Raw genomic sequence first — 56923 nt, forward strand, 5'->3', positions numbered from 1 at the left:
GCTCGATTACGACCGCATGGCGGTCGCCCCTTATCGAGATCATCCGGCTTACGCGGCCGGTATGACCTGTATCGTTAACAAGGCGCTCAAGCAGTCCGTTGTGGGCGACAAGGGGTATGCCTGGTCGCTGCTGCTCCAGTTGCCCCCCTGGCGCTGGAATCGTGTTACATGGCGGAGGATTCGCCATTTGTTGTTCAAGTTCAGGTAGGAAGATGTTTTTCTAATGAAGGATGCGATGAAACGCGCTTGGGGGGCTTGGTGCCCGCGTATGACACCGACCGGCGTAGTCCAGCGGCGAGGAAGTCGGATCGCGGAGGCAATGCTGGGGGTTGGCGTCCTGTGGAGCATTGCTGGCGTGATGCTGACGCCGACCATGAAATTCTACTCCCAGATGGTCATATTGTTCGTCTACCTGCCGTCCCTATGGCTGTGTATTACCCGTCGCCAGGAGCTCGGGCATCTGCTCCGGGCGCACAAGGAAATGTGGGTGCTTCTGGCGCTGTTCGGCTGGGCGATTCTGTCTCTGCTCTGGTCAAAGGGCGGGGGAAAGCCGCTGGGCTCACTCAAGGAAGCTGTGCTGTTCATGCTGTTCATCCTGGGCTGGGTGCTCTGGGGGCGCGCGGATGAGCGTCGACTGCGACTGGGCATGCTTTCGCTGGTCCTGGTGATCGGTTTTTACAGTGTGGCCGCCTTGATCCTGAAGCCGGTATATCTTGGCGGCCGCCTGAACGGATTCGGCGGCTTCCTGGACAACCCCAATGCCGCGGCCTATTCGATCGCCTTTGTCACTGTCATGTGCGTGCCGTTGTTACCTCGCCGTGGCTGGGGGCAAGTACCCTGGGCGATTCTGCTGGCCGCTTCGCTGGTCTACGTGGCGCTGTGCGGTAGTCGGGGGGCCCTGCTGGCCCTGATGGTCACGGCAATCTTCAGCCTGAGCCTGGTGCCCGGTCGGATCGCCAAGCTGCTACCCTTCCTGCTTCTGTTGGGGGGGGCAATTCTTATCGTGGCCGAACCGGGATTGCTGGCACGCGGTGATGCGCAGCGCTTCGGTCTGCTGCGCAATGCCTGGCCGCAGATCCAGGAGCACCTCTGGACGGGAGTTGGGCTGGGGGCTGATTATTTGGTGTCCAGTGAGCGCAGCACCTACCGCAATGGGGCGCACAACTTTCTGATACACACCGCCATTCAGTACGGCATCCCGGCGCTGCTGGCGTTCCTGTTGCTGTGGGTGATGATCGGACTTCACGCTTGGCGTTGCCGGACGCGCGCGCTCGGGCTGTCGGTCATGCTTCTCTGGGTGTATTCCAGCGTGGCCATGCAGTTTGATGTCTTCAGCCTGTGGGAGCGCACGCGCGCGATGTGGCTGATGCCCTGGGTGGTGATTCTGCTGGGACTGTGCCTGGAGCGTTGGCCGCAGGTGCGGCCGTCGGTCATGGAGCCGAACTGAGGATCTGCTTGAGCTCGGGCAGGCTCCAGCGCACCGGGCTGCGCGCGAGATAAGCTTTCGACAGGCTGTCGGTATTGCCGTCCAGCAGCCACTGGCGATCGTTGGCGTAACGCAGCATATGCGCGAAGTTGCGTTTGCGCTGCAGGCGGGACAACGCCCGGCGCTGCTTCTTCATGTCGGCGAGGTCGATCAGGCCCAGCTTGCCTTCAGGCGTCTTCACCACGTTGCCCAGGTGCAGCGAGCGGAAGTACACGCCCTGGTCGTGCAGTTCGGCGATCAGGGTGCCCAGTTGTGCTGCCAGTTGAGTATCACCCTCGCCGGCGGCAATGACCTGGCGCAGCGTATCGCCCGGCAGCGGCCGGTAGTGCACTGCGTCGCGGGCGATATCGGTGATGCGGTAGACCGCGATGATCTCGGGGCAGGGCACCGCCAGGCGCTGCAGCGTCGTGGTGTTGTCGGCGAACCGCTGCGCGTACGGGTAGAACGCCGCCGAGGAGATCAGGCGTTTGCGTCGGAAGAGTTTCAGGAAATTGCCGTCGGCAAGCCGCAGGACCTTGTCGCCGTGCTTGTCGGCTTCCAGCACCTGGGCGCCGGCGCGCAGCGATTCGTAGGCGGGGAGGGCAAGGTGTTGCATGGCAAGGTCCTGTTCGAGAGCCGGCTATAGTAGCCCAGCCGCCGGGCAAACGAGAGTGCTGTGTTATAATCTGCGCCCTTTTAAGCGTGCGATCCTTCCATGGCCGGTAACGAACCCCAGGCACCTTCGAGCCTGAAGATCTACTTCCGACTGCTCTCCTACGTGCGCCCATACGTGGGGATGTTCCTGCTCAGCATCGTCGGTTTCCTGATCTTTGCCGCTACCCAGCCCATGCTGGCGGGCATCCTCAAGTATTTCGTCGACGGCCTGGCCCATCCGGATGCCAAGCTGTTCCCCACTTCCCCCTGGGCCTGGTTGCGCGACCTGCAGCTGCTGTACGCCGTGCCGCTGCTGGTGGTGGCGATCGCGGTCTGGCAGGGCGTCGGCTCGTTCCTGGGCAACTACTTCATCGCCAAGGTCTCCCTGGGCCTGGTGCAGGACCTGCGCATCGCGCTGTTCAACAACCTGCTGACCCTGCCCAACCGCTATTTCGACAGCCACAACTCCGGGCACCTGATCTCGCGCATCACCTTCAACGTGACCATGGTCACCGGCGCCGCCACCGATGCGATCAAGGTGGTGATCCGCGAAGGCATGACCGTGGTCTTCCTGTTCCTCTCGCTGCTGTACATGAACTGGAAGCTGACCCTGGTGATGCTGGCGATCCTGCCGGTCATCGCGTTGATGGTGACCAGTGCCAGCCGCAAGTTCCGCAAGCAGAGCAAGAAGATCCAGGTGGCCATGGGCGACGTGACCCATGTGTCGTCCGAGACCATCCAGGGTTACCGCGTGGTTCGCAGTTTCGGTGGCGAGGCCTACGAGCGCCAGCGCTTCCAGAATGTGACAGACGAGAACACCAGCAAGAACCTGCGCATGAACAAGACCTCGGCGATCTACACGCCGATGCTGCAACTGGTGATCTACAGCGCCATGGCCGTGCTGCTGTACCTGGTGCTGCTGCTGCGCGGCGACGCCACCGTCGGCGATCTGGTGGCCTACATTTCCATGGCCGGCCTGCTGCCCAAGCCGATCCGCCAGCTCTCCGAGGTCAGCTCGACCATCCAGAAGGGCGTGGCCGGCGCCGAGAGCATCTTCGAGCAGCTCGACGAAGCGCCCGAGGTGGACAATGGCACCGTCGAGCGCGAGCGCGTGAGCGGTCGCCTGGAAGTGAGGAACCTCAGCTTTACCTACCCGGGCACCGAGAAGCAGGTACTCAAGGATCTGAACTTCAGCGTCGAGCCGGGCCAGATGGTGGCGCTGGTCGGCCGCTCCGGCAGCGGCAAGTCGACCCTGGCCAACCTGATTCCGCGCTTCTACGACCACAGCGACGGGCAGATCCTGCTCGATGGCGTGGACGTCGAAGACTACAAGCTGACCAACCTGCGCCGGCATATCTCGCTGGTGACCCAGCAGGTCAACCTGTTCAACGACAGCGTGCTGAACAACATCGCCTACGGAGACCTGGCCAGCAAGCCGCGTGAGGCAGTGGAGAGGGCCGCCGACGATGCCTTCGCCCGCGAGTTCATCGACCGCCTGCCCGAGGGCTTCGACACCGAGGTCGGCGAGAACGGCGTGATGCTCTCCGGCGGCCAGCGCCAGCGCCTGGCGATTGCCCGTGCGCTGCTCAAGGACGCCCCGGTGCTGATCCTCGACGAGGCCACCTCGGCGCTGGACACCGAGTCCGAGCGGCACATCCAGGCCGCCCTGGAGAAGGTTATGGAAGGCCGCACCACCCTGGTGATCGCCCACCGCCTGAGCACCATCGAGGCGGCGGACCTGATCCTGGTGATGGACCAGGGACACATCGTCGAACGTGGCAGTCACGACCAGCTGATCGCGCAGAACGGGTACTACGCTCGCCTGCACGCGCGGCAGTTCGCTGACGACCCGGTCGAGGCAGGCTCTGGCGCCGAGCAGTCAGTGTGACGTTGCTGACATGCTGAACCGACTGCGCCTTTTCCGCGAACGCGGCTGGACGCCCATCGCGGCGGCCGACTACGCCGCTGCCTGGCACACCTTCGGCGGCAGCGTCGCCACCCACCCGGATGTGGTCGAGCGCCTGGCCGCGCTGGCCGGCATCCCGGTGCGCTACCTCGGCTGGTTTGAGGGCGACGAACTGCGCGCCGCCGTACCGACCTGGGGGCACAACCTGGCGCTGTCCAAGGACGTGCTCAAGCGCGAGGGCAAGAAGGCCCTGTTCGACCTGGGCAATGCCGAGATCATCCTGCCCATCGCCGAAGGCGCGCGCATCGAGTTGCGGCACAAGGTGCGCTACCTCTCCGAGCTGAACCGCGAGCAGGTCAGCGATGCCCGCGAGCAACCCGAGCAGTTGGCGATGAACCGAGCGCCGGCGGATTTCTCGAAGAAATTCCGCTACAACCAGCGCCGCGAACAGCGCCTGCTGGAAGAGGCGGGCGGCGTGCTGCAACCCATGAGTGAGCTGAGCCCCGAGGAGCAGGCGCGTATTTATGCAGACCTGTTCCAACGCCGCTGGGAGTTCGATGTGCCGGGCAAGGCGCGGCTCGTCGAGGTATTCACCCTGATGCGCGAATTCATGCGCGGCTCCCTGGTGCGCCTGGACGGCGAGCCGGTGGCGATCCAGATTCTCTACCGGGTCGAGGCGCCGAAGTGGATCAGCGTCGAATACATCAATGGCGGCGTGGCGCCGGAAAATCGCGACTTCAGCCCCGGCAGCGTGCTCAGCTTCGTCAACACGCAGGAGGCCTGGGCCGACGCCGAGGCGGCGGGCAAACCATTGCGCTATTCCTTCGGTCGCGCCGACCGCGAATACAAGGATCGCTGGTGCCACCGCGTGCCGGTGTTCCAGGTCTGACTTCAGGCTCTTCGTAGGAGCGAGCCTGCTCGCGAACCAATCCCGCTGCGGAGGTTGTTCGCGAGCAAGGGCTAGGCGCCCCCCTCGCTCCTACAGTTCGTGCACGGTGCCCTGGCCCGTGTGTAGGAGCGGACTCCGTCCGCAATTGGCTCTAACGGAGATCGACCATGAGCGCCCGCAAGCAGCAACTGCTCAAACAGCACCGCCGCAAGAAGCGTGTGGTCCTGCTCATTGCCCTGCTGGCGCTGATCCTGCTCGGCGTCTTCGCGCCCTGGTGGAGCGTGCCGCTGGCGGTGATCCTCGGCTGGGTCGCCCACGAAGCCTGGTTCGCCGACCACCTGTTCTATTCGCCGCGCGACGACTACCGCTACGACTTCCCGCAAGGCTCCGTGGCCTTGCCGGTATCCCTTGGTCCGCATGGTCTGCATATCGCCGATGGCGCATTGCCGGTGGACGCGGAGACCCTGGTGCTGGAGGTCGAGGTCAAGGCGTCGCTGCTTGGCCGCTGGCTCGACCCCCAGGTGCTCATCGAGGGCGCTGAACATGACCGCCAGGACTTCGAGCGCGGCGTGAGCGGTAAGCGCTATATCAACCTGTCCGGCCAGGGCGACGCCCTGCGCGCCGGCCATCTGCGCGTCCATGGCCGCCATTGCCGCCTAGGGCAACAGGGCGTCCTGCACGCCTTCCACAACCCCGATTACGCCCGCCAGCGCTTGCTGATCATCGCACCCCACGCGGATGACGCCGAACTGGCCGCCTTCGGCCAGTACAGCCGTTGCCAGGATGTCTGGATCGTCACCCTGACCCAGGGCGAAATCGAGGCCGAGCACTACCAGCGCCTGGGCCTGGACAAGGCCGCCGCCGCCCGCCTGAAGGGCCGCCTGCGCACCTGGGACAGCATCGCCGCGCCGCTCTGGGGCGGAATCCCGGCCGAGCGCTGCGTGCAACTGGGCTACTACTGCCTGCAACTGCCGGCGATGGCCGCCGAGCCGAGCCAGGCCTTCGGCTCGCGCGAGTCCGGCGAAAGCGATGTGCGCAGCGCGCGCGGCTTCAATTCGCTACCGTTGCCGGCCGACCGTGACGGCGCGCCGACCTGGCTGAACCTGGTGGCCGACCTGACCACGCTGATCGAATACGTCCGCCCTGAGGTCATCCTCACCGCCCACCCGGAACTGGACCCCCACGCCGACCACGTCCACGCCACCTGTGCGACGCTGGAGGCCATCGGGCGCAGCAGCTGGAAGCCGCAGACCCTGCTGCTCTATGCCAACCACCTGCACGACAACGACCGCTGGCCCATGGGCCCGGCCGACGGCGGCATCGCCCTGCCGCCTTGTATCGAGGCATTGCCGGCCGACCCGCTGTGGAGCCCGGCGCTGGATGCCGCGACCCGCATCGACAAGGCTCAGGCCCTGGCCCTGCAGCACGACCTGCAGACCCCGCTCACCGGCAAGAAACGCCTGCGCCGGCTGATCCAGCGCCTGCTCGCCGGGCGCCAGTGGCCGGCCACCGGCGACGACGAGTTCTTCCGCAAGGCGGTGCGCCGCCACGAGCTGTTCTGGGTGCGCAAAGTCGACTGACCGGCCGGTGCCCGGCGCAAGTCGCAGCGGGCGGCTATGGTATTATCCGCGGCGATTTCGACCTGCGGAGTTCCCATGAAACTGACCATGCCCCGATTCGATCAGGCCCCCGTGCTGGTGGTAGGCGACGTGATGCTCGACCGCTACTGGCACGGCGCGACCTCGCGCATCTCGCCCGAGGCGCCGGTGCCCGTGGTGCGGGTCGAGCAGCATGAGGACCGTCCCGGTGGCGCCGCCAACGTCGCGCTGAACCTCGCCGCCCTCGGCGCCCCGGCTTTCCTGGTTGGCGTCACCGGCGTCGACGAGGCCGCCGACAGCCTGAGCGATAGCCTGCAGGCGGTGGGTGTGACCACCCGTTTCCAGCGCATCGCCGGCCAGCCGACCATCGTCAAGCTGCGGGTCATGAGCCGCCACCAGCAACTGCTGCGCGTGGACTTTGAAGAAGCCTTCCGCACCGACGCCGTGGCCCTGTCCGCCGACGTCGAGGCGCTGCTGGACAACGTCCGCGTGCTGGTGCTCTCCGACTACGGCAAGGGCGCGCTGAAGAACCACCAGCAACTGATCCAGGCTGCCCGCCAGCGCGGCATCCCGGTACTGGCCGATCCCAAGGGCAAGGACTTCGCCATCTACCGTGGCGCCAGCCTGATCACCCCGAACCTCTCCGAATTCGAAGCCATCGTCGGTCGCTGCACGGACGAGGCCGACCTGGTCGCCAAGGGCCAGAAGCTGATGACCGAGCTGGAACTCGGCGCGCTGCTGGTGACCCGTGGCGAACACGGCATGACCCTGCTGCGCCCCGGCCACAACGCCCTGCACCTGCCGGCTCGCGCTCGCGAGGTGTTCGACGTCACCGGCGCTGGCGACACGGTGATTTCCACCCTGGCCGGCGCCATCGCCGCCGGTGAGGACCTGCCGCAGGCCGTGGCCCTGGCCAACCTGGCTGCCGGCATCGTGGTCGGCAAGCTCGGCACCGCCGCCATCAGCGCTCCGGAACTGCGCCGCGCCGTGCAGCGCGAGCAGGGCTCCGAGCGTGGCGTGCTGAGCCTCGACCAGCTGCTGCTGGCCATCGAGGACGCCCGCGCCCACGGCGAGAAAATCGTCTTCACCAATGGCTGCTTCGACATCCTCCACGCCGGCCACGTGACCTACCTGGAGCAGGCCCGCGCCCAGGGCGACCGCCTGATCGTCGCCATCAACGACGATGCCTCGGTGACCCGCCTGAAAGGCCCCGGCCGCCCGATCAACAGCGTCGACCGCCGCATGGCCGTACTGGCTGGCCTCGGCGCGGTGGACTGGGTCGTCAGCTTCGCCGAAGACACCCCCGAGCGCCTGCTCACCGAAGTCCGCCCGGACGTGCTGGTGAAGGGCGGCGACTATGGTGTCGAGCAGGTGGTTGGCGCCGACATCGTCAGAGCCTACGGTGGCGAAGTCCGCGTGCTGGGTCTGGTGGAAAACAGCTCCACCACCGCCATCGTCGAGAAGATTCGCCACCAGGGCTGATTGTCTTTCGTTTCCCTGAATGCGCCGGCCTTGTCGGCATTCGCGGGCATGGCCCGCTCCTACAGGGTGTGCCTTTGTAGGAGCGGGCCACGCCCGCGATCCGGCCGACAGGCCGGTTCCTTTCCCCACAAGACACTGACCTCATTGCCATATCGCTCCGGCAAAGCGGTCATGGTTCCCCCGCCAATTCCCGGCGCATGATCGATGGCATCCACCCTCCGCGGAGCGAGATGCCATGACCACCGACGTGCAGGGCCGCGCCCTGGCCGTGCTGAACCGCGTTGCCCAGGCCGACTGGCCGGATCGCCTGAGGCTGCGCAAACCCTTCGAGAAACTGCTCTACAACGGCAGCCGCACCGGCTTCCGGCTGGCCAGCGAGCGCGCCGCCAAGCAACCCAAGACGCCACGCAAGGCCGATCCAGACGGGCTCTTCGACCTGTCCCTGTCCGACGAGCAGCAGATGCTGGTGGAGATGCTCGAAGGCTTCTCCGCCGAGGTGCTGCGCCCGGCCGCCCATGAGGCCGACGCCAGTGCCAACCTGAGCCTGGGGCTTTTGGCCCAGGCGCAGGAGCTGGGCCTGACCCATTACGGCGTCAGCGAAGTGCACGGCGGCATGGCCGGCGAACGCACCGTGGTGACCAACGCGCTGATCGCCGAATCCCTCGCCCGTGGCGACCTGAGCCTGGCCGCTGCGCTGCTGGTGCCGCTGTCGGCGGCCAACTGCATTCGCCGCTGGGCCTCCTCGGAACAGCAGGCGCGCTGGCTGCCCGCCTTCGTCGGAGAAGAAGCCGCGCCGCTGATCGCCATCGCGGTGAGCGAGCCGCAGTTGCTGGCCGATCCGCTGCGCCTGTCCACCAAGGCGCGCAAGCGCGGTTCGAGCTACACACTGTCCGGAGAGAAGTGCCTGGTGGTGCGCGGCGTGGATGCGCAGAAATTGATCGTCGCGGCGGATGCCGGCGACGGCCCGGCGCTATTCCTGGTCGACACCCGCGCCAAGGGCGTGGAAGTGCGTGCCGAACCGGCCATGGGGCTGAAGGCCACTGGCACCGCGCGGGTTCGTTTCAAGAGTGTGAAGGTCCCGGTCGAGCAGAAGCTGGCGGCAGAGCGCTTCGACTACCAGGCCTTCCTCGATTACACCGCGCTGGCCTGGTGCGCGCTGGCGGTGGGTACCGGCCAGGCCGCGCTGGATTACGTGATCACCTATTGCAACGAGCGCGAGGCCTTCGGCGAGCCGATCAGTCATCGCCAGGGCGTGGCCTTCATGATCGCGGACATCGCCGTCGAACTGGATGCCATGCGCCTGATGGTCTGGCGCGCCTGCGCGCTGGCCGAGCGCGGTCAGGCGTTCCACCGCGAGGCCTACCTGGCGAAGCTGCTGTGCGCCGAGAGGGCGATGAAGATCGGCACCGACGCGGTGCAACTGCTGGGCGGCCACGGCTTTACCCAGGAGCACCCGGCCGAGCGCTGGTACCGCGACCTGCGCGCCGTCAGCCTGATGGCTGGCGGGCTGCATCTCTAAGGAGTTTTCCATGTACCTCGAGACGCCGAAGAAATTCCGCACCTTGCAGAACCAGGCCCGCCAGGTGGCGGAGAACTACCTGCGGCCGATTTCGCGCAAGTACGACAAGGCCGAGCACGCCTATCCCAAGGAATTGGACTTGCTGGCCGCGCTGCTGGACGGCATGAACGCCGGTTCGCCCGACGCCGTCGGCGCCACTTCGGCCAGCAAGCGCAGGGCCGGCGCGGAGGAGGGCGTGAAGAACGGCGGCAACCTCTCCGCCTGCCTGGGCGTGATGGAAATGTGCTGGGGCGACACCGGCCTGCTGCTGGCAATGCCGCGCCAGGGCCTGGGCAATGCCGCCATCGCCGCGGTGGCCAATGAAGAACAGCTCAAGCGCTTCTCCGGTACCTGGGCGGCCATGGCCATCACCGAGCCGGGCTGCGGCTCGGACTCGGCGGCGATCCGCACCACTGCCACTTGCGATGGCGAACACTATGTGCTCAATGGCGAGAAGATCTTCGTCACCTCGGGCGCCCGCGCCGATGCGGTGGTGGTCTGGGCGACCCTGGACAAGAGCTTGGGCCGTGCGGCGATCAAGTCCTTCGTGGTAGAGAAGGGCACGCCGGGCATGACCGTCACCCGCCTGGAAAAGAAGCTCGGCATCAAGGCTTCGGACACCGCGTCCATCAGCTTCAACGACTGCCGGGTGCCGGCCGCGAACCTGCTGGGCAATGCCGAGATCGACGTGCAGAAAGGCTTTGCCGGGGTGATGGAAACTTTCGACAACACCCGCCCGCTGGTGGCTGCCATGGCCATCGGCGTGGCCAAGGCGTCGCTGGATCGCACCCGCGAGCTGCTGAAGAAGGCCGGCTGCCACTTCGACTATCGCCAGCCGCTGCTCAGCGCCAGTCATGCCGAGGCCACGCTGTATCGTCTGGAAGCCGAATGGGAAGCGGCACGCCTGCTGACCCTGAAGGCCGCCTGGATGGCCGACAACCGCCTGCCCAACTCCAAGGAGGCTTCCATCGCCAAGGCCAAGGCCGGGCGGGTGGCCAACGAGGTGACGCTCAAGTGTGTGGAGCTGGCAGGAGCGCTGGGCTACGGGGAAGAAGAATTGCTGGAGAAGTGGGCGCGGGATTCGAAGATCCTCGACATCTTCGAAGGCACCCAGCAGATCCAGTTGCTGATCGTGGCGCGGCGGCTGCTGGGCAAGAGTTCGAGTCAGTTGAAGTGAGCGGTCTTAGACCGCTCATCGCGGGCGTGGCCCGCTCCTACGGGTGAGACCGGTTTTGTAGGAGCGGGCCATGCCCGCGAACCGGCCGTCAGGCCGGCGGGCTCACGTCGGTGGAGTCAGGCCGTGCGCCGCCCGCTGCCGGCATTGCCGGCGGCGGGCGGCCACTGCTCCATCCAGTCGCGGAAACGGACGCGCTCCTCGCGCACCAGCCAGCCGTCCTGGGCGGCGAAACTTTCCGACAGCCACAGCCCACGAGTGCCGGCCTTGCACAGCTCACCCTTGCTCAGGGTGTAGAGCTCGCCGGTCGGCTGGCCATGCTCCAGCGGCAGCAGGTAGAGGTCCGGGCGGCGGCGGTCCAGGCGGGCCACCAGCGGGCCGCTTTCGAGCTTCTCATCGACGTGGAACAGGCTGACGTCACGGGCGTCCCGGGGCAGCTCCATGCGCAGGTCATAGACCAGCTGCAGCGAGGCGGTCGGCAGATGCACATAGGCCTGCGGGCGCTCCAGCAGGCGCAGGGCGCCGGCCTGCACCGGGCGCGAGGCGCCGGACAGCGGGGTCAGGGAGAAGTGGCTGTCTTCGCGGTAGTGCAGGGTGCCTTCATAGGGCGTTGGCAGCCAGGTGTCGCCGAAGCGCCCGCCGAGCCAGCCGTCGGCGGTCTCCACCAGGCATTCCTCGGCCACTTCCTGGATCGCGGTGAGCAGCGGCAGGTTCAGCTCATGGGCCGGCACATAGCCGGAAATCAGCTTGAGCACGGTGTCGCCGCGGTCCAGACGGCGCTGGCGCACCAGCAGCCAGTGGTCGCGGCCCTGGAAGTTCAGGGTCAGGCGCACCGAGACGCCGAGGTTGGCGAGCTCGGCGACGAAGTGTTCGTTGTCGCCGATCTGGATGGCACGGCGGCGCTCCAGCACCTGGGCGAAGTTCAGGGGCTTGCCCAGAGTCTGGTAGGTGAGCCCGTCCTTGCCGGCTTCCACCAGCAGGGGCAGGGTCTTGAAGGCGGTCGGGTCCTTGCGGGCGAGCGTACGGGGCATGTGGGCTCCTTCTCGTACAGGGCGCCGGGTTGCGCCGCGCGTGCCTGGCAAGGCCGCACCGACAGCAACACTGACCGTCTGCGGGGACGGTCCGGCCGATCGATTTCGGGGGTCGCTATAGTCCAGACAGCCTGGCACCGATCCTGGCGCCATCGAAAATCCAGAGGATTTCCGAGATTTTCCCTGAAAGGCTGGGTGATTCCGAGGTTATTGCGCGGGGATCACTGGATGACGACAGTTTCCATGTCCCCGGTTTTCACCGGGGAATCTGAGCATGGCACAGGAATGGGTAATCCACATGACCGCCGATCAGTGGTCGAGGACCTCGGCGGCGATGCTCACGTTGTGCGCGAGGTGCAGCGGATTGATGGTACCGACGATGGCGCCGGCCACGCCTGGATGCCCCAGCACCAGCTCGAAGCTGGCACGTACAGGGTCGATGCCGGGGGCGAGGGTAGCATGGCCGCTGGCCAGGGCCTTCTTGATCAGGATGCCGCGGCCATGGGTCTGGGCATGGTCGATCACGGCCTTTTCCGCCTGCTCCCTGAGGTTGTAGGTGACCATCGCGCAGTCGCCGCGCTCCAGGGCCAGCAGGCCGCCATCGACGGTCTTGCCGGAGAAGCCGAAGCCACGGATCAGGCCTTCTTTCTTGAGACGCTCCAGGGTTGCATAGACCTCGGTGCCCTGCAGGATGTCCAGGTCGTTGCCGTCCGAGTGCACCAGCACCAGGTCGATGTAGTCGGTTTCCAGGCGCCTGAGGCTGCGCTCCACGGAGCGGCGCGTGTGGGCGGCGCTGAAGTCGAAGTGCGACTGGCCGGCGTCGAATTCCTCGCCGGTCTTGCTGACGATCACCCACGCATCGCGCTGGCCGCGCAGCAGCGGACCGAGGCGCTCCTCGCTGCGGCCGTAGGCCGGCGCGGTGTCGATCAGGTTGATGCCCAGGTCGCGGGCCAGTGCGATCAGGTCGGCGGCCTCGCGGTCATCGGGGATGCGGAAGCCTTCGGGATACTTCACGCCCTGGTCGCGGCCCAGTTTCACGGTGCCCAGGCCCAGCGGCGAAATGGAGAGGCCAGTGCTGCCCAGCGGGCGGTGCAGGTGGTGGAGGGTCCTCATCCGAGCAGCTCCTCCCAGACCGGGCGGGCCATGGGCGGACGCGGCAGCTCGGGCAGAGCGGCGCTGGCTTGCGGGCGGATGCCACTCTTTTCCAGGGATTCCAGCACGCGATCGGCGAAGTTCGGCGCCAGGGCCAGCTTTGTCGGCCAGCCGACCAGCAGCGCGCCGTCTTCGGCGAGAAAGGCACTGTCCGGGCGCAGCAGGTTGTTCTGCGAGGGCTCGGCGCGGTCCACGCGCAGGGTGGCCCAGCGCGCGGCGGAGAGGTCGATCCAGGGCACCAGCTTGTGCAGCTCGCGCTGCGCTTCGGCGATCTGTTCGGCCTCGCTGCGGGCCACGCCGCCGGCTTCGGCGATGTCGCCGCCCAGGTACCAGACCCAGTCGCCATTGCTCAGGGGATGGGTGGTGACGGTGACGCGCGGCTTGGGGCCGCCGCCGACACAATGGGCATACAAGGGTTTCAGCGTCGGCGCGGTGACCAGCACCATGTGCAGCGGGCGGCGTTGCATTTCCGGGCGCTCCAGGCCCAGCTCGCGCAGCAGGGCCTCGTTGCCGGCTCCGGCGCTGAGTACCACGCGCTGGGCGCGGATCTCGCGGCCGTCCACGCGCAGGCCGGCCAGCTTGTCGCCGTCGCGCAGGGCTTCGATGCGTTCGCCGGCCAGCAGGCTGTCGCCGGCCAGTTCGGAGAGGCGGGCGATCAGGCTGGGCACGTCCAGCACCAGCTCGGTGAGGCGGTAGGCCTTGCCCTTGAAGGCTTTGTCCTGCAGCGCGGGCGGCAGGTCCGCGCCTTTCACCTGGGCGACACGGCTGCGCACCGCCTTGCTGGCGAAGAAGCTGGTGAGATTGCCGGCCAGGCCGCCGGGCGACCAGAGGTAGTGGGCATCGGAAAGCACGCGCACGCCGCGCAGGTCCACTTCGCCGGTGCCAGCCAGGCAGTCGCGCCATAGCGCGGGCATGTCGGCGATGGCTTCCGAGGCGCCGGTCAGCGCGCCGTGCAGCGCGTACTTGGTGCCGCCATGGATGATCCCTTGCGAGCGCATGCTCTGCACGCCGCCCAGCGCGGTGTTCTCCACCAGTACGGTGGAGAAGCCGGCGCGCCGCAGGCGAGCGTTGAGCCAGAGACCGGCGATGCCGCCGCCGACGATGAGGATGTCGGTGCTCAGGGATTCGGACATGAAAGCGCCTCGAGGGGAAAACGAAGGGCGCAGTATAACCTTCTCGGCCTGACTGCTGATCGCGCGAGCTAGAGCCAGGCTAGGCGGAAGGGGATGAGGCCGCGGAGTTGACTGCAGTCAATGAGCAGGCCGAATTCACTTCCAACGCCGCCTGGCCGACGCGCAGCCGATCAGTACCTAGTGGCCGGCGGTGCGGGAGAACAGCTGGATGACCACCACGCCGCTGACGATCATGCCCATGCCGAGAATGGCCGGGGTGTCGAGCTTCTGCTGGTAGAGCACCAGGGCGGCAATGCTGACCAGCACGATGCCCAGGCCGGCCCAGATGGCGTAGGCGATGCCCACCGGGATGCTGCGTACCACGATCGTCAGCATCCAGAAGGAAATGGCGTAGCCGACGATTACCAGCAGCAGCGGCAGGGGAGTGGACAGGCCCTTTACCGACTTCAGCGAGGCGGTGGCGATGACTTCGGCGACGATGGCGATGGCGAGGTAGAGATAGCCGGGCATGACAGGTCCTCCCCGGAAGCGACGCGCCGCGGTGTGCAGCGCGTGGGTTGCGTTCGGTCTGGTGGGCATTCTAGTCATCTGGATGATGGGATAAAGTCATTACCTATCTTGATTGGAGATAGGTTATGCAGTGGAACCTCGACCAGTTGCGACTCTTCGTCAGCGCCGCCGATCAATCGTCCTTCTCGGCGGCCGCCCGTCAGCTCAAGCGCGTGCAGTCGGCGGTGAGTTCGTCCATCGCGTTGCTGGAGAGCGACCTGGGCGTGACCCTGTTCGACCGCAGCAGCGGCCGACAGCCGGTGCTGACCGCCGAGGGGCGGGCGCTGCTGGATGAGGCGCGGGAGGTACTGCGTCAGTGCGAGCGCCTGGAAAGCCGCGCGCTGGCGCTGGTGCGCGGCACCGAGCCGTTGCTGCGCCTGGCGCAGGACGAGGCGATGCCGTACCAGCCGGTGCTCTCGGGATTGCAGGCGCTGGCGCAGGAGTTCCCCAGCCTGGAGGTGCAGTTGGCCAGTGGTGCGCAGGGCGACGTGGCGCGCAAGCTGCTGGAGCGTCGGGCTGACCTTGGCCTGCTGTTCCACCATGAGGGCATGCCGGAGGCGCTGGAACGGCAGCGCCTGGGCACCATCGAGATGGTCACGGTGTGCGGTGCCGGGCATGAGCTGGCGAAGCTGGACTACGCGGATCGACGGGAACTGGCGCGGCATCGCCAATTGCTGATGGCCCCGCAGGACAGCCATTACCCTGGCGGCGAGCAGATCAGCCCGCTGGTCTGGCGCGCCGACAGCTTCTACGCCATGGCCGAACTGCTGATGCGCGACCTGGGCTGGGCCTGGCTGCCGACTCACGTGGCGCAGTATCCGGCCTATCAGCCGTTGCTGGTGGAGCTGGCCAGCGACTGGACGCCGCCGCCGCTGGTGGTGGAGCTGGTCTGGCGCCGCGACGAGCCGCTGGGGCCGGCGGCGCAGTGGTTGGGCGAGTGTTTCGCGGAGCACCTCGCTTCGCCGGTATGACGAGCTTTTCGTAGGAGCGGACGCCGTCCGCGATGATTCCCGCGCGCGCCGATGGCCAATCGCGGACGGAGTCCGCTCCTACAAAATCAAAAGCCGCTTCCATGGGGGCGCCTGTGCAGCGGCAGGTCGCTGGAATTTGCTACTCTCCGCCGCCATGAACCGGACCCTCTATACCCTGCTGTTCCACCTGGGCCTGCCGCTGGTCGCGCTGCGCCTGTTCCTGCGTTCGCGCAAGGCGCCGGCCTATGCCCAGCGCGTCGGCGAGCGCTTCGCCCTCGGCCTGCCGGCGCTCAAGCCCGGCGGCATCTGGGTGCACGCGGTGTCGGTGGGCGAGAGCATCGCCGCCGCGCCGATGATCCGCGCGCTGATGCAGCGCCATCCCGATCTGCCGATCACCGTCACCTGCATGACGCCCACCGGCTCCGAGCGCATCCGCGCGCTGTTCGGCGATCAGGTGCAGCACTGTTACCTGCCGTACGACCTGCCCTGGGCGGCGGCGCGCTTCCTCGACCGTGCGCGGCCGGTGCTGGGCGTGATCATGGAAACCGAGCTGTGGCCGAACCACATCCACCAGTGCGCCAAGCGCGGCATTCCGGTGGCGCTGGCCAATGCGCGGCTATCCGAACGTTCAGCGCGGGGCTATGCGCGCTTCGGTGGGCTGACCCGGCCGATGCTGGAAGAGATGAGCTGGATCGCCGTGCAGACCGAGGCCGAGGCCGAGCGCTTCCGCCAGCTCGGTGCGCGGCCTGATCGCGTGAGCGTCACCGGCTCGATCAAGTTCGACCTGACCATCGATCCGGAGCTGCTGGCCCGCGCTGCCGAGTTGCGCGGCCAGTGGCAGGCGCAGCAGCGGCCGGTCTGGATCGCCGCCAGCACCCATGCCGGTGAGGACGAGATCGTCCTGGCTGCCCATCGCCAGTTGGTGGAGAGACACCCGGACGCGCTGCTGATCCTGGTGCCGCGTCACCCCGAACGCTTCAACCCGATGTTCGAGCTGTGCGCTCGCGAAGGATTCCGCACCCTGCGGCGCTCCACCGGCGCGCTGGTCACGGCGGACACCCAGGTGCTGCTCGGCGACACCATGGGCGAGCTGCTGTTCCTCTATGCGCTGGCCGACGTCGCCTTCGTCGGCGGCAGCCTGGTGCCCAATGGCGGGCACAACCTGCTGGAGCCGGCGGCGCTGGACAAGCCCGTGCTGTCCGGGCCGCACCTGTTCAACTTCCTGGAGATTGCCGCGCAGTTGCGCGAGGTCGGTGCGTTGCGTGAGGTGGCGGATGCGCCTTCGCTGGCGGTGGCCGTGGCGGCGTTGTGGGATGAGCCGGCTTCTGCCGAGCGCATGGCCGACGCTGGCTTGGGCGTGATGAAGGCCAACCAGGGGGCGCTGGAACGGTTGCTGGATGGGCTGGGGCGGTTGATCAACGGCTGATCGGGCTTCGGCGTGGGCGGGTTTCCCTCACCCTAGCCCTCTCCCAGGGGGAGAGGGGACCGTAAGGTGTGAAGCGTGCGACCAAGTTAGCTGGATACTGTGTCTTTCAAAAAAGCGTGCAGGCAGGCGCCGGGGCCTGGCGTCTGCGCCGATCTGCTCCCTCTCCCGCCGGGAGAGGGCTGGGGTGAGGGGCGGCGCGCGTCCCCGAACTTCCTGTACCTCGGCTGTTGTAGGAGCGAGCTTGCTCGCGAACGCTCTTCCGGCAGCATCGGCATTAGGCAGGTTCGCGAGCAAGCTCGCTCCTACAGGTATCCGCCAACGCCGCATCAGAACGTCGGCGGCGTAATCACCCAGATCACCACGGCGTCCACGTCCCCCGGATTGCCGTAGCGGTGCGGCTCCTGGCTGGAATAGCTGAAGCTGTCGCCTTCGCTGAGCAGGAAATGCCGCTCGCCCACCCACAGCTCGAAGGTGCCGCTGAGCAGGTAGCCGGCTTCCTCGCCGTCGTGGCTGTAGCTCTGCTGGCTGTAAGTGCCCGGCGGGAAGCGCGAGTGGAGGATTTCCAGCTGGCGGCTGGGCTGCGGGCTGAGCAGTTCGTCGACAATGCCGTCCTCGTAATGCACGCTGGTGCGGGCGTTGCGCCGCACCACGTAGCCGGCGTCGGCCGGGTCGACCTGCACTTCGCTGGCGAAGAACCACTGGATGGTCACGCCCAGGCTGCGGGCGATGTTGAACAGTGCGGGAATCGACGGGTAGGCCAGGTTGCGTTCGAGCTGGCTGATGTAGCCGGCGGTCAGCCCGCTCTGCTCGGCCAGCTCCGCCAGGGTCATGCCGCGCCGCTTGCGGAGGCCGCGGATGCGGGTGCCGAGGAACTGCGCTTCGGCGTTGGCGGGTGCTTCCTGCGGGGCTTTCTGGCTCATGCGGCGAGGGTCCTGGCGATGGTCGTCGTGGGGCATTCTAAACAATGCGCCGGAGCTGTGGACCGCCGGTTTGCCATCTGACGCCGGAATTGACCTGTAGGAGCGGGCCATGCCCGCGATCGCGCGCATGGCGCGCTCCTACAGGAGGCACTCAGATCGCCCAGCCCGCCTTCAAGCCCTCGTAGATCGCTTCCTCCGCCGTGCGCGGTGCCAGGCAGTCACCGATGCGGCGCACCTCGGCCAGGTCGGCGATCTCGTCGGCCAGCTCGTCCACCGGCTGGTGGCCCTGGCACAGGACCAGGGTGTCGATGCCTTCCACCAGCATCGGCTCGCCGCTGGCGCTGTGCTGCAGGTAGACGGTGCTGTCGTCGACGCCGTACAGGCGGGCGTACGTGGTGATGGCGATGCCCAGGCGGTGCAGCTCGCCGGCCAGGTGGTCGCGGACGTAGAGCGGCAGGTTTTCGCCGACGTGGGTGCCGTTCACCGCCAGCTGTACCTGGTGACCGTCGCGCACCAGGCGCTCGGCGATGCCGGGGGCGATCCAGTCGGCGCGCCAGTCGGTGACCAGCACCGAGCGACCGATCTTCACTTCGCCACGCAGCACCTGCCAGGCGTCGATCACCTGCAGGTTGCCGGCTTCCTCGTAGGGCGGGCGATAGGGCTTGGCGCCGGTGGCGACGATCACCACGTCGGGGCGCTCCTGCTCGACCAGCGCGCGGTCGACGCGGGTGTTGCGGCGTACTTCGACGCCGGCCAGTTGCATCTCGCGCTGCAGGTTGGTGGAGGCGCCGCCGAACTCGGCGCGACGCGGCAGCAGTTGGGCGAGGTTGACCTGTCCGCCGAGCTGGCCGGTGGCTTCGCAGAGGGTGACGTCATGGCCGCGCTGGGCCGCCACCGCAGCGGCCTTCATGCCCGCCGGTCCGCCGCCGACCACCAGTACACGCTTGCGCTGGGCGGCCATCTGGCGTTCGGCGTAGATCAGCTCGCGGCCGGTTTCCGGGTGCTGGATGCAGGAGATCGGGTAGCCCCGGTGGAAGTGGCCGATGCACGCCTGGTTGCAGGCGATGCAGGCGCGCACGTCCTCGACGTGGCCGCTTTCGGTCTTGCTCGGCATCTGCGGGTCGCAGATCAGCGCGCGGGTCATGCCGCAGACATCGGCCTGGCCACGGGCGACGATCAGCTCGGCTTCCTGCGGCTGGTTGATGCGTCCGGTGACGAACAGCGGGATCTCCAGGCTGCGCTTGAAGGTACCGGCCTCGTTGGCCAGGTAGGCCGCGTCGATGGCCATCGGCGGGACGATGTGGATGGCGCCGCCGAGGGAGGCCGAGGTGCCGGCGACGATGTGCACATAGTCCAGCTCGTTCTGCAGGGATTTCACCGCCTGCAGCGATTCGTCCTCGGTGAGGCCTTCCGGGTCGCGCTCGTCGGCGGAGATGCGCAGGCCGATGATGAAGTCTTCGTCGGTGGCGGCGCGCACGGCGGCGATCACTTCGCGGGTGAAGCGCAGGCGCGCGTCGAGGTCGCCGTTGTAGCCGTCGTTGCGGCGGTTCACTCGCGGGTTGAGGAACTGCGCGGGCAGGTAGCCGTGGCTGGCCACCACTTCCACGCCGTCGATGCCGGCGACGTGCAGGCGGCGCGCGGCGTTGGCGTAGCCCTCGATGATCTCGTCGATCATCGCCTGGCTCAGCTCGCGGGGCATCACGCGGAAGCGCTCGTTCGGCGAGGCGGAGGCGGAGTAGGCCACGGCCAGCAGGCCGTCGCTGGACTCCATGATCTCGCGGCCGGGGTGGAACACCTGGGACAGCACCACGGTGCCCTCGGCATGGCACGCCTCGGCGATGCGCCGGTAGCCGGGGATGCAGGCGTCATCGGTGGCCATCAGCACGTGGGAGGTGTAGCGCGCGCTGTCGTGCACGCCGGCGACCTGCAGCACGATCAGGCCGACGCCGCCCTTGGCGCGGGCAGTGTGGTAGGCCACCAGCTGGTCGTTGACCAGGTTGTCGGTGGGCATCGAGGTGTCGTGCCCGGTGGACATGATGCGGTTCTTCAGCGTCTTGCCGCGAATGCTCAAGGGGCTGAACAGGTGGGGGAACTGGCTCATCGGGCAACTCCGGATTCTTGTTGTTGTGCGGTTGGCGGATCAGGCGTTGCGCGCCTGCCAATCCACCGGATAGAGGGCATAGAAGACCGTGGCCTTTTCGCCTTCGTAGGCCAGCGGGGTGCGTTCGGGCACCCAGATCACGTCGCCCGGCGCGGCGTCGATCACGCGGTCGGCCAGGCGCAGGCGGAAGTGGCCTTCGAGTACCACGATCAGCTCGTCGTAGAGCACCGTCCACTCGATGGAGACGCCATCGAAGCGCGCCAGGCCCGCACCCATGGTCTGGCTGTCGGTCGGGCCGATCAGGCGGCAGATGGCGGCGCGGTCGACCGGTTCGCCAGCGTAGGGCTGGAACTGCAGGGCGGACTGCTGGAAGTGGCGGACCTCGGACACGGGGGTTCTCCTGACGTCGGGATGGGTCATCTAAGTTGAGTCTATAGAAATTTACCGCCAGTAAAAAATCAACTTGTTTTTTTAAAGGTGACTGGGTAGTTTCATTCCCGGCCCGGTCTTTCGGGCTCAACCGCGACGTGCTCCACAACAACTACAAGAGGAGAGGCGCATGAACCGTCCCGCACGGTCCCCCCTCGCTTTGCGGGCCTGCCCGCAGGCCACCGTTCCACCTCTGTCCGTTGTTCCGGCGCACCCATCCAGCGTGCGCGTGGCGCTTTGCGCTGCGCCCGTGAATTCCTACGACATGGGGTATGCCCAATGACTTTCCGCAAGAATGCTGTGCAGCCGCTGCTGCTCGCCCTCGGATTCTGCTGCGCCGCTGCCCAGGCCAACGAGAACATGGTGGTGGTCGGCTACGGCGGCGCCGGCCAGAAGGCCCAGGACGCGGCCTTCTTCCAGCCTTTCAGCAAGCAGTCCGGGGTCGGGGTGACCCAGAGCGAGTACAACGGGGAAATGGCCCGCATCAAGGTGATGGCCGACACCGGCCACGCCGACTGGGACGTGGTGCAGATCGAGGGCCCTGACCTGGCTCGTGGCTGCGACGAAGGATTGTTCGTGCCGCTGGACTGGCAGCAGATTGGCGGCAAGGACCAACTGATCCCCAATGCCGCCAAGGACTGCGGTTCCGCCGCGCTGGTCTGGGGTGTGGCAATCGCCTATGACGCCGACAAGCTCAAGCCGGCACCGCAATCCTGGACCGACTTCTGGGACGTGAAGAAATTCCCCGGCAAGCGCGGCCTGCGCAAGCGCGCCATCTACAACCTGGAATTTGCCCTGATGGCCGACGGAGTGAAACCGGCCGATGTGTACAAAGAGCTGGGCACCAAGGCCGGCGTCGACCGCGCCTTCGCCAAGCTCGACCAGATCAAGCCCTACGTGCAGTGGTGGGAAGCCGGCGCGCAACCCGCGCAGTGGCTGGCCGCCGGTGACGTGGTGATGACCACCACCTACACCGGGCGCATCGCCGATGCCTTCAAGGGCGGGCGCAATCTGCAGCTGGTCTGGCCGGGCAGCCTGTACGGCATGGACTACTGGGCGATCATCAAGGGCTCGCAGCATGTCGACGCGGCCAAGCGTTTCATCGCTTTTGCCAACCAGTCCGATGCCCAGGTGGATTATGTGAAGCACATCCCCTATGGTCCGACCAACAAGCAGGCCGCCGAGCGGTTGCCGTCGGACCTGGCCGGCTGGGTGCCGACCTCGCCGCAGAACCTGCCCCAGGGACTGGCGATGGACGATGAATTCTGGGTTGACCATGGCGAAGAGCTGGAAGAGCGCTTCAACGCCTGGGCTGCCCAGTGAGCGTGACGCCGGGGAAGCGATTCCCCGGCGTTTCTCCATGAGAAGAGAGCCGTGTGAGGAGGACAGCACCATGACGTCGATGTCGGCGCAGGCCGTGAGCCGCGCCACCTGTCCGCCGGGTGAGTGGAAACTGCGCGAGGAGCTGGCGGCCTGTTACCGGCTGATCGCCCACTTCCGCATGAGCGACCTGATCTTCACCCACATCTCGGTGCGCATCCCCGGCCCCGAGCATCATTTCCTGATCAACCCCTATGGGCTGATGTTCGACGAGATCACCGCATCGAGCCTGGTGAAGATCGACCTTTCCGGCCATCCGGTGGAACCGACGCCGTACAAGGTCAACCCGGCTGGCTTCGTCATCCACAGCGCCATCCACGGCGCCCGCGAGGATGCGCAGTGCGTGCTGCACACCCACACCCGCGCCGGTTGCGCGGTGGCCGCGCAGGCCTGCGGGCTGCTGCCGCTGAACCAGATGTCCATGGAGTTCTATGGGCGGCTCGGTTATCACGAATACGAGGGCATCGCCCTGTCGATGGACGAGCAGGCGCGCCTGGTGCGCGACCTGGGCAACGACCACATCGGCCTGATGCTGCGCAACCACGGCCTGCTGACCGTGGGCCGGACCGTGCAGCAGGCGTTCCTGCGCATGTACTACCTGGAGAAGGCCTGCGACATCCAGCTGGCGGCGCAGGCCGGCGGCGAGCTGGTGATTCCGTCGGAGGAGGTCTGCCGCTATACCGAGCAGCAGTTCAACGCGCCGCAGCGGCCGCTGGCCGAAGGCGAGCTGAGCGATCCGGATGGCAATGACCTGGCTTGGGGCGCGCTGTTGCGGATGCTGGATCGGGTGGCGCCTGGATACCGGGATTGAGGCCCGGCGAAGTTCCGGCGTTGACGTTAAGCGATCGCGGACAGAGTCCGCTCCTACACCCGACCCGAGCGTAGGAGCGGACTCTGTCCGCGATCGGTTTCGCTTCACGCCGAATCATTGACGTGACCAAAGAAAAAGCCCCGCATCGCGGGGCTTTTCCATGGGGCTCGGTTACTGCTGCTTGGTGCCGGCCTTGAGCTGGGCTTCCGCAGCCTTGGCCAGGTCCGGCGGCAGGAAGTCCTTGTCCGGGTTGTAGTCCGGCTTCAGGTAGGCGGTCAGGGCCTGCAGGTCGCTCGGCGCCAGGGTGCCGGCGGTCTGCTTCAGGCGCAGGTTGTCGATGATGTAGTCGTAGCGGGTGTTGTTGTAGTCGCGCACCGAGTTGTACAGCGAACGCTGGGCGTCCAGTACGTCGACGATGTTGCGGGTACCGACCTGGTAGCCGATCTCGGTGGCTTCCAGCGAGCTCTGGTTGGAGATGATCGCCTGGCGACGCGCCTTCACCTGTTCCACGTCGGTGTTCACCGCGCGGTGCTGGTTGCGGGCATCCTGCACCACCTGGCGGCGCTGGCTTTCGCGCAGCTGCTCGCTCTGGTTCAGGCGCTGGTAGGCCTCGCGCACCTGGGAGCTGGTCAGGCCGCCGCTGTAGATCGGTACGTTGAGCTGCAGGCCGATGCTGCTCTCGTCGACCCACTTGCCGTAGTGCGGATCGCCGGGGATGCCGGAGTTGGCGAAGCCCAGGGAGTCGTTGTCGCCCTTCTGGTACTGCGCCACGGCGTCGACGGTCGGCAGGTGGCCGGCCTTGCGCTGGCGCAGGGTTTCTTCGGCGGCGTTGACGGCGTAGTTGCTGGCCTGCAGCGCCAGGTTCTGCTGCACCGAGGTGTCCACCCAGGCCTTGGCGTCGTTGGGCATCGGGGCCACGACCGGCATCGAGTGGAGGATGCCCTCGATGGCGCTGTACTCGCGGTTGGTCAGGGTGACCAGGGCCTGGAAGGCGTCTTCCACCTGCTGCTCGGCGACCAGGCGGTTGGCCCGCGCGGTGTCGTAGCTGGCCTGGGATTCGAGCACGTCGGTCTTGTCCGACAGGCCGACATCAAAGCGTTCGTTGGACTGGTCGAGCTGGCGCTTGAAGGCTGCCTCTTCGGCCTTGCTGGCGGCCAGGTTGTCCTGGGCGCGGAGCACGCCGAAGTAGGTTTCGGCGCTCTTCAGGATCAACTGCTGCTGGGTCGAGGAGAATTCCAGCTGGGCCTGTTCGGTGGTGTCCTTCGCGGCCTTGAGCTGGAACCAGCGGTCGGCGCGGAACAGCGGTTGGCTCAGGGTCGCCTGGATCACCTGGCTGTTGCGGTTGAACGTAGTGTTGGGCTCGTCCAGGGACGTGCGGGTGCTACCCACATTGGCGCCGGCGTTGATCTGCGGCAGCAGGCCGGAACGTGCCTGCGGCACGGCTTCCTTGCGGGCCATGTAGTCGGCCTGCGCAGCGGCGAGGTCGGCGTTGTTGTCGACGGCGTCCTTGTAGACGCTGATCAGGTCCGTCTTGGTCGGCAGAGAAGAAGCCGCCGGAGCGGGCTGTGCGGCCCAGGCAAAGCCTGTCGAAGCGGCCACGGCGACAGCCAGGGAGAGTCTGCGCAGCATTCGTTCGTCCTAGAAAGTGATGCGAGGTGGGGCAAGGCTACGGTCGCCGCCGATGGCGGTCAAGGCACGTTCGTACGAGCCTTCCGAGGCAGGAGTGTAGCTGTCTGTAGGCAGCTGCGTAGTTTTCGGTCAGACGGCATTGGCTAATCGCTGCCCACTTGATTAGACTGCGGGCGTTCTTGTCGGGGTGCCCCATGCGAAGGGCTGAGATCGGATAGTTCCGGATCCCGTTGAACCTGATCGGGTTAATACCCGCGTAGGGAACAAGAAGTACGCATCCCGCGGCGCATTCCGCCCCGGCCCCAGCCCTTTCCGGGGTGCGTCCCTTCGCTGCGGCAAGCAGCTCCTCTCGTCTCAGGTTCTCCCCGGCAATCACCCCAGGAGAGCCAGGATGAGCAATCAGAAAAACAACGTCACCCGCCTTGAACAGCTGGACCGCCAGTCGACCCAGCCCTTCCCGAATTCGAAAAAGGTCTACCTCATCGGCTCTCGCCCGGACATCCGCGTCCCTGTGCGGGAAATTTCCCTCGCCGATACGCCCACCGCCTTCGGCGGCGAGAAGAACGCCCCGGTGATGGTCTACGACACCTCCGGCCCCTACACCGACCCGGATGTGCGCATCGACCTGCGCAAGGGCCTGCCGGACGTCCGCTCGCGCTGGATCGACGAGCGCGGCGACACCGAAATCCTCCCGGGCCTGACCTCCGAATTCGGCCAGTCGCGCCTGGCCGACGCCAGCCTCGACGCCCTGCGCTTCGCCCACGTGCGCACCCCGCGCCGCGCCAAGGCCGGGAAGAACGTCACGCAGATGCACTACGCGCGCCAGGGCATCATCACGCCGGAGATGGAATACATCGCCATCCGCGAGAACATGAAGCTGCAGGAAGCCCGCGCCGCCGGCCTGCTCGATGCGCAGCACCCGGGCCAGAGCTTCGGTGCCAGCATCCCGAAGGAAATCACCCCCGAATTCGTCCGTGACGAAGTGGCCCGCGGCCGCGCGATCATCCCGGCGAACATCAACCACACCGAACTGGAACCGATGATCATCGGCCGCAACTTCCTGGTGAAGATCAACGGCAACATCGGCAACAGCGCGCTGGGCTCCTCCATCGAGGAAGAAGTGGAGAAGCTCACCTGGGGCATCCGCTGGGGCGCTGACACGGTAATGGATCTGTCCACCGGCAAGCACATCCACGAGACGCGCGAGTGGATCCTGCGCAATAGCCCGGTGCCCATCGGCACCGTGCCGATCTACCAGGCGCTGGAGAAGGTCAACGGCATCGCCGAGGACCTGACCTGGGAAATCTTCCGTGACACCCTGATCGAACAGGCCGAGCAGGGCGTGGACTACTTCACCATCCACGCCGGCGTGCTGCTGCGCTACGTGCCGCTGACCGCCAGGCGCGTCACCGGCATCGTCTCCCGTGGCGGCTCGATCATGGCCAAGTGGTGCCTGGCGCATCACCAGGAGAACTTCCTCTATACGCACTTCGAGGAAATCTGCGAAATCATGAAGGCCTACGACGTCAGCTTCTCGCTGGGCGATGGCCTGCGTCCGGGTTCGGTGGCCGACGCCAACGACGCCGCGCAGTTCGGCGAGCTGGAGACCCTCGGCGAACTGACCCGCATTGCCTGGAAACACGATGTCCAGGTGCTGATCGAAGGCCCCGGCCACGTGCCGATGCACCTGATCAAGGAAAACATGGAGAAGCAGCTGGAGTGCTGCGACGAGGCGCCGTTCTACACCCTCGGCCCGCTGACCACCGACATCGCGCCGGGCTACGACCACATCACCTCGGGTATCGGTGCGGCGATGATCGGCTGGTACGGCTGCGCCATGCTCTGCTACGTCACGCCCAAGGAGCACCTGGGCCTGCCGAACAAGGATGACGTTAAGACCGGCATCATCACCTACAAGATCGCCGCCCATGCCGCCGATCTGGCCAAGGGGCATCCCGGCGCGCAGATTCGCGACAATGCGCTGTCCAAGGCGCGCTTCGAGTTCCGCTGGGAAGACCAGTTCAACCTCGGCCTGGACCCGGATACCGCCCGTGCCTTCCACGACGAGACCCTGCCCAAGGACTCGGCCAAGGTCGCGCACTTCTGCTCCATGTGCGGCCCGAAGTTCTGCTCCATGAAGATCACCCAGGAAGTCCGCGACTACGCCAAGGAAAACGGCCTGACCGATGAGCAGAAAGCCATCGAGGCCGGCTTCCAGCAGCAGTCCGCGCGCTTCAAGGAAGAGGGCTCGGTGATCTACAAGCAGGTGTGACCGGTATCCCCATCCTCATCGTCGAGGGTGGGATGCCTGTAGGAGCGAGCTTGCTCGCGAACCACGCTCGCCGGCGACTCTGCGGCTGGGCTGTTCGCGAGCAAGCTCGCTCCTACGAAAAACAAAAAACAATCCCAACAATTGAGCCCTGCACGCATCGTGACCACTACCGCCACCAACTATTCCCCCACCGTCGCCGTCGATAGCGCCCAGCGCGTGCTCGGCCTGCGCGACGTATTTTCCCTGTGGTTCTCCCTCGGCATCGGCCTGATGGTGCTGCAGACCGGCGCCCTGCTGGCGCCGGGCCTGGGCCTGGCCGGCGCGCTCGGCGCGATCCTGCTCGGCACCCTGGTCGGCGTGCTGCTGCTGGCCAGCGCCGGGGTGATCGGCACCGACACCGGCCTGGCTGCCATGGCCTCGCTCAAGCTCAGCCTGGGCAGCCACGGCGCAGCGTTGCCGGCAGTGCTCAACCTGCTGCAACTGGTGGGCTGGGGCGCCTTCGAGATCATCGTCATGCGCGATGCCGCCAGCCTGCTGGCGGGCCGTGCCTTCGGCGAAGGCAGCGGCTGGACCAGCCCGGCACTCTGGACCCTGGTGTTCGGCGCACTGGCGACCCTGCTGGCCGTCAGCGGCCCGCTCGCCTTCGTGCGGCGGGTGCTGCGCCGCTGGGGCATCTGGCTGCTGATCGCCGCCTGTATCTGGCTGACCTTCGACCTGTTCAAGCGCGCCGACCTGGCCGCGCTCTGGGCCAAGGCCGGTGACGGTTCGCTGCCGTTCGCCGTGGGCTTCGATATCGCCATCGCCATGCCGCTGTCCTGGCTGCCGCTGATCGCCGACTACTCGCGCTTCGGCAAGCGCGCCGGGCACACCTTCGGCGGTGCCGCGCTGGGCTTCTTCATCGGTTGCTTCTGGCTGATGGGCCTGGGCGTGGCCTATACCCTGGCGTTCGCCCAGGGCAGTGATGCCAACGCGCTGCTGCTGGCGCTGGCCGGGGCCGGCATGGGCATCCCGCTGCTGCTGATCCTGCTCGACGAGTCGGAGAAGGCCTTCGCCGACATCCACTCGGCGGCGGTTTCCAGCGGTATCCTGCTGCCGCTGAAGGTCGAGCACCTGGCGCTGGCCATCGGCGTGATCTGCACCCTGATCGCCTGGTTCGCACCGCTGGCGCAGTACCAGAACTTCCTGCTGCTGATCGGCTCGGTATTCGCCCCGCTGTTCGGTGTGGTGCTGGTCGACCACTTCGTCCTGCGTCGCCGTGCGCCGGCCGCGATTCCCCACGGCCTGCGCTGGGGCTCGCTGCTGGCCTGGAGCGGTGGCGTGGTGGTCTATCACCTGCTGGCGAACTATCAGCCAGACCTGGGCGCGACCCTGCCGGCGCTGGTGGTGGCGGGTGTGCTGCAGCTGCTGCTGGGGCGGATCGGCGCCAAGGAGTTGGCTTCGGCCTGAGGCGGTTCGCGAGCAAGCTCGCTCCTACAGGCTCAACGCCGGCGCAACGGTTTTTGTAGGAGCGAGGGGGACGCCATCGTTATTGCTCGCGAACCCGCCCAATGCCGGCGTTGCCGGCTGATCGCGGATGAATCCGCTCCTACGCACGTGCTGAGTCCTGACGTAGGAGCGGACTTCGTCCGCGATGATTCACCGGCAACTCCGGCGCTGATCTACTGCGCTCCCCGCCCCGGGAAGTAATACGGCTTCACGATGCCGTTCAGGCGCGGATACGGAATCTTCAACTCCGGATGCCCAACCGAATGCGGCGCGATACGGTCGATGTCGTACTTGAGCGTCAGCGCGCCGAACGTCAGGGCGAAGTGCGGGGTAGCCTGGAACGGCCAGTCCTTGGAGAAGTTCGGGTCCTGCTCATCCAGCTTGTTCTGCAGAATCCACGCCTGGTGCGCCAGGCGCGCGGTCTTCCAGAAGGCTTCCTCCTGACCGGGCAGAAGAATGTCCTGCAAAGCCAGCACCTTGTGCAGACGACGGTCATAATTGATGAAGGCGCGTCCCGGCTGGCCGTACTCGCCGCCGGTGAAGCGATAGCTGGACAGCTCGATGATCACCAGACCGTCATGCTGTTCGCGGATCTTGGCTTGCAGGTAGCTGCTCCAGCCCGGCTCGGCGCTGTCCAGGAAGCGCTTCTCGTAGACATCGAGACTGGCCGGCACGGCGCCGTCGGGGCTGCGTGCGAGCTCCAGCAGCTGGCGGTCGATCTCCGCGTTGAGCGCCGGCTCGTCGTCGAAGCTCAGGGTGTCGAGATTGAACAGCGGGCACTGCTCGCCCTGGCAACCGGGCTTGAGGTGCTCGAAGCTGGTGTGACGGGCGCTCAGCGGTTCGTCGAGACCGGGTTTGAACAGGCTCTGGCAGGCCCCCAGTAACAGGCAGAGGCTGCCGAGGGCAGCGAGTTTCAGAAGACGCATGGGATTCCTTGTCGTCGCGGACATGGGCGGGTTGGACCGTCATGGCGGCCGCAGGTTCGGCCGGCAGTATGAACCACTCCGCGGCTTGGTGGCAGGTGACGGGCGCACGCTCGCGCGGCCCGCCGGGCGGTCCGAGAAAGAGGCTGCGCCATGCCGGGCGGCGCGATAGGATGGCGCGAAGTTCAATCGATCAGTGAGTGGAACGGGATGTCGGATACGTTCAAGCCAGGCCCCCAGGATGTCGAGATCCAGAAGCGCGAGCAGTGCTTCAAGGGCTTCTATAAACTCGACCGGCTGCACCTGCGGCATCGCCAGTTCGCCGGTGGCATGGGGCCCGTGCTGACCCGCGAATTGTTCGTGCGTCACGACGCCGTCTGCGTGCTGCCCTACGATCCGCAACGCGATGAAGTGGTGCTGATCGAGCAGTTCCGTGTCGGCGCGATGGACGCCGGGGTCAATCCCTGGCTGATGGAGCTGGTCGCCGGTCTGATCGACAAGGACGAGGAGCCCGAGGAGGTCGCCCGCCGCGAAGCGGTGGAAGAGGCCGGCCTGACCCTCGGCGCGCTCTGGCCGATCGCCCAGTACCTGCCGTCGCCCGGTGGCAGCAACGAGCTGGTGCACCTGTTCGTCGGCCGTTGCGACAGCAGCGGCGCGGCGGGCATTCATGGCCTGGCGGAAGAGGGCGAGGATATCCGTGTGCACGTGCTGCCCTTCGAGGAGGCGCTGCAGGCCGTGCGCGATGGACGCATCAACAACGCGGCGAGCATGCTCGCCCTGCAATGGCTGGCGCTGAATCGCGCCGAGGTAAGGGGGTTATGGGTGTGAATCTGTTGCGCGAGCGCTATCGCGTCGACCTGGCCGGATTGCAGGCGACCTGCGAGGCGAACTACTTGCGCCTGATGCGCCTGTTGCCCGAAATGCGTGAAACCCAGGTCTCGCGCCGCGTGGCGCTCAGCGAAGGCGAGCGCCTGCTCGGCGTGCTGGCGCTGGACGTGGTGGAAGCCTGCCCCTACACCACCGTGCTGCAGGTGCGCCAGGAGCTGGGCCTGCCCTGGCTGCCGGCGCCCAGGCTGGAAGTGCGGGTGTACCACGACGCGCGCATGGCCGAAGTGGTTGGCGCGGAGCAGGCGCGGCGTCTGCTGGCGATCTACCCCTACCCGAACCAGGCGATGCACCAGCCGGACGAGAAGAACCAGCTCAACCTGTTCCTTGGCGAATGGCTGAGCCACTGCCTGTCCTGCGGCCATGAGCTGGAGCCGGTGCTGCAGCGCTGATATCGTCATGATGGCATTGCGCCATGATATGCTGTCCGCCCGTCGTCCGCCGCGTGTCCCTAAATGTGATCTGTGACGCTTTCCCGGTTTGCCGGAGGGCGTGACTGTCACCATACTCATCCCATCGTGGACGCCCGCCTCACAGGAGAAGGCGCTTTGCCTCCAGTGCCCGCACATCCCTCCGCTACCGCACCGGTCCTGCTGGTCCAGCTATCCGACAGCCATCTGTTCGCCGAACCCGATGGTCGCCTGCTGGGCATGGATACCGCCGACAGCCTGAACCAGGTGGTCCGCCTCGTCCGTGACGAGCAGCCGGACGTCGACCTGGTGCTGGCCACCGGCGACCTGTCGCAGGATGGCAGCCTGGCGTCCTACCAGCGCTTCCGTGAGATCACCGCGCCGCTTGCCGCGCCGATCCGCTGGTTCCCCGGCAACCATGACGAACTCGAAATGATGCGCGAAGCGACGGCGGGCACCGACCTGCTGGAGCCGGTGATCGACCTGGGCAGCTGGCGCGTCATCCTGCTCGATTCCACCATCCCGGGCGCCGTGCCGGGACAGATGAACGATGAGCAACTCGACTTGCTCGAACGCGCCATCCAGGCCGCGCCGGACAAGCACCTGCTGATCAGCTTCCACCACCATCCGGTGCCCATCGGCAGCCAGTGGATGGATCGCATCGGCATCCACAATCCCGAGCGGTTGTTCGCGGTGATCGACCGTTACCCGAATGTCCGCTGCCTGCTCTGGGGCCACGTGCACCAGGAGATCGACCGGATGCGCGGCGACGTCCGCCTGCTGGCCTCGCCGTCCACCTGCGTGCAGTTCACGCCGGGCAGCGAGGATTTCTGTGTCGACAGTCCCGCTCCGGGCTACCGCTGGCTGCGCCTGCATCCCGATGGTTCGCTGGAAACCGGCGTGTCGCGGGTGACCGGCATCGACTTCGAAGTCGACTACAGCATCAAGGGCTATTGAGGCCGGGGCTCGTACCAGTCGCCATCCTCGGTGCGACCCACTTGCGGCATGGCGCTTGCAGCTTGTAGCCTCCCGGCCCATGACTGCATTCCTCTATATCCACGGCTTCAACAGCTCGCCCGCCTCGCAGAAGGCGCGCCAGTTCGTGGCCGCCCTGCAGCACCTGGGGCTGGCGGCGCAGGTGCGGGTTCCCGCGCTGCACCACCACCCGCGCCAGGCCATGGCGCAATTGGAAGCGGCAATCGCCGAACTCGGCCAGCCGCTGCTGATCGGCAGCTCTCTGGGCGGCTACTACGCCACCCACCTGGCCGAGCGACATGGCCTGAAGGCCGTGCTGGTCAACCCGGCCGTGGCGCCGCACCGGCTGTTCGACGGTCGGCTCGGGCCGCAGACCAATTACTACAGCGGCGAGACCTGGGAGCTGACGCACGATCACATCCAGGCCCTGGCCGAACTGGAAGTGCCGGCGCCGGTCGATGGCTCGCGCTACCAGGTGTGGCTGCAGACCGCCGACGAAACCCTCGATTACCGCGCCGCCGAGCGCTACTACCGGGCCTGCGCCCTGCGCATCGAGGCGGGCGGCGACCACGGCTTCCAGCGCTTCGTCAGCCACCTGCCGGCGCTGCTGGCCTTCGCCGGTATACCCACCGGCCTGTGGCGCGACGTAGACTTCTCGACCTTTGAACCAATTTCCTCTGATTAAGTAGGGACCCCATGGCCCAGCAGAACGCCTATAACGCAGACGCCATCGAAGTCCTCTCCGGCCTCGATCCGGTGCGCAAGCGCCCGGGCATGTACACCGACACCACCCGTCCCAACCACCTGGCCCAGGAAGTCATCGACAACAGCGTCGACGAAGCGCTGGCCGGCCACGCGAAAAGCGTGCAGGTGATCCTCCACGAGGACAACTCGCTGGAAGTGATCGACGACGGCCGTGGCATGCCGGTGGACATCCACCCCGAAGAGGGCGTGCCGGGTGTCGAGCTGATCCTTACCAAGCTGCACGCTGGCGGCAAGTTCTCCAACAAGAACTACCAGTTCTCCGGCGGCCTGCACGGCGTGGGCATCTCGGTGGTGAACGCGCTGTCGACCCTGGTCGAAGTGCGTGTGAAGCGTGATGGCAGCGAATACCGCATGACCTTCGCCGACGGCTTCAAGTCCAGCGACCTGGAAGTCGTCGGCAGCGTCGGCAAGCGCAACACCGGTACCACCGTGCGCTTCTGGCCCGACGCCAAATACTTCGATTCGCACAAGTTCTCGGTCAGCCGCCTGAAGCACGTGCTCAAGGCCAAGGCCGTGCTGTGCCCCGGCCTGCTGGTCACCTTCGAGGACAAGTCCAGCGACGAGCGCGTCGAATGGCATTACGAGGATGGCCTGCGTTCCTACCTGGTCGACTCGGTCTCCGAGTACCTGCGCTTGCCCGACGAGCCGTTCTGCGGCGCGCTGGCCGGCAACAAGGAAGCGGTGGACTGGGCCCTGCTGTGGCTGCCCGAGGGCGGCGAATCGCTGCAGGAAAGCTATGTCAACCTGATTCCCACCGCCCAGGGCGGCACCCACGTCAACGGTCTGCGCCAGGGCCTGCTGGACGCCATGCGCGAGTTCTGCGAATTCCGCAATCTGCTGCCGCGCGGCGTGAAGCTGGCGCCGGAAGACGTCTGGGAGCGCATTGCCTTCGTGCTCTCGATGAAGCTGCAGGAACCGCAGTTCTCCGGCCAGACCAAGGAGCGCCTTTCCTCCCGCGAGGCGGCGGCCTTCGTCTCCGGCGTAGTGAAGGACGCCTTCAGCCTCTGGCTCAACGCCCACCCCGAGTTGGGCCTGCAACTGGCGGAACTGGCCATCAGCAACGCCGGCCGCCGCCTCAAGGCGGGCAAGAAGGTCGAGCGCAAGAAGATCACCCAGGGCCCGGCGCTGCCCGGCAAGCTGGCCGACTGCGCAGGGCAGGACCCGATGCGCGCCGAGCTGTTCCTGGTGGAAGGTGATTCCGCCGGCGGCTCGGCCAAGCAGGCGCGGGACAAGGAGTTCCAGGCGATCATGCCGCTGCGCGGGAAGATCCTGAACACCTGGGAAGTGGACGGCGGCGAGGTACTCGCCAGCCAGGAAGTCCACGACATCGCCGTGGCCATCGGTGTCGACCCGGGCGCGGCCGACCTGACCCAACTGCGCTACGGCAAGATCTGCATCCTCGCCGACGCCGACTCCGACGGCCTGCACATCGCCACCCTGCTGTGCGCGCTGTTCGTCCGCCACTTCCGCCCGCTGGTGGAGGCCGGCCACGTCTACGTCGCCATGCCGCCGCTGTTCCGGATCGACCTGGGCAAGGAAGTCTTCTACGCCCTGGACGAAGCCGAGCGCGATGGCATCCTCGACCGCCTGGCCGCCGAGAAGCGTCGCGGCAAGCCGCAGGTCACCCGATTCAAGGGCCTGGGCGAAATGAACCCGCCGCAGCTGCGCGAGACCACCATGGACCCCAACACCCGTCGTCTGGTGCAACTGACCCTGGAGGATGCCGAGGGTACTGTGGAAGTCATGGACATGCTGCTGGCCAAGAAGCGCGCCGGCGACCGCAAGTCCTGGCTGGAAACCAAGGGCAACCTGGCGGACTTCGCCTGATGCGCTGGCTGCTGGCCGCCTTCGGCCTGTGCGCCGGCGTTGCGTTGGCCGATACCGCGCCTGCGGTGGTGTCCAGCACCCTGCAGTTCGTCTCCGAGCATCCGGTGGAGGGCATGCCCAAGGGCAACCTGTCGGGGCTGGCGAACTGTGGCAGCGAGGTGTGGGCGGTGTCCGATCGTGACGACGACCGCGTCTACCGCCTGCTGCCTGACGAGCAGCCGGGCAAGGCCTGGCAGGCCACCGCCGAGCCGTTCGTTTCGCCCGGCGTGCCGGACAGCGGGCTGTCCTGGGGCATGCGCGCGCGCGTCAGCGTGGGCAGCCTGGTGCGCGGCGGTGCGATGGACTTCGAAGGCATCACCTGCGATCAGGCGGGCAACCGCTACGTGGTCAGCGAAGGCTACGCGGCCGTCCTGTTGTTGCCGGTGGCCGGCGAGGCGTCCTGGCTGCCGCTGCCCAAGGCCCTGCTGCGCCAGGCCCGGGCCAGCGGCCTGCTGATGAGCTACAACGCGCTCTACGAAGGGCTGGTGATCGCCCCGGACGGCAAGCGCCTGTGGCTGGCGGCCGAGCGCCAGCGCCGGGGGCTGCTGCGGGTGCGCAACGACAACGGCACCTGGAAGTGCGACGGCAACTGCGTGCTGCTCAGTGAGGGCGGCACCATGCTGCCACCGCCGGAACTGGGCAGTGACCGACCGCTGTCCGTCGATTTTTCCGACCTTGCGCTGTACAAGGACAAGCTGTTCACCCTCGAACGCCTGGCGCACCAGATCTGCCGTCGTGATGTGAATACCGGCGCGCAGGAGCAATGCTGGTCGTTCGCCGCTGGAGCCCTGGCGCCGCAGCGGCGCTACGACCTGCCCTACGGTGTGGCCGAGGCGCTGCTGATCGACGACAAGGGCGCCTGGATCGGCCTGGACAACGGCGAGCACGCGCGCGCCGACGGTGATTCGCGGCCCTATGTGCTGCGCTTCGCCGCGCCGAGCGGCGGTTGGCTTGGTGGCAAATGAGCGAAGCGGTGCCGGGACGGCGGATCGGCAAGGTCATGATGTTCCTCGCCTGGGGCGCGGGCATCCTGCTCGCCACCCGCTATTTCGGCGCCTGGGAAGACCGCCAGCACAACCCGAACGCGCAACCGCAGTCGGTGAAGGGCAATGGCTACGTGGAAGTGCGCCTGCTCGGCAACCGTGCCGGCCACTACGTGGTCGACGGCACGATCAACGGCACGCCGGTGACCTTCATGCTCGATACCGGCGCCACCCAGGTCGCCATCCCGCAGCCGCTGGCCCGGCGCCTGGGGCTGCCGCTGGGGGCTCCGATCACCCTGAACACCGCCAACGGCCGCAGCGAGGGCTGGCGTACGCGCCTGTCTTCGCTGCAGCTTGGCGACATCCGTTTGAACGACGTGTCCGCGCTGATCGCGCCGGGCATGGAAGGCGACGAGGTGCTGCTCGGCATGAGCGCCCTCAAGCAACTCGATTTCACCCAGCAGGACGGCACCCTGGTGCTGCGCCAGCAATCTTCACCGTGAGGCACGCATGAGCGAAACCCTCGATCTGAGTCTGGAGGGCGTGGAGCGCCGGTCACTGGCCGACTTCACCGAACAGGCTTACCTGAACTATTCCATGTACGTGATCATGGACCGCGCCCTGCCGCACATCGGCGATGGCTTGAAGCCCGTCCAGCGGCGCATCGTCTACGCCATGAGCGAACTGGGCCTGGACGCTGACGCCAAGCACAAGAAGTCGGCGCGTACCGTCGGCGACGTGCTGGGTAAATACCACCCCCACGGCGATTCGGCCTGCTACGAAGCCATGGTGCTGATGGCCCAGCCGTTCTCCTACCGCTACCCGCTGGTCGACGGCCAGGGCAACTGGGGTGCGCCGGACGATCCCAAGTCCTTCGCCGCCATGCGTTACACCGAGGCCCGCCTGTCGCGCTACGCCGAGACCCTGCTGTCCGAACTAGGCCAGGGCACCGCGGACTGGGTGCCGAACTTCGACGGTACCCTGGAAGAACCGGCGGTACTGCCGGCGCGCCTGCCCAACCTCTTGTTGAATGGCACCACCGGCATCGCCGTGGGCATGGCCACCGACATTCCGCCGCACAACCTGCGCGAAGTGGCCGCCGCCTGCGTGCATCTGCTGGATAACCCGGGCTCTACCGTCGCCGACCTGATCGAGCACGTGCCGGGCCCGGATTTCCCCACCGAGGCGGAAATCATCACCCCACGCGCCGACCTGCAGAAGATCTACGAAACCGGCCGTGGCTCGGTGCGCATGCGCGCCGTGTACCGCGTCGAGGATGGCGACATCGTGGTCACCGCGCTGCCGCACCAGGTCTCCGGGGCCAAGGTGCTGGAGCAGATCGCCGGACAGATGCAGGCCAAGAAGCTGCCGATGGTCGCCGACCTGCGCGACGAGTCGGACCACGAGAACCCGACCCGCATCGTCATCATCCCGCGCTCCAACCGCGTGGACGCCGAAGAGCTGATGACCCACTTGTTCGCCACCACCGACCTGGAAAGCTCGTACCGGGTGAACATGAACGTCATCGGCCTGGACGGCAAACCCCAGGTCAAGGACCTGCGCCAGGTGCTGAGCGAGTGGCTGACCTACCGCACCGACACCGTGCGCCGCCGCCTGCAGTTCCGCCTGGACAAGGTCGAGAAGCGCCTGCACCTGTTGGAGGGCTTGCTGGTCGCCTTCCTCAACCTCGACGAAGTCATCCACATCATCCGCACCGAGGACCAGCCCAAGCCGGTCCTGATGCAGCGTTTCGAGCTTTCCGAGCTGCAGGCCGACTACATCCTCGACACCCGCCTGCGTCAGCTGGCGCGCCTGGAAGAGATGAAGATCCGCGGCGAGCAGGACGAGCTGGCCAAGGAGCGTGCCAAGCTGCTGGCGATCCTGGGTTCCAACGCCAAGCTGCGCAAACTGGTGCGCGACGAGCTGATCGCCGACGCCGAAACCTACGGCGACGACCGCCGTTCGCCCATCGTCGCCCGCGCCGAGGCCCGCGCCTTGTCGGAAACCGAGCTGATGCCGACCGAGCCGGTGACCGTGGTGCTGTCCGAGAAGGGCTGGGTGCGTTGCGCCAAGGGGCACGACATCGATGCCACCGGCCTGTCCTACAAGGCCGGCGACGGTTTCAAGGTGGCCGCGCCGGGCCGTTCGAACCAGTACGCAGTGTTCATCGACTCCACCGGCCGCAGTTACTCGCTGGCCGCCCACAGCCTGCCGTCGGCCCGCGGCCAGGGCGAGCCACTGACCGGCCGCCTGACCCCGCCACCGGGTGCAACATTCGATCGTGTTCTATTGCCTGAGGACGCCGCGCTCTATGTACTGGCGTCCGACGCAGGCTACGGCTTCGTGGTCAAGGGCGAGGACATGCAGGCCAAGAACAAGGCCGGCAAGGCGCTGCTCAGCCTGCCCAATGGGGCGCAGGTGATGGCGCCGCGTCCGGTCGCGGACGTCGAGCAGGACTGGCTGGCCGCCGTCACCACCGAAGGCCGCCTGCTGCTGTTCAAGGTTTCCGACCTGCCGCAGCTGGCCAAGGGCAAGGGCAACAAGATCATCAGCGTGCCGGGCGACCGCGTGGCCAGCCGCGAGGAGTATCTGACGGACCTCGCCGTTCTTCCGACGGGCGCGACTCTGGTGCTGCAGGCAGGCAAGCGGACGCTCTCCCTCAAGGGTGACGACCTGGAGCACTACAAGGGCGAAAGGGGCCGTCGAGGCAATAAATTGCCACGCGGTTTCCAGCGAGTGGACAGTCTGCTGGTAGAATCGCTGTCTCAGGACTGAAACGCAGCACGATACATTCTGCTGCTGGAGCTATGGCGCCGGTTGAGGGATGATAGGTCCCTTTGACAACCGGCGCCGTGGCGCGTTGTCCTGAAGTTACTTGAAATGTTGGAAGTAGCGCCGATTCTCGGCGAATGACGGTGATTCACGATGAGCGCTCTGCGCGTCCTGGCATGTCTTTCCCTCGTCAGCCTCCTCGGGCTGGCGGGCTGCACAGTGAATCGACCGACCCAGCTGTATCAACTGGATGCAGGTGCCGCGTCGGTTCCGACCCGCGAAAATGGTGTCGCTGTGCTCCTCGGTCCGGTCTCCCTGGCCGACTATCTGAAACGTGAGACCATGGTCCAGCGTCAGGCCGATGGCATTCTCAGTCTGTCCACCGATGCCCGCTGGGCGGGGAGCCTGGAAACCAACGTCAGCCAGCAACTGCTGCGCCTGCTGTCGAGCCAGCTCGACAGTACCCGCCTGGCCCTGTTCCCGGAAAAGCCCGGCTTCACCCCGCAGGTGCAGGTCATGCTGACCATCAGTCGCCTGGACTCCGGCCCAAAGGAGCCCGCGGTTCTGGAGGCGCGTTGGCGCTTGCTCGATCAGAAGGGCGAGCTGCGCGATAGCCGCGTGTTCCACGAAGAAGAGGAACATTCGGGCAGCATCCAGGACCAGGTTCGGGCGCAGGGCGACCTGTTGCGCAAGCTCTCGGTGCAGTTGGCCAAGGATGTGCGTCCGGTGGCTGCGGCCGTGGCCGAGCAGTCTGCTGCGCCGGCGCGCAAGCCGGCGGTGGCCAATACCGAGAAGGCCAAGCCCAAGGAGGAGGGGCCGAAGATCCCGCTGGTGGTGCCGATCCGCACCGATGTCGAGGTCTACCGCTTCTGACCGAAAATGGCCCGGAAAATCTGATTTTACGGGCCGTTTCGCATCGCGGCCGGTTTCCCGGCACGCCGCTCTCTGCTTGACATCTTCTTGACGCCCTAAGTGGTATCAAAGTCGCCGTTCGCAGGTCTCGATCGCGTGGAAATCCTTCCGTAGCGTGCCTGCCAGGGGCTCGACGTGTCGTCGTCACTTCCACTTTCCCATTCCGGTCAGGCGGCTACCGCCTTGACCCGACAGACGCTGTGCGTCGCCCTGGCGGCGTTCGGGCTGTTTCTGCTGGGCGCGCATGGCGCCTCGGTAGTGGGCTTCGACTCGCGCTTCGTACTCTTCGCCAAGGAAATGCTGCGCCACGGCCCCAGCCTGTTCCCGACCACCTATGGCGAGCCCTATCCGGACTATCCGGCGACCTCGACCTTCCTGATCTACCTGCTGTCGCTGCCGTTGGGGCGCGTCGACCTGTTCAGCGCCTGGCTGCCAAGCGCCCTGGCGGCCGCCGTGATCGTCGGCCTGACCTATCGCCTGGTTGCCCCCTTTTCCCAGCGCTGGGCCCTGCTCAGCGTGGCAATGCTGCTGCTCACCCTGACCTTTCTCGGCGAGACGCGGGCGGTGTCACTCGATCTGCAGGTGGCGGCGGTGGGGATGCTGGCGTTCTTCTTCGCGGTGCGCGGCGAGCGTTATTCCAGCATCGGGTTGCTGGCGCGCCTGCTGCCGCTGCTGCTCGCCGGTTTCGCGCTGCGTGGCCCGCTGGGGCTGGTGGTGCCGGCCGGCATGGTCTGCAGCCAGTTGCTGGTGGACCGGCAATGGCGTCGCCTGCTGGCTTTTTCCCTGACGGCGCTGCTGCTCCTGGGGGCGTGCACTGTCCTGCTGCTGTTCGTGGCGCGAGGGGTTGGCGGCGAGGCGTTCGCCCAGGATGTGCTGCACATGCAGGTGACCGGCCGCCTGGATGGCAGCGCCGGCGCCAGCGACGCGCTGTATTACTTCCATAGCTCGCTGGGCAACTATGCCCTGGCATTCCCGCTGGCGGTGCCGGCCCTGGCGCTGCTGTGGCGGCGCCGGAACGATCCGGCGGCGCGGCTGGTCATCGGCTGTGCGCTGGCGGCGCTGGTGGTGATGATCGGTCTGTCGCTGCCGCAGGCGAAGAAGGCTCGCTACATCGTGGCGATGGCGCCCTTGGCGGCGATTGTCGCGACCTATCCGTTCCAGGTAGCCGGTCAGCGTCTGGCCGTGTTCCTGCGGGGCCTGTCCCAGGCGCTCTGGCTGCTGCTGCCGGCGATCATGCTGCTGGCGGTGTGGTTGGGCTGGCGACACTACCCGCAGGCGTTGCAAGGGCTTGGCCTGCAACTCTGGCTATGCCTGGGCGCTCTGCTCGTCCTGCAGCTGTTCGCCCTGCACCGACTGTTGCGCCGCGAGCGCCGTGCGGAGTGGTTGGCGCTCGGCGCGGTGCTGGCGCTGTGGGGCAGTTATCTGCTGGTAATCGAGCCGGCGCAACGGCAGTTGTATGACAGCCGGGCGTTTTCCCTGGCGGTGGACGCCGCAGTGCTCAAGGATCCGGCGCCGCTGGTGCTTTACGGCATGGGGCGCGATGCGCAGGCGATCAAGTTCATGGTCAACCTCGACCGCGATATGCAACCGCTGTTCGCCGATAGCCCTGAACAGCTCGCCGCGCTGCACGGGCGGTACTACCTGATGCTGGGTGCGGAGAGTGCCGCGCGCCTGAAAGCCGAGTACCCGGCGTTGGAGGCTCCGCTGCTCAGCGGGAGCTTCGACTACAACCCCTTCTGTCTGCTGCGCGTGAACGACGCCAGCCTGTTCGGTGCTGCGCGATGAAGTCGCTGTTGTCCGCCCTCGGGCTCGGCTTGCTGCTATGCGGCTGCCAGGGCTCTGACAGCTACGAGCACGTCGCCCACGACCAGGCCTTCTTCCGCCAGCACCCGATGCCGCCGCTGCAGGTGACCGCGCCGTCGGGGAGCTTCATCCTGCCGCTGTTGCCGGATACGCAGTTCTACGCCGAGAACAATCATCGCGAGCTGCGTCTGTTCCGCAGCAAGGAACGCTTCGAGGGCTTGCCCTACGAACCGGCGCTGGCATTCTTCGCCCAGACCTCGTGGCTGGCGAAGAATGCCGAAGTGTTGCAGGTGCCGATGGTGGTGCACCTGGGCGACGTGGTGCAGAACGCCGGCACCCTGAGCCAATGGCAGGTCGCCAGCGGGGCGATGCGGGTGCTGGAGGAGGGCGGTGTGCCCTACAGCATCATGAGCGGCGACCGGGATATCCATGGCGCCGTCACGCCCGATGACCAGCGCTCGTTCCGCGACCGTTTCAAGGATCATTTCGGCCCGCAGCGCGCGGCCTGGCAGAGCACCTATGGCGGCAGCGATCCGTTGGGCCTGAGCCAGTACCACCTGTTCCGCAGGTACGGCCAGTCCTTCCTCCTGCTGGCGCTGGACTGGAGCCCGTCGAAGGCAACGCTCGACTGGGCGCAGCAGGTCATCGATGCGCACCCGCACATTCCGGTGATCGTCGCCTCGCACAACATCCTCTACCACAAGGCCGGCGAGGCCCCGCAGCTGTCCCGCGAGGGCAGCGACAGTGGCCCCCTGCTCTGGGAGCAGTTGATCCGCCGCAACGACCAGATATTCCTGACCCTGAGTGGACACGTCGAGGGCTCGGCCCACGCGCGCATGCTCAACGACCAGGGGCACAGCGTGGACATGGTGATGGTGGACTACCAGGACGAGTACCTGGGCGGCAACGGGCTGCTGCAGTTGCTGGAGCTTGACCTGCGGCGCAACCGTATCGATGCCTTGTCGCTGTCTCCCTGGGTGTTGTGGAAGCGGCAGTTCTATCCGCGGGCCTTCAAGGACTGCCCGTCTCAACAGATGCTCAAAGGCTGCGACCAGTTGCTGCCGGCGCCTTCGGCGGGCTGGGATAACCGCTTCCGCATCGACCTCGACTTTCGTGCGCGTTTCGCCAGTTTCCAGGGTTATACCGCGCAGTTACCGGAGGGTGCCGAGGAAGGACCTTCGCTGTTGCAGCAGATCCGGATGCAGTTCGAGTCAGTCGCGCAGGCGCAGCAGGCGGCGCAGCGCGATGCCGCCAAAGGCGACGGCCAGGCAGGGTATCCCGACCCAACGCGCCTCTGACAGCAGCACCTGCGCGCCGCGTGGGCTGAGGAAGCGCGACAGGCCGATAGGCAAAACCTCGATGGGGTGCAGCGGCAGGAAGTAGCGCTGATCGCTCCAGGGCCAGAACCAGGCCACACCCAACCCGCCATCGGTCATGGCATCGAGCACGCTGTGCGAAGCGGTGGCGAGGCCAATCCACAGGCCGGCTCTCAGCGGGCCGCAGTCCAGCAGTCGACATGCCATGGCACCGAGCGCCCCGACCAGGGCGGCGAACAGCAACGAGTGACTGAAGCCGCGATGACCGAAGGCGTCGCTGTAGGCGATGCCGAGCTTGAAGGCGACCACGTCGAGGTCGGGCAGGCAGGCGGCGAGCATGCCGGCCAGCAGCAGGCGCGGCGGGATCACTCGTGAGCCGAGCGCAAGGCCGACGGCCAGCGCCGGCAGGGGATGGGTGATCAGGGTGGTCATGGAGTCCGTTCCATGCGGGGCCTTGCGGCCCCCCTCTCTTGCTATTGAGAGTCAGCTGGTGCGCAGGGCGCGCATGCGCGAGAGCTGGCGTTCCAGCATCGACGGATAGGGCTCCTTCAGCCATTCCACGCAGGAGGCGTTTTCCGGGCTGGCGATCGGGCGGATACGCGCACGTTCGCGAACTTTCTCGTCATCACCGATGGTTTTCTCCACCAGCAGCAGGTTGCGGCTGTGCTGGCTGAGGGCGAGGGCGTTCTGTGCGGCGGAATCCTGCAGCAGTTCGGCCTGCTCCAGGTCGGCGACGTCTTCGCCCAGCACCAGGCCCAGCTGCAGTTGCAGGGTGATGCCGCTGTCGGCCACCTCGATCTGCAGGGCGTGGCCCAGGGCGCGCATCAGTTCGCCGCAGCACAGGGCGTTGGTGAGGAATTCCTCGTCCTGGTCGCGGCTGTGGAAGAGGATCAGGCTGCCACCGTCGTTGAGGGTGTAGAGCGTGCCCTTGTACAGGCGCGCAGCCTGTTCCAGGCAGTCGCGGTAGCGTTGCAGCAGGTCGACCAGGCGCGCGCGCGGCAGGCGGCGTAGTTGCTCCTGGGCGCCGAGCTGGACGGCGAGGACCGCGCTGGTACCGCTGGACAGCGGTTCCGGCTCGGCTTCGGGCTCTTCTTCGGCGTCGACGCCGATTTCGTCCTCGGCTTCCTCTTCCGCCAGGGTGTTGAACTCGTCCTCGGGGAAATCTTCGTCGCCTTCGGACTCTGTGGAGCGACGCGCTTTCGGCGCGGGGAGTTCATCCTCGGAGAAGATGTTCTCGTCGAACTCGTGCTCGTCTTTGGCGCCGGCTTCTTCCAGCACGGGCTCCTTGGCGGCGGCCTTCGCCGTGGCTTTCGGTCGTGGCGCTGGCGCGGCCACGACCGGCTCGGGAGCTGGCGGCTTCTCCGGCACCAGGCGCGCTTGCAGTTGGCGGGCCAGGTCGCCGATCTCGTTCTGCAGCCCGGCGCCGGGCGCGGGGTCGTCCGGATCGCGCAACCAGACACGAAGCTGCAACAAGGGGGTGGAAATCTGCCGGCCCAGGCGCAGGCCGAAGGTCAGGGTGAGCAGCAGCAGGATCAGGCTGATCAGCCCCATGCTCTGCAGGCTGACGGTCATCGGCTGCTCGAACTGGTGCATGTCGAGGCTGATGCGCAGGTGGCCGGCGATCACTTCCTGGAAGGTAATGGGCGTGGAGTACAGCCCCTCGGTATCGCCCAGCAGGCCCTGCTTGGGGCGGGTGCCGGATTCGGCGAGGATGCGGTTGTCCACGCTGTAGATCGCCGCGTGGGCGACCAGCGGGTTCTTCGTCAGGTTGTTGAGCAGCACGTTGAGGCTGAGGATGTCGTTGGACACCAGCAGCTCGGTAGCGGACTGCGCCGTCTGGGTGGTCAGGCTCTGGCCCAGGGCATCGGCCTGTTGCTGCATGGCCTGTTTGAACTGCATGCCCATGACCCAGGCGTAGATCACCAGGGCGGCGGCCACCAGCAACAGCGTGTGGATGGCGATTCGCAGGGCGATCGGCACACGGCGCTGGCGCAGGGCGTGGAAGAGCAGCAGGAAGAAATTGTCGGGCTTGACGGAGGTGGGCCGGGTCACAGCGGGCTCGGTCTTCAGTAGGGCAGATACGGGCCAGTATAACGAGCGCCTCCGGAGGGGCAAAGCGCCGCAGGCCTTGTCAATACGACGGAGGCCGAGATGGGTGGTGATCGGGCCTGTCAATCCGATCGGCGGCGCAGCCCGCCAACCGGGCGGGCGCGGCGGAAAGCAGGTAGAATGTCGGCCTTTTTTACACGGCGGAGACAGCGCCTTGCGCGAAATCGTCCTGATCAACATCACCGGGGAAGACCGCCCCGGTCTCACCGCAGCCATCACCGGCGTGCTGGCCCAGGGTGGCGTGAACATCCTCGACATCGGCCAGGCGGTGATCCACGACACCCTGTCCTTCGGCATCCTGGTCGAGATTCCGGATACCGAACAGGCATCCTCGGTGCTCAAGGATGTGCTGTTCACGGCCTACAAGCTCGACCAGCAGGTGCGTTTCACCCCGGTTTCGGAAGACGACTACCGGCAGTGGGTCGGTGGCCAGGGCAAGCCGCGCCACATTGTGACCCTGCTGACCCGTCGGGTGACTGCGGAGCAGTTGCAGCGGGTCAGCTCGATCACCGCCAAGTACGGTCTGAACATCGATCAGATCGACCGCCTGTCCGGGCGCATGGCGCTGGATGTGCCGGCCGACCAGGGCAAGGGCTGCATTGAGTTCTCGGTGCGCGGCGAGCCGGCCGATCCGGTGGCGCTGCGCGCGGAGTTCCTCAGCGTGGCCCAGGAGCTGAACGTCGACATCGCCTTCCAGCAGGACTCGGTGTTCCGTCGCAACCGCCGCCTGGCGGTGTTCGACATGGACTCCACCCTGATCGAGGCCGAGGTCATCGACGAGCTGGCCAAGGCCGCCGGCGTGGGCGAGCAGGTTTCCGAGATCACCGAGCGCGCGATGCGCGGCGAGCTGGATTTCCGCGCCAGCTTCAAGGAGCGTCTGGCGCTGCTCAAAGGGCTGTCCGAGGACGTGCTGGAAGAGATCGGCGCTTCGCTGCGCCTGACAGAAGGCGCCGAAACGCTGTTCGCCGAGCTCAAGCGCCTGGGTTACAAGACCGCCATCCTCTCCGGTGGCTTCAGCTACTTCGCCAAGCAGCTGCAGGCCAAGCTGGGCATCGACTACGTGTTCGCCAACGAACTGCAGATCGTCGACGGCAAGCTGACCGGCGTGGCCATCGAGCCCATCGTCGACGCCCAGCGCAAGGCCGACCTGCTGCGTGAACTGGCGGCGAAGGAAGGCCTGCAACTGGAGCAGACCATCGCCGTGGGCGACGGTGCCAACGACCTGCCGATGCTCGGCCTGGCCGGCCTGGGCGTGGCCTTCCGCGCCAAGCCGCTGGTCAAACAGTCGGCCAAGCAGGCGATCTCCACCCTCGGGCTGGATGGCATCCTCTACCTGCTCGGTTTCCGCGATCGTGAAGGGGCCGATGGCCGCTGATTCGTCTGCGCAAAGAAAAGCCGCCCCTTGGGGCGGCTTTTTTTTGCAGGGGTTCCGTGTGAAGCGAACCCGATCGCGGACAGAGTCCGCTCCTACGTTCAGATTGGGCGTAGGAGCGGACTCTGTCCGCGATCGATTAACCCCAACTGCGCCGTGACTATTCGTCCGAGGCGAAGTCGTAATCCATCGCCTGACTCGGGCCTTGCAGGTAGTGGCCCTGGATGTAGTTGGCGCCGGCCTGCCAGAGCGTCGCCAGGGCGCTGGCGCTCTCCACCATCGGCACTATGGTCAGCTTGGCCTGGGCGTGCAGGCTGGCCATCAGGGTCTTGAGGGTCTCCTGGTTCTCCGCCTTGCCCAGCTCCTGCACGTAGGAGCCATCGACCTTCACGAAGTCGACGTTCATGTGCTTAAGCGTATTGAACGGGTTGAGCGCGCAACCGAACTGGCACAGGGCGACCTGGCAGTGCAGCTCGGCGAGCCCCTGGCTGAGCGCCTTGGCCTGCTTGAGGTAGCTGATCGCATCGGGTTCGCTGATCTGGATGATCAGGGCGTCGGCGGGCAGGCGCGAGGCTTTCAGCGCCACGTTCAGCCAGGGCAGCAGCTCGGCATCCTGCAGGCTGGAGCTGGAGAGGTGCACGAACAGCTTGGTGTCGTGGCCCTTGGCGCGGTGTTCGGACAGCAGCTTGATGGAGTTGAGCAGGACCCAGCGGTCGATTTTCTCGGCCAGGCCGCCCGACTTGGCGGCGGCGAGGAAGTCCGCCGGCGGCACTTCCTCGCCCTGCGGATTGAGCAGGCGCAGCAGCACTTCGTAGTGCTCGTGGGTGTCGCCGCGCAGGCTGATGATCGGCTGGAACAGCAGGCGGAAACTGTTCTGCTCCAGGGCCTGGCGGATGATCGCCAGGGTGTCGCCGCGGTTGGCGGCGGCGGCCAGTTCGTCGGCCGGGTCGTAGAGTTTCAGGCCATTGCCTTCGCTCTGGGCGATTTCGTCGGCGCTGCGGTGCGCACGTTCGATGACGTCCTGTGCCCGGGTGGTCTTCTCGTCCAGTCCGGCAACGCCGACGGACAGGGTCACCTGGGCGGTGCGGCCGTGGATGTCGAACAGATAGCCCTCGATCTTCTTCACCAGGCTGGCGAACAGCGGTTTGCTCTGTTCCGGAGCATGTCCCGGCAGCAGCACGGCGAACACGTCGTCGCTGAAGCGGGCGAGCTGGGCTTCCTGCGGGAAGTGGGCGCGCAGCAGGTTGCCGAGGTCGGCCAGCAGCAGGTCGATGCTGGCGACGCCGAGGTTCAGCTGCAGGGTCTGGGCGCGGTCGAGCAGCATGTAGGCGAAGCTGGCCGGCTGGCTGGCGGTCACCGCGCGCTCCACGGCACTGTCCATCAGGTCGAGGAAGTGGCCACGGTTGTACAGGCCGGTAACCAGGTCCTGGCTGCTGACCTCGCGCAGTTTCTCTTCGAGCTGGGCGTTGTCGGTCTCGGCACGGATCACCACCTGGATGCACGGCTCGCCGTCATAGGTGGCCGGGGAGAAGGTCATGCGCGCACCGAACGCCTGGCCGTCGACCTTGATCCCGCTGCAGGCCAGGTCGGCGTTGTCCTCGGTGGTCTGATAACCCTTGAGGAAGTCCTTGAAGGTCGCCTGGTCGCTGCCGGCGATCAGGTCGATCATCGGCATGCCTTCCAGCTCTTCCGCGTCGTCGTAACCGAACAGGTCGACGTAAGCGCGGTTGGCATAGATGTGCATGCCGTCGTGGACGTAGGTGATGGCGTCCACCGAGCTGTCCAGCAGCAGCTGGCAGCGCTTTTCCGTTTCCCGCAGGGCAACTTCGGCGGCGCGGCGGGCACGACGCTCCTCGAGGTTGGCCAGTTCGCGCTTGGCGACCAGGATCAGGCGTTCGTCCTCGCCTTGCGGCAGGGCGTCCTGGGCTCCCAGGGCGAGGGCTTCGGTCACCGCATCGGAGTCGTTGCCGGTGATCAGTTGGATGAAGGGGATATCCTTGGCCTGGCGGCGAATGCTGTTCAGCGCCTCGCTGGGAGCCATGGCGCTGCTGTCAGGCGCGGCGATCAGCAGGTCCCAGCCCTGGGGGAGGACTTCCAGGAGGTCTTCGCTGGACGTGATGCGGTGGACGCGGGTGGCGCGGCCGGCATTGCGGAACAGGCTGACCAGGCGCTCGGCTTCGTTCTGGGAGTCTTCCAGGATCAGCAGGCGGACGGTCTTCTTTTCATTGGCCATGGATGAGGCTGCTTATACCGCACTGGACGGCAGCAAATGGGCGATGAATGGGGTTCGCCGGAATCTACAGCGACTTCCAGAGTGAGTCAAAGTCTTCCTCCCCGCGGGGGCCCGGTGCTGTGACCGGCTTATCGTTCGGTGCGGCGCGGGTGTCGTGCGCCTGGTATTCGAACTGGGTGAAGCTGCCGGTCGCGGTGACCTTGCGAATGAGGGTGGCGCGCCGCTCGTCGCCGTGCAGGTTGATCTGCACCTTGTTGCCTTCCTGGAAGGGCAGGCGCGGAGTGATCACCGTGGCCGGCCGCGAGATCGCGGCGATTTCCGGCAGCAACAGGGCGCGCAGGTACTGGCTGCCCTGGTCGGTCTTGCGCAGCAGTTGCAGGCCGCACGGCTGGGCGAGCGGCGCGATCAGCTCGATGCCCATCTGCGTGCCGCCGCCACGTACCTGGCGAATCCAGCGCACCACGGCAATGCTCCAGCCCTGGTCCGGGGCGTCCTGGATGCCCAGCAGCTCGCCGGCCTGCAGCTGGCTGGGAATCTCCTTCGGCCAGGTCAGGCAGTAACCGCCCGGGCTGTGGTTGACGATTGGCAGGGTGAAGACCGGGTAATTCTCTCTGGCAGGCTCGGGCGCGGCACGACCGCCTTCGGCTGGGGTGGTGGGCGTGTACTCGATTTCTTCCAGCGACATGCCGGGTTGCCAGTCCTTCACCTGCTGCGCGTCGAAGGCGTTGGCCCAGGCGTCCTTGACCTCGGTCTTGGCCTTGGCCGTGAAGTCCGGCGTCTGGCTGTGCTTGAGCACTTCGGCGAACGGTTGGCAGCCGGCGAGGAAGTAGTGCAGGGCGCTCATGCCGATGCAGACGGTGAGCTGGCCGTGGCCGGCGGTGCGCTGGAAGGTCCGCTCGGCGATATCGCCCCAGGCGGCGGCGAGGTGCTGCAGCAGATCGACGGAGACGCCTTCGGGCACTTTAAGGCGTGCCAGCTTGCGGTTCTCCGGGAGCAGCAGGAGGTATTCCTTGATCAGGTCGACCAGCGGTTGCGGGTCGATGCCCATACCACCCGGAAGGTCGCTTTCCGCGAACAGGGTGCGGTAGCGCGGCGGGCCGTCCACCAGGGGGGCGACGACGAACAGGCTCGACGGCAGGCTGGCGGGCTGTACGTGAACCTGCGCGCTCCAGCCTTCCAGCACTTCCGCCAGGCGGGCGATGTTGTGCTGGCGCATCTGGTTGCAGCGTGCCGAACCGAGCATCAGCGCCACCAGATAGGCCTGCTCGATGGTCAGGCCCTGGGGATCCAGGGCCAGGCTGTCGCGGATGCTCAGTTTCTGCAGGCCGTGCTGGCGGGCCAGCTGATACAGCTGGTGCAGTTCCAGCCACAGCCCTTCCGGCACCGGGCAATACAGCTGTGAGGCGCGGATCAGTGGCCCGCAGAGGGCGCGGATGGCGCGCTGGATGGAGGCTGCCAGCAATTGCGCGCGCTCGCGGGACACGCGGCTCGCCTCGCGCACGACGATCAGCTTGTAGCCGATGGCCAGGTGGTTCTGCAGGGCCTGGCAGAGGTTGGCGACCTTGCGCGGGCGTTCATCGAGGACGATGGACTGGTTGAGGAAGTGGCGCTCCAGGTGCTGGCAGACGAACTGCACTTCCGGGCGGAACAGTTCCAGCAACTGCAGGCGCGTTTCCACCGGCAGTTTGAGCTGGTTCAGCTCGATAAGCCCCTGGTAGAGCTGGCGGGCGGTTTCGCCCAGATTGGCCTTGGGCAGGTGATCCAGCCAGTATTTCAGGTCGCGCGCGGTGGCGTTGCAGAAGCTCAGGCTCTCGAGTGTCGGGGTGGGAACACGTAGAAACTGCTGGGGACTGTTGTCCATGGTTGGATCGGATTCTCCACAATCTGGGCCGATTCACGGACCGTTCGGTCGCCACATTCGGCTTTTTCCGAACTCTAGCAGCATCCGCTGCGCACCGCAGCCCATCGCTGGATGGGCGCGCCGACGGGTTACGCGAGCGGCGTCTCGCCTTTGATCTGGCGCTGCAAGGCGTCGCTGGCGGATGCTTGCGCGGTGGCTCGAACCCAACCATCACCCTGCGGAATCACCGCGTGGGCAGCCCATTCGAGCAGGTCCTGGCGGCGGCAGGCGCCGGTGTTGCCCTTGCCGGCGCCGGCGACCACCTTGTAGACCAGCTGGTCCTGGGGTGTGCGCTTGCCGGGATGGTCGTCGATCACCTGGCGCACCGCCCAGGCATTGCCGCTCAGGGCATTGCTGTAGCAGGCGCCGAGGAGGATGTCTTCAGGGCCCAAGCGTTGCGCCTGGGCGTGTTCCTGGGCCAGCTGGAGGATCTTCAGCAGGTCGTCGAACTGCACATCGATGAACGAATCCATCTTGCGCAGTGCGTGGTAGAGGTCTTCCGGCGCGGGCCCGGCGGGCAGCTTGGGCGTCGCCGGCAGGCGCGCCAACGGTGCGGGATAGCGGCGCCAGGCGAACAGGCCGTTGAAGGCCACGGCGACCACGAGGATCAGCACCACATTAAGCAGCACCGGGCTGAGCACGTAGTGGAAGCCCAGGGCGGTGATGGCCGGTCCGCCGGATACCGCCGCCAGGGCAGTGGCGCCGCCCGGGGGGTGGATGCAGCGGGCATAGTGCATGACCAGGATCGCCAGGCCAACGGCCAGGGCCGGGGTGAAGGCCTGATCGGGGAAGAGCTTCTGGCAGATCACCCCGACAAGCGCCGACAGCACCTGGCCGCCGAGCACGGCCCAGGGCTGGGACAGCGCACCGTGGGGCACGGCGAACAGCAGCACGGCGCTGGCGCCCATGGAGGCGACGACCCAGATGGCCGCTTCGCTGGGCAGTACCCAGTGGGTGACGGCGTAGATGACGGCGATGCCGCACAGCGCTCCGATTGCGGAGAGCCATTTTTCAAGATGGCTGGTGGCGTTGGCACGCCAGCCCATGAGATGCAGGAAGCGTTTCATGGCAGGGAACTAGCACGATGAGGCGGAAAGCAGTGGCGGGCGGCTCGTTGGCCACCCGCCTTATGGTGAAGCGGGCGTCAGCCCTGGCGAGCGCCACCCAGGCGCTGGCCCATGCGGACCGGGCTGGTGGCCGCCAGGTTCTCGGCCCAGCTGACCTGCTGCGGCCCGAACAGCACGATGGCGGTGGAGCCCAGCTTGAAGCGGCCCAGTTCGGCGCCTTTCTCCAGGTGGATCGGCGCGCGGGCGGCTTCGTCGTAGGCGAAGGTCTTCAGCTCGCGTTTGGGCGGCGTGACTAGTCCGGCCCAGACGGTTTCGATGGAGGCGACGATCATCGCGCCCACCAGTACCACGGCCATCGGTCCGCGCTCGGTGTCGAAGATGCACACCACGCGTTCGTTGCGGGCGAAGAGCTCCGGTACCTGCTCGGCGGTGAGCTGGTTCACCGAGAACAGCCGGCCCGGCACGTAGACCATCTCGCGCAGGGTGCCGGCCAGCGGCATGTGCACGCGGTGGTAATCCTTGGGCGACAGGTAGACGGTGGCGAACTCGCCGCCCATGAAGGGCGCGGCGCGCTCGGCGTCGCCGCCCAGCAGTTCCATCAGGCTGTAGCTGTGGCCCTTGGCCTGGAACACGCGGCCGTGCTCGATCGGACCGAGCTGGCTGATGGCGCCGTCGGCGGGGCTGAGCACGCTGTCTGCGCTCTCGTCCAGCGGACGGGCGCCGTCTTTCAGGGCGCGGGTGAAGAAGGCGTTGAAGTGCTCGTAGGCACGCAGGTCCTCGACCTGGGCTTCACGCATGTCCACCTGGTAGCGACGGGCGAACCAGGGAATCAGGCGGTCCTTGAACCAGGGCGCGCGGCACTCGGCGGCGCAGCCGATCAGGCGCGACAGCAGGTGATGCGGCAGCAGGTACTGGGCGAGGATGAACAGACGATCTTTGAACGACATTCCTTAAACCTCTACAGGGGTGTCGGGGTGGTTGCCCCATTCCGACCAGGAGCCGGCGTAGCCCTTGACCCGCGGATAGCCGAGGGCCTTGGCGACCAGGTAGGTGAAGCCGGAGCGGTGGTGGGTCTGGCAGTGGGTGATCACTTCCTTGTCCGGGGTGATGCCCAGGCTCTGGAGAATCTGCGGCATATCGGTACGGATGCGCAGGGCGCGGGCCGGGTCCATGCCGGCGGTCCATTCGAAATTGACGGCGCCCGGTACGTGCCCGCCCTTGGCGGCGAGGACTTTCTGGCCGCTGTATTCGCTGGGGTTGCGGGCATCCCAGATGGCCAGGTCGGCAGCGCCCAGGCGGCTTTGCAGGTATTCGCGGGTGGCGGTGGGTTCGTCGTGCAGGGTCAGCGGCAGCGGGCCGCCGGCCGGCGCCGGGACGTCCTGGCTCAGCGGCAGGCCGTCGGCCAGCCAGGCGTGCAGGCCGCCGTCGACATAGTGGTACTTGTGGTGGCCGATCACGTCCAGCAGCCAGATGAAGCGGCCGGCCCAGCCGCCGCCTTCGTCGTCATAGACCACGTAGACGGCGTCGGGGTTGTGGCCCAGCTCGCCGAACAGCGCTTCGAGGTCGGCCTTCGCCGGCAGCAGGCCGGGCGCCGGGGTGCCGCCCAGTTGGGTGCGCGCCGGGGCGACGAAGCGGGCGCCGGGGATGTGGCCTTCGGCGTAGCGCGCGGCGCTGGTCAGGTCGACGAGGATCAGGTCGGCGGCGTCGAGGCGGCTGGCGAGGTCAGCCGGTTCGATCACCAGGGGCAGAGCGGAGAAGGCGGACATGTCGGAGTCTCCCGGTACGGCGGTCGGCCCACCGTGATGGTGGAGGCGGCGTGAGCTGGCGGCCCTGGGCTGCCCATTGAGGGGCGATAGTCTAAAGGGGCGCCAGTGTACCGGAAATCCCGGCGAACGCCGCGCGGCTCAGGAGGCGCCGCGGGACATCTGCCGGACAGCCTGCTCGATGCACTGCGCGGTGCGGCCGAATGCCTGGGCGTGCAGGTCGCCCAGCGGCTGGCCGTTACGGTCGACGGCCAGCAGCATGATCACTCGGCTGCCGTTGCCCAGCGAGCGCAGCAGCAGGTGTTCGCTGGGCAGCAGCGCTTTCAGAGCGCCGGGCAGCACGGCGGAAAAGTCGGCCATGTTCGCCGGGCTCAGGCGCAGCTGTCCGGGTTGTTGCAGGAGTTTGCGCAGCAGCGGGCTGGCGGCGACTTCCAGCTTGAGCTCGCCGGCCTCCGCCGCGAGCCCGAAGTGCCGGCGCGTCTGCAGCCAGCTGCCGGCCTTGTCGGCCAGCAGGATCAGGCCGCGTTGCAGTCCGCAGGCCTGCAGCGCCGATTCGGCGCAGTCGAGCAGTTGCACGGCGTTGCCGAACGGGCTGGGCGCCTGCAGCAGGCGCGCGCAGTGCTGGCGCCACTCGGCGAGGGTATCGGGCGCCTTGGCCGGTTCCTCCGGCTTCGGGCCGTTGAGCCAGCGGCGGGCATCCCAGGGCCAGAGCAGGGCTTCGGCCGGGTGCCAGAGCTGTGGCCGGGCGTGCCGGCGGGCGCTCTGTGCGGCCAGGCCGTGGACGGTCTGCTGCAGCTCTTCCAGCGGCATTTGCAGGTAGAGGCTGGTCAGGCGCTGCCAGCGCAGCATGTGCACGCCGCCCCAGGATTGGTGGGCGGCGGTGGCCAGGCTGTTGGCCAGCAGGATGGTGTTGGCCGGGCGGGTCAGCCAGCGTTGCAGCTCCGGGTCGGCATCCAGGCGCTGCTGCTGGCCCAGCGGCTGGGTTTCGGTGTGGGCCACGTGCAGGGCGCGCACCAGCAGGCGCTTGTCATCGCTGAGCAGCGCGTAACCCTGGGCAACCCAGTCCGGCAGCCGCCAGCGCTCGGCCAGCGCCCGGCACAGCGGCAGCAGGCGGGTGCCGAGCAGTTCCTGCTCGACTTCGCTGCTGCAGCGGCCCAGGCCATAGACCTGGCGCTGCCAGGCTTCCAGCAGCTCCGGCTTGGCGGTGGCCAGCGCCCACAGCGGGGCGAGGGTGAACAGGCTGCCCCAGTGGATTTCCTGCCAGAGCCGCGCCAGGCGGTTGGCGAACAGGCCGCTGGCCTGCTGCATGGCGTGGCGGCTGATCAGCAGCAGCTGGCTCAGTGCACGGGGCATCTGCGCCTCGGGCAGCGCCGGCAGGCGATCGAGCAACTGGGTAACGCGCGCCAGGCCCAGGCGATTGAGGGCGACTTCCAGGCTCTCCGCCGGATTGTCGCGGGCGCTCTCGGCGCGGTTGGCCTCGCGCAGGATGGCCAGGGCCAGGGTCGGGCAGTCCTGCAGCAGGTCGGAGATGTCGCGGATCGAGCGGCGGCTGTCGTTCAGCGCCCGGCGAATCTCGTCGCGGTGCTCCTGGGGGACGGGCAACGGCAGCTCTTCCAGCAGGGAGAGCCAGTCCGCGAGACGCTCTGGGGTAGGCACGGGTTTGGGCATGCGTGAGGCGCCGAACTGGTTTTTAGTGTTTTCGGCCTATAGTCTTGCCCGAAATCTCCGATAACAACAGGGAGGCGGGAATCATGCCTCTCATTCTGTTCACAGTTTCAGTCCGGTCCCCATGTCAAAAATCATCGGCATCATCGTCATCCTGGGCAGCGTACTCGGCGGATATCTGCTCTCCGGCGGCAAGATCGCGGCCATCATCCAGCCGTTCGAAGTGCTGATCATCGGCGGCGCGGCGCTGGGTGCCTTCCTTCAGGCGAACCCGGGCAGCACCTTCATGACGGTGCTCAAGAAAGCACCGAAGATGTTCAGCAACCGCTTCACCCACACCTTCTATCTGGAAGTGCTGGGCATGCTCTACGAGGTGCTCAACAAGAGCCGCCGCGAGGGCATGATGGCGATCGAGGCGGACGTCGAGGACCCGGGCGCCAGTCCGATCTTCAGCAAGTACCCGGCGGTGCTCAAGGACGACCGCATGACCGCGTACATCTGCGATTACCTGCGCATCATGTCCTCCGGCAACATGGCGCCCCACGAACTCGAAGGCCTGTTCGACATGGAACTGGGCAGCCTCAAGGAAGACTTCGAGCATCCCGCCCATGCCGTGACCCGCGTCGCCGACGCCCTGCCGGGCTTCGGTATCGTCGCCGCGGTGCTGGGCATCGTGATCACCATGGCCCTGCTCGGCCAGGGCAGCCAGGCCGAGATCGGCCACCACGTCGCCGCCGCACTGGTGGGTACCTTCCTCGGTATTCTCGCGGCCTACGGTTTCGTCGGCCCGCTGTCCAACGCCCTGGAGCATGACGCCAAGGAAGAACTGAACCTCTACGAAGCCATCAAGGCCTGCCTGGTCGCCTCCGCCTCGGGCATGCCGCCGTCGCTGGCCGTGGAGTTCGGCCGCAAGGTGCTGCTGCCGGCGCATCGTCCCAGCTTTGCCGAGCTGGAACAGGCGGTTCGCGGGCGCTAAACGATGGATAACAACCAGCCGATCATCGTCAAGCGCGTCAAGCGCTACGCCGCGGGCCACCATGGCGGTTCGTGGAAGATCGCCTTCGCCGACTTCGCCACGGCCATGATGGCGTTCTTCCTCGTGCTCTGGCTGCTGTCTTCGGCCACGCCGGAGCAGAAGAAGGCTATCTCCGGCTACTTCCAGGACCCGATCGGCTTTACCGAAAGCGCCAGCCCCTATGTGATCGACCTGGGCGGCACGCCGACGCCGGCGCCGGACAAGACCCTGAATCCGCAGGTCGAGGCGCAGCCCGAGGCGAGCGTCAGTCCGAAGGAGGGGGCCAAGGTCGACGCCGAGCAGGCGGAGAACATTGCCGAGAAGCTGGAGAAGGAGCGCCTGGAGCTGCTGCTGCAGGAACTGCAGAACAAGGTCGACGAGAACCCCACGCTCAAGCGCTTCAAGGACCAGATCCTGTTCGAGATCACCCAGGACGGCCTGCGCATCCAGATCGTCGACTCGGACAACCGGCCGATGTTCGACCTGGGCAGCGCGCGCCTGCAGCCGTACTTCGAGGACATCCTGCTGGCGCTGGCCGAGACCATCAAGCAGGTGCCGAACAAGATCAGCATCAGTGGTCACACCGATGCCAAGCCCTATGCGGGCAACGGCGATTTCGGCAACTGGGAGCTGTCCGCCAACCGCGCCAACGCCGCGCGGCGCACGCTGGAGGCCGGCGGCTATCCGCAGGAGCAGATCGCCCGCGTGGTGGGCTACGCCTCTTCGGCACTGTTCGACCGCGACAAGCCGCTGAACCCGGTGAACCGTCGCATCGACATCATCGTCCTGACCAAGAAGGCCCAGCGCGCCATCGAAGGGCAGGACGGCAGCGACGCCAAGCCCGCTGACGGCGCCGCTCCGGGGGCCGCTGCGCCCGGCACGGCGCCTGTCCAGCCGGCAGCCGGGCAGGGTGAGCCAGTGCCGCCGGACCAGTTGAAGGAGAAGCTCAACCTGTTCGACGACGGCGGCACGCTGAAGCTCGATGAGTTGAACAAGCAGCAGTGAAACCCGCTGCGCAATGAAAAGGCCAGCTGGAAAGCTGGCCTTTTCATTGAGCTCGCTCCTACAGGTCCTGCACTTCGGCATGCTCGGTCAGTACTCGTCTTCCGGCAGGCTGGCGAGAATGTGCCGGTAGCTGGCCATCCGCTGCGGCGAGACGCGTCCGTCCTCCAGCGCCTTGAGCAGCGCACAGCCCGGCTCGCGGTCGTGCTTGCAGTCGCGGAAGCGGCAGTGGCCGAGCAGGTCGTGGAATTCGATGAAGCCGGCTTCCACGTCGTCGCGGCTGACGTGGACGAGGCCGAATTCGCGGATGCCGGGGGAGTCGATCAGGTCACCGCCAGCGGGGAAGTGGAACAGCCGCGCGGTGGTGGTGGTGTGGGTACCCTTGCCGGTGACTTCCGAGAGGTCGCCGACGCGAGTGTCGACGCCCGGCAGCAGCGCGTTCACCAGCGAGGACTTGCCCACGCCGGACTGGCCGACGAACACGCTGACATGCTCGTTCAGCGCGGCGCGCAGGGCGTCCATCGCCAGGCCGTTGAAGGCAGAGACTTCCAGCAGCGGATAGCCCAGCTCGCGGTAGGTGCCGAGCAGGGAGTCGATGAAGGCGGCGTTTTCCTCGTCGATCAGGTCGGCCTTGTTCATCAGCAGCAGCGGCTTGATGCCGGCGTGCTCGGCGGCCACCAGGTAGCGGTCGATGAGGTTGGCGTGGGGTTCCGGGCGCGGGGCGAAGACGATCACGATGCGGTCGACGTTGGCCGCCACCGGCTTGAGCACGCCGCGCATGTCCGGGCGGCACAGCTCGGAGCTGCGCGGCAACTGCGCGACGATCACGCCGATGCCCTGGTTGCCGGGGCGCCAGACCACCTGGTCGCCGGTCACCAGCGTCGGCAGGTTGGCGCGCAGGTGGCAGCGGAACACCTGGCCCGCGTGGTCGCCTTCCAGCGCCTCGACTTCTACCTGCACCCCGAAGTGGGCGATCACCTGGCCGGTCTGTTCCGGTCCGAGGTCGCCGCCTTCCAGTTCTTCCAGTACGCGCGATTCGCGCTTGGCCGCGCGGGCAGCACGTTCTTCCTGGACTTTTTCGATCCGCCAGCTCTGCCGGCGGGTGAGGTGACGCTTGGCCATAGGGTATCCACAGGGAAAATCGCCGCGGAGTTTAGCATGCAGTCATGCGC

47 protein-coding genes and 1 riboswitch (1 of these 48 only partly in view) are annotated in these 56923 nt (G+C 66.7%); of the genes, 28 read left to right on the forward strand and 19 right to left on the reverse strand.

From position 1 onward, the window contains the following. Together J5M67_RS00455 and J5M67_RS00460 are read left to right on the forward strand one after the other, a co-directional pair. Positions 1-208: the 3' end of a glycosyltransferase family 2 protein gene (locus tag J5M67_RS00455; protein ID WP_368735914.1), read on the forward strand. The gene continues 653 nt to the left of window position 1, outside the view; only the last 208 of its 861 coding nucleotides appear in the window; its start codon lies off the left edge, out of view; it ends in the stop codon at positions 206-208. A gap of 60 nt (positions 209-268) precedes the next feature. Beyond that, the gene (locus tag J5M67_RS00460; protein WP_243434412.1) at positions 269-1447 is read left to right on the forward strand and encodes an O-antigen ligase; all 1179 of its coding nucleotides are present in this window, start codon (positions 269-271) and stop codon (positions 1445-1447) included. Here the strand turns inward: J5M67_RS00460 and J5M67_RS00465 are convergent. Beyond that, complete coding sequence (locus J5M67_RS00465; RefSeq protein ID WP_207882213.1) at positions 1431-2081, reverse strand: lipopolysaccharide kinase InaA family protein; 651 nt, start codon at positions 2079-2081, stop codon at positions 1431-1433. The genes J5M67_RS00460 and J5M67_RS00465 overlap by 17 nt on opposite strands. Before the next feature lie 99 nt (positions 2082-2180). Here J5M67_RS00465 and msbA point away from each other — a divergent pair, with 99 nt between their 5' ends. From msbA to J5M67_RS00495, 6 genes are all read left to right on the forward strand, one after another. Continuing rightward, positions 2181-4007, forward strand: a complete 1827-nt coding sequence (gene msbA / locus J5M67_RS00470; RefSeq protein WP_207882215.1) for a lipid A export permease/ATP-binding protein MsbA — start codon at positions 2181-2183, stop codon at positions 4005-4007. Between the two features lie 10 nt (positions 4008-4017). Then, positions 4018-4914: a GNAT family N-acetyltransferase gene (locus tag J5M67_RS00475; protein WP_207882217.1), complete on the forward strand. Its 897-nt coding sequence runs from the start codon at positions 4018-4020 to the stop codon at positions 4912-4914. Between the two features lie 167 nt (positions 4915-5081). Further along, the gene (locus J5M67_RS00480) at positions 5082-6494 is read left to right on the forward strand and encodes a PIG-L deacetylase family protein (protein ID WP_207882221.1); all 1413 of its coding nucleotides are present in this window, start codon (positions 5082-5084) and stop codon (positions 6492-6494) included. A 75-nt stretch (positions 6495-6569) separates the two neighbouring features. After that, on the forward strand, positions 6570-7994 hold the full coding sequence (gene hldE / locus J5M67_RS00485) for a bifunctional D-glycero-beta-D-manno-heptose-7-phosphate kinase/D-glycero-beta-D-manno-heptose 1-phosphate adenylyltransferase HldE (RefSeq protein ID WP_207882223.1): 1425 nt from the start codon (positions 6570-6572) through the stop codon (positions 7992-7994). A gap of 235 nt (positions 7995-8229) precedes the next feature. Continuing rightward, complete coding sequence (locus J5M67_RS00490) at positions 8230-9513, forward strand: acyl-CoA dehydrogenase family protein (RefSeq protein WP_207882225.1); 1284 nt, start codon at positions 8230-8232, stop codon at positions 9511-9513. Between the two features lie 10 nt (positions 9514-9523). After that, complete coding sequence (locus tag J5M67_RS00495) at positions 9524-10729, forward strand: acyl-CoA dehydrogenase family protein (RefSeq protein ID WP_207882227.1); 1206 nt, start codon at positions 9524-9526, stop codon at positions 10727-10729. Between the two features lie 116 nt (positions 10730-10845). Here the strand turns inward: J5M67_RS00495 and J5M67_RS00500 are convergent, their stop codons facing one another. The 4 genes from J5M67_RS00500 to J5M67_RS00515 all read right to left on the reverse strand — a co-directional run bounded on the left by J5M67_RS00500 (position 10846) and on the right by J5M67_RS00515 (position 14552). Beyond that, entirely contained in the window at positions 10846-11757 is a 912-nt protein-coding gene (locus J5M67_RS00500) for a metal ABC transporter ATPase (protein ID WP_207882229.1), read from the reverse strand. Between the two features lie 309 nt (positions 11758-12066). Continuing rightward, positions 12067-12870 carry an aldo/keto reductase gene (locus J5M67_RS00505; RefSeq protein ID WP_207882231.1) on the reverse strand — a complete coding sequence of 268 codons (804 nt, stop codon included), beginning with the start codon at positions 12868-12870 and terminating at the stop codon, positions 12067-12069. After that, a complete protein-coding gene (locus tag J5M67_RS00510) occupies positions 12867-14042 on the reverse strand; it encodes an FAD-binding oxidoreductase (RefSeq protein WP_207882233.1) in 1176 nt (391 codons plus the stop codon). The genes J5M67_RS00505 and J5M67_RS00510 overlap by 4 nt, the downstream gene beginning before the upstream one ends. A gap of 177 nt (positions 14043-14219) precedes the next feature. Then, positions 14220-14552 (reverse strand): multidrug efflux SMR transporter, encoded by a 333-nt coding sequence (locus tag J5M67_RS00515; protein WP_207882235.1) that lies wholly within the window; start codon positions 14550-14552, stop codon positions 14220-14222. 125 nt (positions 14553-14677) lie between these two features. Here J5M67_RS00515 and J5M67_RS00520 point away from each other — a divergent pair, with 125 nt between their 5' ends. Together J5M67_RS00520 and waaA are read left to right on the forward strand one after the other, a co-directional pair. Continuing rightward, positions 14678-15562, forward strand: a complete 885-nt coding sequence (locus J5M67_RS00520; RefSeq protein ID WP_207882237.1) for a LysR family transcriptional regulator — start codon at positions 14678-14680, stop codon at positions 15560-15562. Between the two features lie 154 nt (positions 15563-15716). Continuing rightward, on the forward strand, positions 15717-16988 hold the full coding sequence (waaA, locus tag J5M67_RS00525; protein WP_207882830.1) for a lipid IV(A) 3-deoxy-D-manno-octulosonic acid transferase: 1272 nt from the start codon (positions 15717-15719) through the stop codon (positions 16986-16988). 326 nt (positions 16989-17314) lie between these two features. Here the strand turns inward: waaA and J5M67_RS00530 are convergent, their stop codons facing one another. From J5M67_RS00530 to J5M67_RS00540, 3 genes are all read right to left on the reverse strand, one after another. Then, entirely contained in the window at positions 17315-17908 is a 594-nt protein-coding gene (locus tag J5M67_RS00530) for a helix-turn-helix domain-containing protein (protein ID WP_207882239.1), read from the reverse strand. A 151-nt stretch (positions 17909-18059) separates the two neighbouring features. Further along, positions 18060-20009: an FAD-dependent oxidoreductase gene (locus tag J5M67_RS00535; protein WP_207882241.1), complete on the reverse strand. Its 1950-nt coding sequence runs from the start codon at positions 20007-20009 to the stop codon at positions 18060-18062. Between the two features lie 39 nt (positions 20010-20048). Continuing rightward, positions 20049-20399, reverse strand: a complete 351-nt coding sequence (locus J5M67_RS00540) for an AraC family ligand binding domain-containing protein (RefSeq protein ID WP_207882243.1) — start codon at positions 20397-20399, stop codon at positions 20049-20051. Positions 20400-20717: 318 nt separating this feature from the next. Between J5M67_RS00540 and J5M67_RS00545 the strand changes: the two genes are divergently transcribed. Both J5M67_RS00545 and J5M67_RS00550 read left to right on the forward strand, forming a co-directional pair. After that, positions 20718-21761 (forward strand): ABC transporter substrate-binding protein, encoded by a 1044-nt coding sequence (locus tag J5M67_RS00545; RefSeq protein ID WP_207882244.1) that lies wholly within the window; start codon positions 20718-20720, stop codon positions 21759-21761. Positions 21762-21831: 70 nt separating this feature from the next. Then, complete coding sequence (locus J5M67_RS00550; protein WP_207882246.1) at positions 21832-22629, forward strand: class II aldolase/adducin family protein; 798 nt, start codon at positions 21832-21834, stop codon at positions 22627-22629. A gap of 171 nt (positions 22630-22800) precedes the next feature. On the opposite strand, the gene J5M67_RS00555 is transcribed toward J5M67_RS00550, so the two are convergent. Then, on the reverse strand, positions 22801-24258 hold the full coding sequence (locus J5M67_RS00555; RefSeq protein WP_207882247.1) for a TolC family outer membrane protein: 1458 nt from the start codon (positions 24256-24258) through the stop codon (positions 22801-22803). A 173-nt stretch (positions 24259-24431) separates the two neighbouring features. Next, positions 24432-24538, forward strand: a riboswitch (TPP riboswitch). Between the two features lie 111 nt (positions 24539-24649). On the opposite strand from J5M67_RS00555, the gene thiC reads away from it, so the two are divergent. Both thiC and cytX read left to right on the forward strand, forming a co-directional pair. Beyond that, positions 24650-26530 carry a phosphomethylpyrimidine synthase ThiC gene (gene thiC, locus J5M67_RS00560; RefSeq protein ID WP_207882248.1) on the forward strand — a complete coding sequence of 627 codons (1881 nt, stop codon included), beginning with the start codon at positions 24650-24652 and terminating at the stop codon, positions 26528-26530. Between the two features lie 159 nt (positions 26531-26689). Continuing rightward, complete coding sequence (gene cytX / locus J5M67_RS00565; RefSeq protein ID WP_207882249.1) at positions 26690-27976, forward strand: putative hydroxymethylpyrimidine transporter CytX; 1287 nt, start codon at positions 26690-26692, stop codon at positions 27974-27976. A gap of 212 nt (positions 27977-28188) precedes the next feature. On the opposite strand, the gene J5M67_RS00570 is transcribed toward cytX, so the two are convergent. Beyond that, positions 28189-28941, reverse strand: coding sequence for an RsiV family protein (locus J5M67_RS00570; protein ID WP_207882250.1), 753 nt, complete (start codon positions 28939-28941; stop codon positions 28189-28191). Between the two features lie 207 nt (positions 28942-29148). On the opposite strand from J5M67_RS00570, the gene J5M67_RS00575 reads away from it, so the two are divergent. The 11 genes from J5M67_RS00575 to J5M67_RS00625 all read left to right on the forward strand — a co-directional run bounded on the left by J5M67_RS00575 (position 29149) and on the right by J5M67_RS00625 (position 41607). Continuing rightward, positions 29149-29766 carry an NUDIX domain-containing protein gene (locus tag J5M67_RS00575; protein ID WP_207882252.1) on the forward strand — a complete coding sequence of 206 codons (618 nt, stop codon included), beginning with the start codon at positions 29149-29151 and terminating at the stop codon, positions 29764-29766. Then, positions 29757-30215 carry a DUF1249 domain-containing protein gene (locus J5M67_RS00580; protein WP_207882254.1) on the forward strand — a complete coding sequence of 153 codons (459 nt, stop codon included), beginning with the start codon at positions 29757-29759 and terminating at the stop codon, positions 30213-30215. Before J5M67_RS00575 ends, J5M67_RS00580 begins: the two co-directional genes overlap by 10 nt. A gap of 165 nt (positions 30216-30380) precedes the next feature. Next, positions 30381-31190 carry a 3',5'-cyclic-AMP phosphodiesterase gene (gene cpdA, locus J5M67_RS00585; protein WP_207882256.1) on the forward strand — a complete coding sequence of 270 codons (810 nt, stop codon included), beginning with the start codon at positions 30381-30383 and terminating at the stop codon, positions 31188-31190. Positions 31191-31269: 79 nt separating this feature from the next. Continuing rightward, positions 31270-31893: a YqiA/YcfP family alpha/beta fold hydrolase gene (locus J5M67_RS00590; RefSeq protein WP_207882258.1), complete on the forward strand. Its 624-nt coding sequence runs from the start codon at positions 31270-31272 to the stop codon at positions 31891-31893. 11 nt (positions 31894-31904) lie between these two features. Continuing rightward, a complete protein-coding gene (parE, locus tag J5M67_RS00595; protein ID WP_207882260.1) occupies positions 31905-33800 on the forward strand; it encodes a DNA topoisomerase IV subunit B in 1896 nt (631 codons plus the stop codon). After that, positions 33800-34804 (forward strand): esterase-like activity of phytase family protein, encoded by a 1005-nt coding sequence (locus J5M67_RS00600; protein WP_207882262.1) that lies wholly within the window; start codon positions 33800-33802, stop codon positions 34802-34804. The genes parE and J5M67_RS00600 overlap by 1 nt, the downstream gene beginning before the upstream one ends. Then, positions 34801-35325, forward strand: a complete 525-nt coding sequence (locus tag J5M67_RS00605) for a TIGR02281 family clan AA aspartic protease (protein WP_207882264.1) — start codon at positions 34801-34803, stop codon at positions 35323-35325. Before J5M67_RS00600 ends, J5M67_RS00605 begins: the two co-directional genes overlap by 4 nt. A gap of 7 nt (positions 35326-35332) precedes the next feature. Then, complete coding sequence (parC, locus tag J5M67_RS00610) at positions 35333-37597, forward strand: DNA topoisomerase IV subunit A (protein WP_207882266.1); 2265 nt, start codon at positions 35333-35335, stop codon at positions 37595-37597. A gap of 150 nt (positions 37598-37747) precedes the next feature. Next, positions 37748-38467 (forward strand): membrane integrity-associated transporter subunit PqiC, encoded by a 720-nt coding sequence (locus J5M67_RS00615; RefSeq protein ID WP_207882268.1) that lies wholly within the window; start codon positions 37748-37750, stop codon positions 38465-38467. A gap of 222 nt (positions 38468-38689) precedes the next feature. Next, the gene (locus J5M67_RS00620; RefSeq protein WP_207882271.1) at positions 38690-40291 is read left to right on the forward strand and encodes a glycosyltransferase family 39 protein; all 1602 of its coding nucleotides are present in this window, start codon (positions 38690-38692) and stop codon (positions 40289-40291) included. Beyond that, positions 40288-41607, forward strand: coding sequence for a calcineurin (locus J5M67_RS00625; RefSeq protein WP_243434415.1), 1320 nt, complete (start codon positions 40288-40290; stop codon positions 41605-41607). Before J5M67_RS00620 ends, J5M67_RS00625 begins: the two co-directional genes overlap by 4 nt. Here J5M67_RS00625 and J5M67_RS00630 read toward each other — a convergent pair. Both J5M67_RS00630 and J5M67_RS00635 read right to left on the reverse strand, forming a co-directional pair. After that, positions 41521-42057: a metal-dependent hydrolase gene (locus J5M67_RS00630; protein WP_207882272.1), complete on the reverse strand. Its 537-nt coding sequence runs from the start codon at positions 42055-42057 to the stop codon at positions 41521-41523. The genes J5M67_RS00625 and J5M67_RS00630 overlap by 87 nt on opposite strands. 51 nt (positions 42058-42108) lie before the next feature. Beyond that, the gene (locus J5M67_RS00635; protein WP_207882274.1) at positions 42109-43677 is read right to left on the reverse strand and encodes an AhpA/YtjB family protein; all 1569 of its coding nucleotides are present in this window, start codon (positions 43675-43677) and stop codon (positions 42109-42111) included. Between the two features lie 211 nt (positions 43678-43888). Between J5M67_RS00635 and serB the strand changes: the two genes are divergently transcribed. Continuing rightward, the gene (gene serB, locus J5M67_RS00640; protein ID WP_207882276.1) at positions 43889-45109 is read left to right on the forward strand and encodes a phosphoserine phosphatase SerB; all 1221 of its coding nucleotides are present in this window, start codon (positions 43889-43891) and stop codon (positions 45107-45109) included. 157 nt (positions 45110-45266) lie between these two features. On the opposite strand, the gene J5M67_RS00645 is transcribed toward serB, so the two are convergent. The 6 genes from J5M67_RS00645 to J5M67_RS00670 form a co-directional block, all read right to left on the reverse strand. Then, on the reverse strand, positions 45267-47339 hold the full coding sequence (locus J5M67_RS00645; RefSeq protein WP_207882278.1) for an EAL domain-containing protein: 2073 nt from the start codon (positions 47337-47339) through the stop codon (positions 45267-45269). Between the two features lie 64 nt (positions 47340-47403). Continuing rightward, the gene (locus tag J5M67_RS00650) at positions 47404-49200 is read right to left on the reverse strand and encodes a molecular chaperone (protein ID WP_207882280.1); all 1797 of its coding nucleotides are present in this window, start codon (positions 49198-49200) and stop codon (positions 47404-47406) included. 128 nt (positions 49201-49328) lie between these two features. Next, positions 49329-50306 carry an HPP family protein gene (locus J5M67_RS00655; protein WP_207882282.1) on the reverse strand — a complete coding sequence of 326 codons (978 nt, stop codon included), beginning with the start codon at positions 50304-50306 and terminating at the stop codon, positions 49329-49331. 77 nt (positions 50307-50383) lie between these two features. Further along, positions 50384-51253 carry an archaetidylserine decarboxylase gene (asd, locus tag J5M67_RS00660; RefSeq protein ID WP_207882283.1) on the reverse strand — a complete coding sequence of 290 codons (870 nt, stop codon included), beginning with the start codon at positions 51251-51253 and terminating at the stop codon, positions 50384-50386. 3 nt (positions 51254-51256) lie between these two features. Then, on the reverse strand, positions 51257-52072 hold the full coding sequence (gene rhdA / locus J5M67_RS00665) for a thiosulfate sulfurtransferase (protein WP_207882285.1): 816 nt from the start codon (positions 52070-52072) through the stop codon (positions 51257-51259). A gap of 138 nt (positions 52073-52210) precedes the next feature. Beyond that, the gene (locus J5M67_RS00670; protein ID WP_207882287.1) at positions 52211-53737 is read right to left on the reverse strand and encodes an HDOD domain-containing protein; all 1527 of its coding nucleotides are present in this window, start codon (positions 53735-53737) and stop codon (positions 52211-52213) included. 121 nt (positions 53738-53858) lie between these two features. Here J5M67_RS00670 and motA point away from each other — a divergent pair, with 121 nt between their 5' ends. Together motA and motB are read left to right on the forward strand one after the other, a co-directional pair. Beyond that, complete coding sequence (motA, locus tag J5M67_RS00675) at positions 53859-54710, forward strand: flagellar motor stator protein MotA (protein ID WP_207882288.1); 852 nt, start codon at positions 53859-53861, stop codon at positions 54708-54710. 3 nt (positions 54711-54713) lie between these two features. Beyond that, on the forward strand, positions 54714-55754 hold the full coding sequence (gene motB / locus J5M67_RS00680; RefSeq protein WP_207882289.1) for a flagellar motor protein MotB: 1041 nt from the start codon (positions 54714-54716) through the stop codon (positions 55752-55754). A gap of 87 nt (positions 55755-55841) precedes the next feature. Here motB and rsgA read toward each other — a convergent pair whose 3' ends face one another. Continuing rightward, on the reverse strand, positions 55842-56873 hold the full coding sequence (rsgA, locus tag J5M67_RS00685) for a small ribosomal subunit biogenesis GTPase RsgA (RefSeq protein ID WP_207882290.1): 1032 nt from the start codon (positions 56871-56873) through the stop codon (positions 55842-55844). Between the last annotated feature and the right edge of the window lie 50 nt (positions 56874-56923).

Source organism: Pseudomonas sp. 30_B (genome assembly GCF_017491605.1).
In the GTDB taxonomy this organism is placed as follows: Bacteria; Pseudomonadota; Gammaproteobacteria; order Pseudomonadales; family Pseudomonadaceae; genus Pseudomonas.

Coding starts and splice junctions, on each gene's coding strand:
- J5M67_RS00460 (WP_243434412.1), top strand. CDS start 269: ATGACACCGACCGGCGTAGTCCAGCGGCGAGGAAGTCGGATCGCGGAG.
- J5M67_RS00465 (WP_207882213.1), bottom strand. CDS start 2,081: ATGCAACACCTTGCCCTCCCCGCCTACGAATCGCTGCGCGCCGGCGCC.
- msbA (WP_207882215.1), top strand. CDS start 2,181: ATGGCCGGTAACGAACCCCAGGCACCTTCGAGCCTGAAGATCTACTTC.
- J5M67_RS00475 (WP_207882217.1), top strand. CDS start 4,018: ATGCTGAACCGACTGCGCCTTTTCCGCGAACGCGGCTGGACGCCCATC.
- J5M67_RS00480 (WP_207882221.1), top strand. CDS start 5,082: ATGAGCGCCCGCAAGCAGCAACTGCTCAAACAGCACCGCCGCAAGAAG.
- hldE (WP_207882223.1), top strand. CDS start 6,570: ATGAAACTGACCATGCCCCGATTCGATCAGGCCCCCGTGCTGGTGGTA.
- J5M67_RS00490 (WP_207882225.1), top strand. CDS start 8,230: ATGACCACCGACGTGCAGGGCCGCGCCCTGGCCGTGCTGAACCGCGTT.
- J5M67_RS00495 (WP_207882227.1), top strand. CDS start 9,524: ATGTACCTCGAGACGCCGAAGAAATTCCGCACCTTGCAGAACCAGGCC.
- J5M67_RS00500 (WP_207882229.1), bottom strand. CDS start 11,757: ATGCCCCGTACGCTCGCCCGCAAGGACCCGACCGCCTTCAAGACCCTG.
- J5M67_RS00505 (WP_207882231.1), bottom strand. CDS start 12,870: ATGAGGACCCTCCACCACCTGCACCGCCCGCTGGGCAGCACTGGCCTC.
- J5M67_RS00510 (WP_207882233.1), bottom strand. CDS start 14,042: ATGTCCGAATCCCTGAGCACCGACATCCTCATCGTCGGCGGCGGCATC.
- J5M67_RS00515 (WP_207882235.1), bottom strand. CDS start 14,552: ATGCCCGGCTATCTCTACCTCGCCATCGCCATCGTCGCCGAAGTCATC.
- J5M67_RS00520 (WP_207882237.1), top strand. CDS start 14,678: ATGCAGTGGAACCTCGACCAGTTGCGACTCTTCGTCAGCGCCGCCGAT.
- waaA (WP_207882830.1), top strand. CDS start 15,717: ATGAACCGGACCCTCTATACCCTGCTGTTCCACCTGGGCCTGCCGCTG.
- J5M67_RS00530 (WP_207882239.1), bottom strand. CDS start 17,908: ATGAGCCAGAAAGCCCCGCAGGAAGCACCCGCCAACGCCGAAGCGCAG.
- J5M67_RS00535 (WP_207882241.1), bottom strand. CDS start 20,009: ATGAGCCAGTTCCCCCACCTGTTCAGCCCCTTGAGCATTCGCGGCAAG.
- J5M67_RS00545 (WP_207882244.1), top strand. CDS start 20,718: ATGACTTTCCGCAAGAATGCTGTGCAGCCGCTGCTGCTCGCCCTCGGA.
- J5M67_RS00550 (WP_207882246.1), top strand. CDS start 21,832: ATGACGTCGATGTCGGCGCAGGCCGTGAGCCGCGCCACCTGTCCGCCG.
- J5M67_RS00555 (WP_207882247.1), bottom strand. CDS start 24,258: ATGCTGCGCAGACTCTCCCTGGCTGTCGCCGTGGCCGCTTCGACAGGC.
- thiC (WP_207882248.1), top strand. CDS start 24,650: ATGAGCAATCAGAAAAACAACGTCACCCGCCTTGAACAGCTGGACCGC.
- J5M67_RS00570 (WP_207882250.1), bottom strand. CDS start 28,941: ATGCGTCTTCTGAAACTCGCTGCCCTCGGCAGCCTCTGCCTGTTACTG.
- J5M67_RS00575 (WP_207882252.1), top strand. CDS start 29,149: ATGTCGGATACGTTCAAGCCAGGCCCCCAGGATGTCGAGATCCAGAAG.
- J5M67_RS00580 (WP_207882254.1), top strand. CDS start 29,757: ATGGGTGTGAATCTGTTGCGCGAGCGCTATCGCGTCGACCTGGCCGGA.
- J5M67_RS00590 (WP_207882258.1), top strand. CDS start 31,270: ATGACTGCATTCCTCTATATCCACGGCTTCAACAGCTCGCCCGCCTCG.
- parE (WP_207882260.1), top strand. CDS start 31,905: ATGGCCCAGCAGAACGCCTATAACGCAGACGCCATCGAAGTCCTCTCC.
- J5M67_RS00600 (WP_207882262.1), top strand. CDS start 33,800: ATGCGCTGGCTGCTGGCCGCCTTCGGCCTGTGCGCCGGCGTTGCGTTG.
- J5M67_RS00605 (WP_207882264.1), top strand. CDS start 34,801: ATGAGCGAAGCGGTGCCGGGACGGCGGATCGGCAAGGTCATGATGTTC.
- parC (WP_207882266.1), top strand. CDS start 35,333: ATGAGCGAAACCCTCGATCTGAGTCTGGAGGGCGTGGAGCGCCGGTCA.
- J5M67_RS00615 (WP_207882268.1), top strand. CDS start 37,748: ATGAGCGCTCTGCGCGTCCTGGCATGTCTTTCCCTCGTCAGCCTCCTC.
- J5M67_RS00625 (WP_243434415.1), top strand. CDS start 40,288: ATGAAGTCGCTGTTGTCCGCCCTCGGGCTCGGCTTGCTGCTATGCGGC.
- J5M67_RS00630 (WP_207882272.1), bottom strand. CDS start 42,057: ATGACCACCCTGATCACCCATCCCCTGCCGGCGCTGGCCGTCGGCCTT.
- J5M67_RS00645 (WP_207882278.1), bottom strand. CDS start 47,339: ATGGCCAATGAAAAGAAGACCGTCCGCCTGCTGATCCTGGAAGACTCC.
- J5M67_RS00650 (WP_207882280.1), bottom strand. CDS start 49,200: ATGGACAACAGTCCCCAGCAGTTTCTACGTGTTCCCACCCCGACACTC.
- J5M67_RS00655 (WP_207882282.1), bottom strand. CDS start 50,306: ATGAAACGCTTCCTGCATCTCATGGGCTGGCGTGCCAACGCCACCAGC.
- asd (WP_207882283.1), bottom strand. CDS start 51,253: ATGTCGTTCAAAGATCGTCTGTTCATCCTCGCCCAGTACCTGCTGCCG.
- rhdA (WP_207882285.1), bottom strand. CDS start 52,072: ATGTCCGCCTTCTCCGCTCTGCCCCTGGTGATCGAACCGGCTGACCTC.
- J5M67_RS00670 (WP_207882287.1), bottom strand. CDS start 53,737: ATGCCCAAACCCGTGCCTACCCCAGAGCGTCTCGCGGACTGGCTCTCC.
- motA (WP_207882288.1), top strand. CDS start 53,859: ATGTCAAAAATCATCGGCATCATCGTCATCCTGGGCAGCGTACTCGGC.
- motB (WP_207882289.1), top strand. CDS start 54,714: ATGGATAACAACCAGCCGATCATCGTCAAGCGCGTCAAGCGCTACGCC.
- rsgA (WP_207882290.1), bottom strand. CDS start 56,873: ATGGCCAAGCGTCACCTCACCCGCCGGCAGAGCTGGCGGATCGAAAAA.